Raw genomic sequence first — 57671 nt, forward strand, 5'->3', positions numbered from 1 at the left:
TAAATTACCACTTAAATAAGCGGCTTCGTGGGCTGCTGTGTAAAGTTCTAGGGTAAGTTGATATTGGGTTTGCCAGCCATCTCCAGGTAGTAAATTAATCCCTGTGGTGAAATATTCTAAGGCGGTGCTATGGGCTGTGGCGCTTTTGGCTTGATATCCGGCTTGAAGATTGAGTTGCGCTAGTTGATGTTTTTGGGTAGGTTCGCAAATTAAATTTTTACCGATATTTAATTGATTGACAATCGGGAAGAGTTTTTCCCTAGCTTCGGTTATGTGAGTGCGATCTAGCAGTAGTTGTCCAATTTTCAGGTGAGTAGCCGGTCTTTCTGTCTCCGGAATTAAAGCATATGCCGCCTGTTGGACGCGATCGTGTAAAAATTTGTACTGAGGTAAGGGGTGAGGTGTCAGGGGTAATTGACAAATAGTATTTTCACAGTCGGGATCGACAAAAAATTTGCAAACTTCGTTAACGGCGAGAATTAATCCGGCTTGTATGGCTTTCCATAAGTCAGAAACTGTCTCTAGCTGAGATTTTTCGTAAACAATCGCCAAGGTAGCAATGTCAAAAACGTTACCCATGCTAGCTGCGAGTTGTAAAACTCTTTGGGTAGGGATGGGTAATTTCTGAATTTGCTGCACCATAAAGTCCACCACATTATCTGTGAGGGCGAGGGCGCGAATTTGTGGTAAATTACCTTGCCAGTAACCAGTATTTTTATTAAAAATAATACATTCTTCTGCATATAATAACTGAAGAAATTGCTGCGTAAAAAACGGATTGCCGTTGGTTTTTTGATAAACTAATTCGGCTAAGGGTGCGGCTTTTTCTGGGGGACAGGTGAGGGTGTCTGCAATTAGCTGATTAATATCGCTGAGTTTCAGGGGATTGAGGCTGATAGTCTGGACGATCGCTGTGGTTTTACTAATTTTATCCAGCATTAACATCAGCGCATGAATGGAAGAGACTTCGTTATCGCGGTAAGCCCCGATGAGTAAAAGATAACCTGTATCTGCGGCGCTGATTAATAGTTGCATTAATCGCAGTGAAGCTGAGTCCGCCCATTGCAAATCATCTAAGAAAATGACTAAAGGATGTTGGGGATGAGTAAAAACTTGAATAAATTTTTGTAATATCAGATGAAAGCGATTTTGCGCTGCGGTTCCCGATAGTTCTGGTACTGGGGGTTGTTGACCAATAATCAATTCTAGTTCGGGAATTACCTCGATGATTACTTGGCCGCGATCGCCCACAGCCTCAAGAATTTTCCGCTTCCACTGTTCTAGACGCAGATCTGATTCTGCTAGCAGTTGTCGCATCAAGTCGCGTAATGCTTGGACAAATGCCGAGAAGGGAATGTTACGATGAAATTGCTCAAATTTACCTTGGATAAAGTAACCCCTTTGTCTGACAATGGGCTTGTGGATTTCGTGGACAACGGCTGTTTTACCGATTCCCGACATCCCCGCAATCAAAATTAATTCGCTGTGTGGGTGGTTACTATGAACTACGCGATCGAATGCATCTAGTAAAGTTTGGACTTCAGCGTGACGACCATAGAGTTTTTCTGGTATCGAGAAGCGATCGCTCACATCAAGTTTACCAATAGCAAATGGGGCAATGTTTCCTGTCTGTTGCCATTGGGTTAAACAAATTTGCAGGTCTTGTTTTAATCCTAATGCAGTTTGATAGCGGTCTTCCGCATTTTTCGCCAGCAATTTCCAGATAATCTCTGCTATTGGTTGGGGAATGGCTTCAATTTTATACTGGGAATTGGTGGCACAGTTAGGCCAATCTTGTGGTGGAGTTATGGCTGAATTTACTTTTTGCCAGCGAATTTTAAATTGTTCTAAAGGCGCGGGTTGTTTGGCTAAATGACAGTGAATCAACTCCATTGGATCGGCAGTCATAAAAGGAGGTTGACCTGTCAGCAATTCAAAAAAAGTAATTCCCAAGGAATAAAAATCACTGCGATAGTCAATTCCCCGGTTCATCCTTCCTGTTTGTTCAGGCGAAATGTAAGTCAGGGTTCCTTCCAGCAGGTTCGGGTTTTTAATCTTTTGAGTTTCTCTGGGTAGTACAGAAGCGATACTAAAATCTATGAGTTTAACTTCTTTAGTTTGGGGATTGATGAGAATATTATCTGGTTTAATATCTTTGTGAATGATCCGCCGTTGGTGAATTTGTTGGAGAATCTCAGTGATTTGCACAGCGATCGCTAAAAATTCACTGAGTTCTAAAGGCTGGATTTTCGTATATTCCCGGAGAGAAATACCACCAAAGTCTTCCATTACTAATGCATAACTATGGTCGTATGCTTCTAAACTGTAATGGCGAACTACTCCCGGAAAATCAAGGGTTTTAGCAATTTTGTACTGGTTGCAAAACTGCAACATTTCCCCAAAAGTTGGATAATCAGATTTGAGACATTTGATAATTACAGGTTGTTGGTCTGTCTCTCGAATACCACGATAGACAATCGTTGTCGAACTAACGTGCAGTTGTTCGACAACTTGATATCCTAAAATCTTGCATCCGAAATTCAGCCCCAATCTCATATTGTACTTACCTCATCTGCAAAATTACTTTTGCTTAATGGTTTTAATAATATTAGTATGCCCATGAGTTAGCTTTTTCTAACTTGAGAACGCAGTAATATAAGAATCCTATCTGAGTTGTGAAAATATTTTTTTAATGAACCGCCAACGCGCAGCGTCTCGCAGAGAAGACGCCAAGTACGCCAAGGATAAGAGAAAAAACTGAGAATTGGTAAATTTCACAAATGATTTAGGATTGCTATACATCAGTTGAGCGGTATAACTCAACTGTCAAAAATTGCAATTTTTCAATTCCCGGCTCGTCCTCACTAATAAGTAAATTTGATTATTTGCTCTCCTTTGGAGTTTGTTGTTGACTGCAATTAACTGTATTAATAGGCTGTTTTCTTAATTAGACTTCTTGCATAAATATCTTTTTGTCTCACGCAAAGACGCATTCGACGGAATTGTTCCCCCAGGGTAGACGCAAACAAGAAGCTAAGAATAAAGACTTTTGCAAGCAGTCTGTTGATTACGAAAATTTTTTGCTAATTATAACAGTTGAATTTATTTAGAGGTGAAGATAACAGATTTATTTCCAATTCTCTTAATTATGATGGCATCATAATCGAGCATATCTGAATTAATTTCTTTCTCGCTTATTAGAGGTATATCTATATAGCGATAAATGAGTCAAAAATTCCAAATTCACAACTTGTAATGAGAGCTTCATGAATTATTCAAAATGAAAGACATTTTCCTAAGGGGATTTAAACCCCGTCTGAAAATGATACTACCTATAGACTTAGGGGTATTAAACCCTTTTATTTACGAGAAAAAATATTTAATTATGTATTTATAATGCTTGATATTTACCAATAAAAAATCAAATTTATCCTTTTTATAGTAACTGTAATAAAATTTACAAAGTTTAGCCAAACTTGCAGATAAATATTGTATCTAAAGAATACAATCTGCTGCAACGAACTCAGCCGTAAATTGGTATGGCAAAAAAATCATAAAAAATCATAAAAAATCAGGTTTAATCAAAAAATCGATTTAATTAACTAAAAAGGATTTAAAATCAGCTTTACTATGCTAATTTACTGGTTAATTCCGAGATGATATTCTTTATTTCCTGGAGCTTGTAGGAGCTACACAATTGACGTTTGAGCAAGCAATGCTGGTATTAGATCTAGTATTACAGCAGAAGCATTTAAGTGATATTCAAGAACTAGTACTTCGTCAATCTTGGGAAGGATATACTTATGCACAGATTGCCGAAAGATCTGGTTATGATGATGATTATATCCGCGATGTAGGATATAGATTATGGCAGATGCTCTCAAGGGCATTAGGGGAAAATGTCAATAAAAGTAATATTAAATCTGTCTTAAGAAGACGATATGTAAATCTGCAACCAGCAGAAGTATCAGTTCCGACTCTCATAGAGAATCCCGTGGGAGAAAAACAGCCAAAAACCTCACTGCACCAAGATTGGGGCGAAGCGATAGATGTGTCTGTGTTTTATGGACGCAGGATAGAACAAAGCAAACTGCAACAATGGATTCTCAAAGATCGATGTCGCTTGCTGGCTTTATTGGGAATGGGTGGAATTGGCAAAACAGCTTTGTCTGTCAAGTTAGCAGAACAGCTGCAAGATAATTTTGATTACGTGATTTGGCGTAGTTTGCGGAATGCGCCACCAATTGTGGAATTGCTCAAAGATATCATTGCTTTTGTTTCTGAGGGAGAAGCTGTCAATATCCCAGAAACTGTAGAAGCGCAAATTGCCGGCTTAATGAATTATCTGGCGGCTCAACGCTGTTTAATTGTGCTGGATAATGTGGAGTCGGTGTTAGCGACTGGAACTAGATCCGGACGCTATCGTTTGGGATATGAAGGATACGGACAACTTTTGCGCCGAGTAGGAGATGAACGCCATGAAAGTTGCTTGCTGATTACCAGTCGGGAAAAACCCATTGGCTTTACCGCCAGAGAAGGAGATAATTTACCAGTGCGATCGCTGCAATTAACCGGTTTACCCGAAGTCGCAGCTAGACAAATCCTCCTCACCAAAGGGCTGGTAAATTCCCCAGATGAATTTGATAATTTAATTCAGCGCTATACAGGTAATCCTCTCGCCTTAAAAATCGTCGCAACTACAATCCAGCGACTATTTGATGGCAATATTCAAGCATTTTTAACCCAAGGAGCCATTGTTTTTGGTGATATCTGGCAAATTTTAGATCAACAATTTAGTCGCTTGTCGGTGAACGAACAGCAACTAATGTACTGGTTAGCAATTAAACGAGAATGGGTAACCATCCCCGAATTAGAAGCAGACATTATCCCCCAAATATCCAAGCGAGAATTATTAGAAGCACTCTTATCTTTGCAGGGGCGATCGCTGATTGAACAGCAATCGGGTAGTTATACGCAACAACCTGTAGTCATGGAATACATGACTGACAAATTAATTAAACAAGTTTGTCAAGAAATTCTCAGTGGTGAAATTAACCTCTATAATACTTACGCCTTAATGGAAGCAACGGCGAAGGATTATGTGAGTGAGAGTCAAAAACGGGTGATTTTAGCTCCGATATTGAACAGTCTCAATATTATCTGGAACAATCCCGCGACTATTACCAGAAGATTGCAAGAAATTATTTCTCTACTGCGCAGCCAATTTGCCACCATACCAGGATATGCTGCGGGAAATACCATTAACCTCCTGCGTCAGCTCAATGTTGATTTCACTGGCTGGGATTTTTCCGGTTTAACCATTTGGCAAGCTTGTTTGCAAAACATCAACTTGTATCAGGTAAACTTTCGCAATAGCGATCTGAGAAAATCTAATTTTCATCAGGCTTTGGTGAATATTCTCACCCTCCAATTCAGTCCTGATGGTCAAGTTTTGGTAACAGGCGATGCTAATGGCGGCGTTAGGTTGTGGAATATTGCAGATGGACAACAACTACAACATCTAGAAGGACATACAGGCTGGGTTTGGCAAGCTAACTTTAGCCAAAATGGGCAAACTCTCGCCAGTTGTTGTGAAAATGGCATCATTAAACTCTGGGATGTGAATACAGGGCAATGTTTGCACAGCTATCATCAACAAAGCATTCGCAGTTGGTTATCTAGCTTTAGCCCAGATAATCAAATTTTAGCCAGTACTAGCCGAGAACAGACTATTAAACTCTGGGATATTCACAGGGGAGAATGTATTAAAATTTTCTCAGAAGATACTCATAAAATTGGCCCGGTGGCTTTTAGTCCAGATGGACAAATTCTCGCCAGTGGTAACGAAAATCAAACAATCAAACTTTGGGATGTGAATACAGGGGAATGTTTGTCTACATTAGACGGACACCATCAAGCGATTTGGTCAGTTAACTTTAGTCCAGATGGGCAAATTCTCGCCAGTGGTAGCGAAGATAAAACAGTTAAACTCTGGGATGTGAGTACCGGTAGATGTTGGCAAACCTTACAAGGATCGCAGATAGATTTAGTTTGGGCGATCGCTTTTAGTCCCGATGGCGAAACTTTAGCGATCGCCGGCGAAGCAGCAACAATTAGTATTTGGGATCTGAATACAGGTAAATGTATCAAAACCCTATCCGGTCACACCACCCGTGTTTGGTCAATTGCTTTTAGTCCCGATGGACACATTCTCGCTAGTGGTGCAGAAGACCAAAGTATTAGATTATGGGAAGTGAATACAGGCAGATGTATTAAAACTTTCCAAGGTTACCCGATTTTTACTGGTGCAGTTGCTTTTAGCCCTGATGGTGAATCGCTGGCGAGTAGCACGGGGCACACAGTTAGATTGTGGGATTTAGCAACGGGTAATTTAGTTAAAAACTTACCAGGACATAGCCGTGATGTCATGGCTTTAGTCTACAATACTGATGGAAATACTTTGGCTAGTGGTAGTTTAGATGGCTCAATTCGCTTGTGGAATCTCAGTAGCGGACAATGTGACAAAACTTTACAAGAACATAGTAGCTTTATCTTTGCACTTAACTATAGTCCTAACGGTCACAGGCTAGCTAGCGGGAGTGCAGATAAGACAATCAAAATTTGGGATGTCGCCACAGGACAATGTTTGCGCACGTTAACCGGTCATACAGGTTGGGTATTTTCTGTAGTCTGGAGTTTAGACGGGAGATTTTTAGCGAGTATGGGGGAAAATAGCATTCATTTATGGGATGCTACCACTGGAGAAAATTTACAAGTATTACCAGGACAATATTGTTTAATTGGTGCAGTAGCCTTTCATCCCAACGGTCAACTTTTAGCAACTGGGGATAATCAAGAATATAAAATTCAGTTTTGGGATATTCACACAGGTAACAGTTGGCAAACAGTAGAGTCACATCAAACCACCGTCACTGATGTCAAGTTTAGCCCCAATGGCGATCGCGTTGCTAGTGGTAGTCACGACCAAACCATCAAAATTTGGCACAGTCAAACCGGGGAATACCTGCAAACCCTACAAGGACATAGTAATTGGATTTGGGCGATCGCATTTCATCCCCAAGGACAAATCCTGGCTAGTGGTTCCCAAGATGAGACAGTTAGACTCTGGGATATTGCTACAGGTGAATGTTTACAAATTTTGCGATCGCCTCGTCCTTATGAAGGGATGAACATTCAAGGCGTTACAGGTTTAACACCAGCCCAGAAAGCCACTTTAAAAATTCTCGGCGCTAGGGATTGATTGCGCTGCGCTTGTCAAAAGTCCACAGTCCAGAATCAAAGGAAAAGGGGGAATAATCAATGCCCAATGCCCAATGCCCACTCGCCTTGAGCGAAGTCGAAAGGATGCCCCATGCCCCATAATTAACTTGCCCAAGCTTTAACTCTTTGTAACCGTCGCAGAATCCGGTTAGCAAGTTCGACTCCCTTGACTGGCTTACACAAATAGTCATCAGCACCCACAGTAAAAGCTTGATTTTGGCTGGCGGCATCTGTGAGTACACTTAGAAATAATACAGGTAAGCGCTGCCAATGGGGGTCACTGCGGAGAATTTGGCACAGTTCAAAGCCGTTGATTTGTGGCATATTCACATCTAATACTAAAGCATCGGGAGTGACTGCTTGCAGTACTGTCCAAAACTGTTGTGGATCGGCTAGGGTTGTGACTTTAAATCCCCAAGGTTTGAGCAGAGTAGGGAGAGTGCGTAACCATTCTTGATCGTCGTCGAGAATCATGACTTTCTGGGCTGCTTCCGTACCGCGTAACAAATTGACTGTGGTGTCAATTACTTGTTCAGCAGAAATTGGCGCGGCTAAAAACAATTTTCCACCCCGGCGCATGACTTCTAAGCGATCGCTTAATTCATTGCGATCGCTCATCACCACAATCGGTAATTCCGGGTAACGTTGTGCTAATATCTGCAATATTTCCCAAATATTATTGTCTGAATCTGATATACTAATTGGTAAGCGCAACAGCACAACATCAGGATTTTTACCGACAGCATCAAAAATTGATTCAGTGGTTATTAAGGTTTTAGCCATCTCTAGCAATGGTGCAATCTCAATCCGAATTCCCTTAGTTGCTGCTACATCTGCTAAAGATTGGTTAAATTCGCTGTCCGAACTGAAAATTAGTAATAACGGCGATTGTCCATTGGGAATTTGCGACATCTGAATCAGTGTAGTCTGTTCAATGTCTTGTTGTAGAGCCATCACCAAAGTTTTCATCAATGGTGCGTGTTTTGGTTGTAGCGGTTCTCTACCACCTAACCAATACTCTAACTGTCTGGCGATGTGAATTGTTTTTGTTAACCCAAAAATTCCCAGAGTACCCGCTAGTTTATGGGCGACTTGTTGCGCCTGTGCTTGTTGTTGAGTTTTAAGTTGATTTGCTTGTAAGTCCCTGACAGTTTGTAATAATACTGCAATCTGGTCTAAGGTTTTGGCTTTGGTAGACTTCCACGTGTCATTGAGAAAGGCGAGATATTGTTGCTGGTAATCACTCGCAGGGCGATAATTTTCCCCATCGCTCAACTTTTCTCCAGCTACCGCTATTGATTCTTCAGCCGTATAATTACTATTAGTATTTGTAGCTAATTGTGTAGAAAATTCTTCTGTATTGATGGCTTTTAGGTAATAGCCTCTTCCATGCATGGTAGCAATAAAATCATGGGGCGCGCCTGCTGCGACTAACTTGTGTCTCACCCGACGGATATGGGAACGGACTGTAGCTTCCGAAGGAAATTCTTCCGAAGACCATAACCGATCGAGAAGTTCTTCCGTGCTGAACACATGCTGACAGTCCCGCAGCAACAGTTCTAGTAAATCATATTCCATTGTGGTCAGATTTAGGGGGCGACCGTTATAAGTCACCTCACAAGTACTGGGGTTAAGCAGCAAATCGCCCCAAGTCAGTAAAGGAAAAGGATTATTACTACCACGCCTCAGCAAAGCGCGAATCCTGGCGATTAATTCTACAGGGTCGAAAGGCTTAACCATGTAATCATCTGCACCAGCATCCAAGCCCTGAACTTTGGCGGTAATATTATCTTGAGCCGTGAGTAGTAAAATTGGGAAACTATATCCATTTGTGCGGAAGCGCTTGCATAAGCTGATACCATCCAACTTCGGCAGCATGATATCTAGTACAATCAGGTCATACTCAAAGGTAGAGCCATAAGTCCAACCCATTTCCCCATCTTTAACCACATCTACAACATAGTTATGGGTTGTCAGATTTCTGCTGAGAACTTTAATTAATAAATCATCATCTTCTACAAGCAAGATTTTCATGGATGCAGCTACCAATGGAGAATTCTCATAATTTGCTCAATCGGTTGTTCACAAATGGTGAGTGCTAAACCAGTGTTACCTTGTTTGAGGTCATCTGAGGAATCTACTGGTGGAAATCGGTTGTTGCGCCGGATTGCGAACATTGCTGACAAGAACGTTTTGACGACTAAATCCATATTTCAGGCAGAATTTTCCATTCTTTACTTAAGTTAGCGAAAGTTTAAATCTTATGAAGTTAATGTTGGAAAAATTAACATTTTTGCTATGGAAACTCAGGTAAAAACGAGCAAGCGATCGCGCCAATTTCTCAATTACCTCAATCGTGAAGCAATTTCCGTGAATAATTAAGCGATCGCTCTTGGATATCTCTGCGATCGCTCAGGTGAGCTTTTGAATAGCGAACTCATCCCCCCGTTACCGTCGCCATGATCATATCGGCGTTGCTTAACCCGGATTTCTAAAGATTATAAATTGCCCCATTCTCAGCTAACCACTGCTTTCTTTCAAGATAATCTGGCATAATACGCTCCAGCCTATGCCAAAATTCAGCGCTGTGATTTGGTTCAATTAGATGCACTAATTCATGAACTGCTAAATACTCAATCATTGTTCGCGGTAACATTGCAACTCGCCAGTGAAAATATAAATCCCCCTTATGTCCGCAAGCAGCCCAATGATTACCTAACTCGCGTACTTGGATAGAACGAGGTGAAGTAGTAACTCGTTTAATTAGTGCGGTGATTTGTTGTTCTAAAATTACCTGAAGATGTTGGCGATACCACTGAATAAAGTGTTCTCGACCTTGGGCTTGTGCTTGCTGTTGTAACTCAAAGCGGCTTTGAAATAGTCTTAATAGTGCTTGTGTTTGCGCCTCTTCAACTATTTTGAGACGATAACTAAGTCCTAAATAATAAAAAGCTTCCCCTGAGACGAATTGTTTAACGTTAACTGGAGGATTTAATGATTCTTGCTTTAAAAGTTTGCTGTAAATCCAGAAACGTTTATCACTGACAATTTTTTCTAATGTTTCTATTGGTACTTCTGGGGGAGAAGCCAAGATTAATTTACCGTCACGTTCGACGGTAATACCTACGGTGCGGCGTTTGGAACTGTGGCGAATTTCAAAACTGAGGTCGCCAAAGGTGATAGTTTTCATGCCATTAAATTATCACGATTTCTCCTAGCTAACTGAACTAATTTATCAGCGACTTCTGCCAATTGGTCATAACTTACTAAATCACGATCATCTAAGTAGCCTGCTATCCACTTTCTTAAATCTTCTTGGATTATTTGGCTACCCCAATTTATCCGTTTTACTTCTTGGCGAATATGTGCAACAATTTCCACGGTTGCTTGAGCAAGTTCTGGGAGTTGTTTTTGTGAATGTTCTCCTAAAATGTTGAGAAATGGTATTTGAGTTTTGGGATCTAATCCCGTCTCATCTGTAGTACGACCAGCTTGGATTTGTTCTATATACTTCCGCAAAGCTTCAACTTTTTCTGACCAGTTATCAGCTAAAGATTCCAGAATTTCTGTCAGTTTTTCACTTAAATTTTTGTAGTAAACTGGGTCTTCTTCATAATTTATGCTGATATGGTGACGGGCAGCAAATTCCATTTCTGCGGCTTGTGCTTTAATTGAGCGATGACGCTGGACATGGGTTTTAAAATCCAAAGACATAATATCAATCGGTGGTACTTTCAGGTCAATACCTTGGGATTCAATATATTGGTCGATTAATGCTCTAACTTTCTCTTTAGCACTGACAATATTTAGTTTTTCATCTCGATATAAGTCAGCGACAGCTTTTTTGATAAAGCCCAGTTTTTTAGCATCGCGTACAAAATTATATGGTTGACGTGCTTCTGGTCGTGGTAGAATTGTATCAAGTGTGTTGAGAAAATCTTTAAAACAATCATTAAATTCGACTCTGAGCCGTTCATCTTTGAGCAAATCTACACAAGCATCTACATCATCAATTGTGTATCCCTTTTGAGTGAATAGAGCAATAACTCGCTGATGTCTGTCGCGCAATTTGGGTAATTCTGCACGAATATCAAACAAAGCTAATTCTGTATCAACATTCTCGTAAACTGAAAGAGCAGCAGCGATATCAACACCATAATAATCTACTACTAAACCTTCGGTTTTTTTATCATTATATACTCGGTTAACACGCGCGATCGCTTGCAGTAATTCGTATTCTTTGAGTGACCTATCTAAATATAAAACCTGTTCTAACGGTGCATCAAAACCCGTTAATAGCATATTTTTGACAATTAAAATTGCTAAACTATCTTGGTCTAAAGGCTTTTTAAATTTCTCAATATTAATTTCTTGTTGACTTTTATCCGTCCACTTTTTCCAGCTATTCTCATCTCCCTTATCGCCAGAGATGACAGTCGCAAATTGTAGCTTGCGGATGGTTTCTAGATGTGGGAGTGCTTGAGCAAAAAAACGAGTTTCGCCATCACGCGATTCTAAAGTCTCCGCGTCAAGACTTTGCAGAATTGGGGCGCGGTGTTCTATTTGCTGTACTATTTCTCGTTGTGCTTCTACAAATGCTTCTTGATAACGGACTGCGGCGAGGCGGGTAGAGGCGACTACTTGGGCTTTAAAACCTCCTGCTAAAATGCGCTCAATATAATGACGCAACATACTTTTAGCTTTGGCTTGAATTAATTCCCACGCTTCGCCAACTTGGGTTTTAGTAGCGTATCTAGCTTTAATTTGCGCCCGTTCTTCTGGGGTTTTATCAGCAAAAATAATTTCAAAAAGTTGGTCTAAGTCATCACCTTGGGTTACAGTACCTCTAGCTTCTAATCCTTCGTAGATAATAGGTAATGTAACTTTATCTTCTTGGGATTTGCGGATATTATATTCATCAATAAATGAACCGAAAATTTGCAGCGTGGTTTTTTTCGCAGCTTTGACAATGGGTGTACCAGTAAACCCAATACGCACACAGTTAGGTAAGGCTTCTAATAAATTGGTGTGGAGAGTTTTGGCGTGAGAACGGTGTGCTTCGTCAATTAGCACTAAGATATTTTCGGAAGGATTGAGGTTTTTGGGAATTGGTGCTATTTCTGCTTCTTCTTCGGAATCTTCGCCACCTTTAAATTTTTGAATCATTCCAAAGACTAAGCCAGCACCTGGTTGTTGCAAATATTTTTCTAGCTTTCTCACTGTTTTCGCTTTTTGTAATGGTTCTCCAGTGAGTACGGCGGTATCTGCAAGTTGTTTTTCTAAGTCTCTGCGGTCGGTGACGACTACAATTTTAAAACGGCGTAATTCTAGGATGGTGCGAATTTTCCGAATTAGGTAAACCATTGTTAGGCTTTTACCTGAGCCTTGGGTATGCCAAATAATACCACCGCGTTGGTCATCTGTGCCATGTTGGGCGCGAGTTTGGTTGTGTTGCAGTTGGTGTAAAGCTTTATAAACTGCCCGATATTGTTGATAACGGGGGACAATTTTAATAGTGCGTCCACCACTGGTTTTAAATAGGGTGAAATTATGCAGAATGTCGATAATATTAGCGGGGTTCAACATTCCGGCGATGAGAGTTTGGCGAGAATTTAATTCAGCAACGCCTAATTGTGCAGCTATTTCCGTTTGGGGGCTGGGAATGGTATCTTTCCACTCAACATAATGTTCATAATTTGCGCCAATAGTTCCGGCTGTCGCCCGTCCTCTTGATGCTGCTATCATCAGCAAATTGTAGTGGAATAATTTTTCTGCGCCTTCTGGTTGGCTGCTACCCCGTTGATTGGAATATTTTAATAAGTCTTGAATTGCTGCGGTTATCGGGTTATCTAAATTCGGGCTTTTGCATTCAATTACTATTAAAGGAATGCCGTTAACAAGTAGTACGATATCTGGGACGATAAACCCCAGATTACCTGTTAACCAAGGTGGATCTACTCTGTATTGATTAATTACTAAAAAATCGTTGCGGTGAAGATATTTGGAGTCAAATTCAATAAAATGTACCGTGTTTTGTTTGCCATCTTGTCCTAAAATTGTGGTGCCTTTAAGTAACAATTCTGTAGCGGCTTGGTTGGCTTCCATTAATCTATTTGCACCCAAGCGTTCTAACTGACTGACTGCGGTTTGAATTTGGATATCATCTAGCCAGGGATTACCGTTATCGTCTAAGTTGATGCGTTTGATAGCGGCTTTGAGGCGTTGTGTTAGTAGAATTTGCTTAAAGTTGTCGCGTTCGGTAACTGCGGGATTTTCCCAACTACCTTCTATATATTGCCATCCCATGCCCGTGAGTTGTTCAATGGTGGGTTTTTCTACATGGGTATATTCTGGGGTTTGTTGGGGCATGGTGATAGTTTTTACATCAGGGACATATTTAATATATTTTGCCCCAAGCTTAACTAGTTGAAGGGTAACGGTTGACAAATAATCACCTGTACATCTGGTAGTTGAGCGAAGGCTGATTCTATCATTGGCTTACAGCAATTTTCAGGTAAATAGACCACACTGTAGGGGCACGGCACCAGTAACATTATTGTATATACGAGAAGATTGTGGACGCCGTGCCCCTACTACGATTGTGGTTCAAATGCATGAAAACTGCTGTAATGTCCTGGCTGTACTTTATACCAATTTCAATAATCTTTGCGACACATCAAAATATTCTAGAGGGCATGGCATTGCCAGTGCCCCTACAATCTGTCGCATTCTTTTTTCCAATTGGTATTACCAGCGCGACAGGCTTGTTCATATAGACGAAAATTTTCAGGATAAGCTTGCTTGAATTGCAAGGCAATCCCTTTACCCATGACACCGACACAATTAACTGTGTTAACTAGTGCTGCATGGCGTAAATAACCATACCATTTTATAAATTCATTTTGATAATCTAGAGTAGTGCGAGCATCTTGCTCGCTGACAAACGCGAGCAAGACTTCGGCGTGAGCGCTCAGTCGAACGCTGCTCGCACTACAATGGTATGCTCATTTCCGCCGACCTGTACTAGGGCTTCGGTTTTCTCTTCTAATAGATTGCCTTGCTTAAATTCACACATAATTATGTTCACCTACTAGGTCAACCTAGTTATCAATATAATTTTTCAATAGAGAGCTGACTTTCACCAGTAAGGCTTTCAAGTTTTTATAATCAACTAATTTGTCATGGTGCAAACGTCCCAGAATAATACCTGGATGTCTATGATGAGTGTCAGCAAATTCTTCAATTGCTTGACGAGAGAAGTATTTTTTCACCCCGGAAACAAAAACCGTAAAGGCTTGAGGTTCTATCAACCAGTTGGCAGCTTTTTGATTGGCTTCTTTCTCTTTATTATTGTCTTCTAAAGCATCTAAGTTATCTAAATAAATCCCTTCATGCCCTAAAACAATATGTGCTAACTCGTGCATCAGAGTAAACCAAAATGAGTCAATACGGTCATATCTCAAGGTCAAAGCAATAATTGGTTTATCGTTCAAGTAATGGGCTGCGCCATCGAGATAGGTTTTTTTGAGATGAGGCACGATTACAAAATGTACACCTAAATCTGCTAGTAATTCAGGAATTCGCACAATAGTTTTTACTTGTTCAGCACAAGCAAGAATTTCAGGTATAGCAGTTTCTAGTTGCTCGCGGTCAAAATTAGCAACTGTTTGTTGCTTGGCTAGATACTCAACTCGTTTTACCCAAGCTATCCGAGATGTTTCTTCTGGTTCTCTATGCTCAGAGCAACGAAAGTTAACTGCTAACTGTGGTGTTTCATTTAAGCAGGAAATGCCAAGATAATTACAGATTTGTTGTTCTAATTCATCAATGGAATCTGTTGGTTGAATCCATCTATTTTTGATTAGTTCGGAGATAGGAGCTATTGTATACAATCGACTTTTACGACTTATATCTTGCTCCTTTTTTTCTTTTCCCGCTAAGTGAAGACGATATTTTGCTTCTAGGTTTGTCCAGAACTCAGGGGAAGTTCCCAAGGCTTGAGAGAGTTCGATAGCTGTTTCTGGGGTAATTTGCTTAGTTCCCCGGATAATTTCGTTAATGGTTTGAACTGGACGAGCCATAATTTCGGCTAAATCTTTCTGTGTCCAGCCACGCGCTTCTAATTCTCTACTTAAAATTTTTCCTGGTGTTGGTACTCTTGCTGGTGTTAGTTTCTGGCTCATATTGCTGTCTCCCCTGCTGCTCCGGTTAGTGGTAATCTTCAATATCGATTATTGTGAGGTAATGTCCCTGTTCATCCTCATCCACTGTCACGATTAAACGCCACTGGTCATTTAAACGTAAGGAACGTTGTCCTTGTTTTCCTCGTTTCCCTTTGAGTTTCTCAAATCTCAAGCCTTTTAGAGCATATAATTCTCGCTCGTCTACAGCAGCGTCAATAATCGCCATGACTTCAAAAAAGTCATCAACCACACCTGGGTATTTATGAGCATCTTTTTCTTCTGTGTAAAGTGCTTCGAGTTTCTTTTTCTTAAATTCAAAACGCAAAGCTCCCCCCAAGTTGAATGTAGCGGATTCTGCATTATACTACGGCTAAATTCAGCCTTGGGGTGAATCACTGATATTTTAATTTTAAATCTTAATGTGATAAGAGTTTTAATCTATTTGTAAAGATTATCAAATTATCTTAAAAGTTAGTGCCAACCTGATAAAGTAAAGGATTTCGGCGTTTTCCTCGAACTGCATACCTTGCTTGAACCTCATCATTTCGCCCAATATAGTACAATTATACTATAAAATATAATTAAGGGCAAGTTACCCATATCAATGTTGTAGGCATTTGTTTATATTCCAATACAGTTCAGTTAAGAAAAATTGTAGGTTGGGATTACCGTCGTGAAACCCAAAAAAACCCCGGAAATGTTGGGTTACCCTGCGGGAAGCCGCTCCGCGTCTACGTTCCTCAACCCAACCTACATAGCTAATCGAGGAGTAAGCAGTAACTTTGGCATATATTGGCAATTTTTGCCATAATATAAATATCGAAAAATAAAAGGTAAAGCATCAATGACGACGCTTAACATATCTTTACCCGATGCAATGCGGGCTTTTATTGATGAGCAGGTTGCAAAAGGTGGTTACAGTACAGCTAGTGAGTATATTCGTGATTTAGTTCGCCAAGCCCAAAAGCAAGCAAATCAAGAGAAGTTAGAGGCGATGTTGTTGGAGGGTTTAGAAAGTGGTGAACCAATTGAAGTGACAGATGAGTGGTGGGAACAAAAACGCGCTCAAATGATGCAACGGTTTCGCCAGCAAAAGAAATGACGCGACGCATTATTATTACACCAAGAGCAAACCAAGATATTGATGAGTTATTTGCTTTTATCGCTCAAGATAATACTGTGGAAGTGAGCAAGAGGGTTTTAATGCTTTCTATCGGTTGTTAGATGAGTTTCAAAATCGAGATAAAAGTTTAGAACCTCAGCAGCAGGCTACTGTTAGTTATGAGGTGGTTAATAAAGGTTGATGTCTAGAGATTTTTTACGCGCACTTTGCCAGTTAATAAGTCTTGCATTAGTCCCTGTTTTTGAAGTTTGAGCTTGTTAAGGTAAGCTTCTTCTGTGCGGATGCGATTGTCGTGTGTGTCGATAATGGCAGCAATACGACTTTGTTCTGGTATCGGTGGAACAGCTAATAGAAAAGCCCGAAAATGTTCGAGGTGAATATGTTTTAACCCAGTACCAGCAGAACGATATCCCAATTGTTGTTCATATTCACCAGTATCAAAGAAAGTGCATATAAATGAGGGCAGAACGAAGGTTTCATCTGGGCGTAACTGGGCTACAGATACGAAGATGCTAAACTCTGGCAAGTCATCAGGCACAATGCGTGCAATGCCTAATGTTCCGTCTTTAGTCACAAGAACATCACCAGATTTGGGATCAGCCCTTTTAGTGAACTCAGCATGATCTAAGGGAGTTACATAACGCACATTTTTGAGGCTGATTCCTGTACCAGCAGTAAGGTTCTCAACAGTTAAGAAAGGTATACCGGATTCGACATATACAGGTGTTTTGTGTACTCCATCTACAATTTTTGTCGTGATTTCTTCCATTTTTCTGACTTCCCACTGCTTCGGAATTCGTCCCAGCGCGGAGTCTTTGAACTGTTCAGGATGCGCCTGTGGATCTCTCAATTTGCCATCTTCATCTAAGCCGCGTGTGAGTAAGTCTTGCAGTAGCCCGGCTTTGGTTTGTTTAAGTTTTATAATAAGGGAAGATGTGCGTGCGATCGCTTCATCCACCGTATCCAAAATTTCAGCAATACGTCGCTGTTCAGGTAAAGAAGGAAATCGGAAGAAAATCTTGCGGAATACCGATTGTTTAATTCCTAATACTGTTGAACCTGTTGATTTTTGTTCTAATCTTCGGCGAGACTCAGACCAATTCAGTAACCAAAATAAATAACCAGCATCAAGTTCTTCAGGGCTAGCGCGAAGTGTAAGAAGACGTTGAGCTAAAGCAATTTTATAACTGGGAACTCTTGCAACATTTCCTAAAGGAGCTTCAGTTGTAAACAGAACATCTTCAGATTTTGGAAATCCGCGTCTCATCCAGATGTCATAATTTTTTTCGTCGATATATTCACGCGGTTCTGGATCTAAATATCCGTCCCGAACATTTTTTGCAGTAATTAGAGGAATACCAGAATTAGTTTTCTCTGGAGTTTTACCCCGGTAATCAATAATTTGTTGAAGTTTATTCTCTATGGTACATATTTCCCAATCCGTCGGAATCTTCCCCAAAGCCGAATCCTTAAACGCCTCATTCCTAACCAAAACCTCACGCATAACCCAACCCCTGCAAAAACTCATTCAACTTCTTCGCCGCCGCATCCCGTTCCGCCTCAATATCCTGCAACGTCACCCGATACTTATCCCACCAATTTTCTACCGCCGCAATCACCTGCTGACGGTGCGCCGTAACATATCGCTCCAATTCAGCAATTAACCCATCTTTGAAAATTGCTAACACTAACTCCTGACAATCTTCATCACTCAAAGCAGCCCGCGCAGCATCCAAACGCTTCACCAATTCATCCTTTAACTTCTTTAATTCTGCCTTACCATCCCGCAACTGCTTCACAATTTCCTTATAAGGTTCTAATTGAGCTTCTATCTCAGCAATTTCCGCTTCATTTTCTTGAATAAAAACCTCAAGTTCAGCAATTTTATCCTTATGTAATAAAGGTGACTTCTTGAAAATCTTCAATTCTTTCTTCGGCTCTTTAATCAAATTTTTCAAATACTTAAGTTTTATCTCTAAATCCTTGACAATATTAACAGCTTCTGATTCTTCCCCTTCCTCAGCATCCGCCTCAGCTTCCTCACCCTGCTCAAAAGCTTGTTTTTGCTGTTCTAATTCCGCAATTTTCGCCTCAGCCTCAGCAATATCTTGTAAATAATCAGGCATCAATCGCCCCACCAATTTATGATTTAAAGGGTCAAATTTTGCTTGCTTTTTCTTCTCATCCTCATCTTGGTCTAAAGCATCTTTAATTGTATCAATCCAACTATCAACTAAACCGCCAAAATCTGACTCTGATAAAGTTCTCAGTTCATACCTCTGTTCATTCCACCAACTAGCAACCACACCCGCCACTTTAAAACGGTCAAGTAATCCCACAGGTTGCAAACTATCGACAAAAGAAATCAAAAACTCAGCCCGGAGTTCCATCACCTTTTGAGTTTTCGGCAACTCACTCAAACTAGGGGCGTGTACTTGCCACCAAGCAGCAAACACACTATAAAGTTTGCCTTCTTGTTGCTGCACACCAGCATCAGATTCGATAAAACTTTTGATTTGAGAACGCTCAATAATAGTCGGAATAAAATCAAGATAATCAGTCATTTATGCAAAAATCTGCTGTAAATTTAAAATAAAACCAGGGAGAACATCTTCACCCGATAAACTTGTGGGAGATTGTAAAAATTCCGGTGCTTGATTGGGGCGATAAATTATTACTTGTTTATCTTGAGGATTAATTAACCAACCGAGTTGTAAGCCATTAGCTAAATATTCCTGCATCTTCGCTTTAGTATCTTCCACATCATCAGATTCCGAAACTAATTCCACTGCAAAATCAGGACACAAAGGGAGAAATTTCTTTCTTTGTTCTGGTGTCAGAGCTTCCCATTTTTCTATCCTAATCCAAGCAGCATCAGGCGAACGAGTTGCCCCATTTGGTAGTTTAAACCCAGTAGAAGAATCGAAAGCTTTTCCCAGCTTATTTTGTCTGTTCCAAACTCCTAAATCAAGATACAATTCAAAATTCCGGTTTCCCGTTTCTCCCCCAGTAGGTGCCATGATAATTAATTCCCCTTCAGCAGTTAACTCTAGCCGTAATTCTTTATTTACAGAGACAATTTGGGCAAATTCCTCATCAGTAAATTGCAGATTAGGAGGTAATTGTAAAATTAAAGCAGTCATAATTAAACACCATCAAAACTAAATATTTACCTCTCTCCAAACCTCTCTCCTACAAGGAGGAGCCACTGCGTTGGGCGGCTTTGCCGACTTAAAGCAAGTGGCGTTAGAGGCTTTGAATTCCCCCTTCCTTTAAAGGGAAGGGGGTAGGGGGTTAGGTCTCTCTTCCCACAAAAATTTTAGTTGCATCAAACCCATGGGCGGCTAATAAAGAAGATTTAGCCTCTACTTCTACTTTAGGAATTCCCCCCAACAAATGCGCCCGTACATCTTGAGGTTCTGGGGGTGGTGCATTATCAGCATAGCGGCGGATATTACAGTTGTAATCGTTGTCTTTTAATTCTTCGTCAGTTACCACAGCCGAATATCCAGGTAAAGCCACAAAATTTTCAAACACCCAGCAAATCTTTTCGATATGTTCAGGACGCAAATAATTTTGCGCGCGGCCTGCATAATATTCTGCATCAGCATTAATAAATAAAACTTTTCCCTGATGTTCTCTAGGCTTCGCCCCTGGGGGACACATTACCAAAATACAGGCGGGGATACCGGTACCATAAAATAGATTGGGTGGTAAACCTATCACCGCCTCTAATTGATCATTGTTAATAAAACTCTCGCGAATTTTCTTTTCTTCACCGCCGCGAAATAGCACCCCATGAGGCATTACTGTCGCCATCATCCCATCAGTTTTGAGAACAGCTAACATGTGTTGAGCAAACATCAAATCTGCTTTTTTCCCCGTCTCAGGACAATAACCATGCGTAAAACGTCCAGGAAATTGCATCCCCTCACGGCTATAGTTTTGCGAAAAAGGGGGATTACTAATTACTCGGTCAAATCTTATCAGTTCACCGTCAGCAATATGCAAGGGATTAAATAAAGTATCATCATTGTGGATATCTGCATCTCGAATCCCATGCAGCAGCATATTAATTTTGCAAATTGCCCATACACCGCCGTTATTATCCTGACCGGATAATGCTAAATTTCTAGCATCACCACCGCATTCTTCCACATATTGCTTCGCCTGAATTAACATCCCCCCAGAACCACAACAAGGATCATAAACTGACATTCCCGCTTGGGGTTTTAATAGGCGTACCATTAACTGCACGACTTCACGGGGGGTATAAAACTCACCGCCTTTTTTACCAGCAGAATCTGCAAATTCCTTAATTAGGTATTCGTAAGCAGCACCCAACAAATCAGGAAATACAAAATCCTCATTTCGCAAACGATATTTATTGAAGTGTTTAATCAGTTCCCGCAACTTAACATCAGGAATCCGACTTCTACCAACTTGACGGTTAAAGTCAATATGTCCCAGCACACCCGCCAATGCTTGGTTACTTTCCTCCAGTGCAGCCAAAGCCTTATTTAAGCCATCAGCTACGTTTTTATGTAACTCATCGCGAATATATACCCACCGCGCTTTTTCTGGCACAAAAAAAGTTTCTTTGTAACTGATGGGGCTTTCTGCCCTCATTTTTGCTTCTTCTGCTGTGCGTCCCCTGTGCAAATTCTGCTGCAAAACCTGCTCATATTGCTGCTCAAACACATCCGAAGCGCGTTTTAAAAACAGCATCCCGAAGATGTATTCTTTAAACTCCGAAGCGTCCATCTTTCCCCGCAGAATATCCGCAGCAGAAAAAAGATGACGTTCTAGTTGTGGCAGCGTGAGTTTGCCCATAGTAGATGCAGAGATTGCGAGACTAATGCTTTGTCAGTATATATCTTGTTAAGTAGCTCAACCTAATTCAACGTGAAATGTCATTACGAGCGTAACGTAGTAATCGCCAAGACTCTATTTTACGTTTTTCAATGTTGAGCGCGGATAACAATTTGGCAATGTGGACATTAATTTGTCAACACGGACAAATAATTTGGCAATCGACAAAAGCCAGCAGTCGGATTTGAACCGACGACCTTCCGATTACAAGTCGGATGCACTACCACTGTGCTATGCTGGCGTTTTTGGAGCAGCGCTTAATGCACTCACCGATTTTGAATTATAGCATAAACAAGTTTATTGTCTAGCAACTGGCGAGAAAAATTTTTTGTTGACTGTTGACGGTTGACCAAAGACCATCTCCCCCCGACACCAGAATATCTGGTAAAGTTTTAAGGCGATAATTTTTCATAGAGCTGGCTCAAGGCATAGAAAAAGATCACTGGTTCTTTACAGATTCATAAAGCATGGTAGCGTTGAACGGACGAGATTTATTAAGTCTGGCGGATCTGAGTTCTACAGAACTTCAGGAACTTCTGCAATTAGCATCTCAACTCAAATCTCAAAAGCTCAAGTTGCATTGTCATAAGGTTTTGGGATTGTTGTTTTCTAAAGCTTCAACTCGCACGCGAGTGAGTTTTACAGTGGCGATGTATCAATTAGGTGGACAGGTAATCGATCTCAACCCTAATGTTACCCAAGTGAGCCGTGGAGAACCAGTACAAGATACAGCTAGGGTGTTGGATAGATATCTAGATGTATTGGCAATTCGCACTTTTGCGCAACATGAGTTAGAAACTTTTGCTGACTATGCCAAGATTCCGGTAATTAATGCGCTGACTGATGCGGAACATCCTTGTCAGATATTGGCAGATTTAATGACGATTCAAGAGTGTTTTGGTAGCGTCAAAGGGTTAACTTTAACTTATGTGGGCGATGGTAATAATGTCGCCAATTCTTTAATGTTGGGTTGTGCTTTGGCGGGAATGAATGTGAGAGTCGCTACACCTGTTGGCTATGAACCCGATAGCGCCATTGTAGAACAAGCCAGAGCGATCGCTAATAATAAAACTGAAGTCCTGCTCACCCACGACCCAGAAATCGCCGCTAAAGGTGCAGCTGTACTTTACACTGATGTTTGGGCAAGTATGGGACAAGAAGCAGAAGCAGACGATCGCTTCCCGATTTTCCAACCATACCAAATTTCTGAGCAATTATTAAGTCTTGCTGACCCCGAAGCTATTGTTTTACACTGCCTACCAGCCCATCGCGGTGAAGAAATTACCGAAGCAGTTATCGAAGGTTCCCAATCACGGGTTTGGGATCAGGCGGAAAATCGAATGCACGCCCAAAAGGCTTTGTTAGCTAGTATTTTAGGGGCAGAATGAAGAATGTTGACTGTTGACTGTTGACTGTTGACGGTTGACTATTGACTATTGACTGTTGACTGTTGACTGTTGACGACTATAAAAGGCAAAGGACATGGTACAAATATCATGCTTTTGCCTTTTATTTTTTTAATATACCTTTCATTCCCAACAAAACTGCTACAGTAGTCTTAAATAACTTCTTATAAACGGACTCATCTATTATCTGGTTTCTTTTCTCTTGCCTAGCTTCATCAATCAACTCTCAAATTAAATCAGATTGTCAGATATATTTTCACTTTCATCTTGCTTATATGGGATTTTATGTAGTACTAATGTTCTAGGGACATTTGTAATTACTTCCCAACAAAATTATGGAACGTTTAACAGAAGCTCAACAAGAATTGTATGAATGGCTGGGAGAATACATCCGCACTCATCAGCATTCGCCTTCAATTCGGCAAATGATGCAAGCGATGAATTTAAAGTCACCAGCACCAATTCAAAGCCGTTTAGAACATTTACGGACTAAAGGCTATATTGAATGGACTGAAGGTAAGGCGCGAACTATTAGAATTTTGCGTCCTGTTGCTACTGGCGTACCTATTTTAGGTACTATTGCTGCTGGAGGTTTAATTGAACCTTTTACCGATGCTGTGGAACATTTAGACATTAATAATTTTGCCTTACCTCCCCAAAGTTATGCTTTGCGGGTAGCTGGAGACAGCATGATTGAAGATTTAATTGCTGATGGCGATTTAGTATTTTTGCGTCCAGTACCAGAACCAAATCAACTCAAAAATGGCACGATTGTCGCTGCAAGAGTTGACGGACATGGTACTACATTAAAGCGCTTTTATCGCAGTGGCGATCGCGTTACCCTCAAACCAGCGAATGCAAAATACCAGCCGATTGAAGTTCCAGCTGTTCACGTACAGGTACAAGGTTCTTTAGTCGCCGTTTGGCGTGATTACAACTAGAGGTTAGGGGTTAGGGGCTAGGGGCTAGGGAGGGATGAGGTAGACAACTTACCATTGACTTTTGACTTTTGACTTTTGACTTGTTATGTACCTGACGCCAAATCGAGTGCAGCCACTACCCGGTTTTCGCTTACGATTGCCATTGTTAAGGGAAAATCAGGGTAGTTATCAAACGCAAAAACCATTACCAGGATGCCCAAAAATGCCCCAATCTCTGCAATTGCGGGGATATCAGCACCAAGCGATAACAAGCTGGTTTGCTAATAATGGCAGAGGGACGCTAAAAATGGCTACTGGTAGTGGTAAAACGATCGCAGCTTTAGCGATCGCTTGTGAATTATACCAGCAGATTAACTTACAAGTCTTGATGGTGGTATGTCCCTATCGTCATCTTGTCACTCAATGGGCGCGAGAATGCGAAAAATTTAACTTGCAGCCGATTTTAGCATTCCTTGATGTCCGCAATTGGCAAAGTCAACTCTCTACCCAAATCTATAATCTGCGTTCTGGTTCGCAAAAATTTGTCACGGTGATTACCACTAATTCGACATTAATTGGTGAGGGGTTTCAGTCGCAGGTGAAATATTTTCCCGACAGAACTTTAATTATTGGCGATGAAGCCCATAATTTAGGCGCACCCAAGTTAGAGGAAAGTTTACCCCGTCGCATTGGTTTACGACTGGCGTTATCGGCGACGCCAGAAAGGTATTTTGATGATGATGGTACTCAATGTTTGCTTGATTATTTCGGACCTGTGCTACAGCCTGAATTTACCTTGAGAGATGCGATCGCTCAAGGAGCTTTGGTACATTATCTGTATTATCCGATTTTGGTGGAATTAACAGAAGCCGAAAGTATTGCCTATTTAAAGTTAACTAGGAGAATTGGGCGATCGCTATTATATAGAGAAAGGGAAAATGGTGAAGCGGGAGATTTTGAAAATAACGAAGATTTAAAGCCATTATTAATGCAACGCGCCCGGTTAATTGGTGCAGCATCAAACAAGTTAACTGCTTTGCGGGAATTAATGGCGACTCGCAAAGATACCACTCACACTTTATTTTATTGCAGTGATGGTTCCCAAGAAGCGGGAGAGCGTTCTTCCTTGCGTCAACTCAAAGCCGTAGCCAAAATTCTCGGCGTGGAATTGGGGTATAAAGTTAGTACCTATACAGCCCATACTTCCTTACAAGAAAGGGAGGTTTTACGCCGTCAATTTGAAAGCGGAGAATTGCAAGGTTTAGTAGCCATTCGCTGTTTAGATGAAGGTGTAGATATTCCCGCAATTCAAACTGCGGTGATTTTATCAAGTTCTGGTAATCCCCGTCAGTTTATCCAACGTCGCGGGCGCGTTTTACGTCCCCATCCGGGGAAAGAACGCGCCATTATTTACGACATGATTGTCTTACCGCCAGATTTAGAAAGGGAAACTATGGAAGTAGAACGCAATTTATTAAAGAAAGAATTGCGGCGCTTTGTCGAGTTTGCCGATTTAGCTGATAATGCCGGTGAAGCGAGAATGAAGCTACTTGCTTTACAAAAGCGGTATGGTTTATTAGATATTTGAAACGCTGATTTTTTATGGATTTTTGTAAAATTTTTCGTAATAGTGAATTAAGGGTGCCAATTTATGACACAATAATCTTACTGACCCTAATATAATGGGATGTTTGCAAAATTTTTAAAAGCGCAAACATCCCATTATAGTATAGATTGATTATAACAGTGCATCACCTAAAAATAAAGCCCTTATTCTTAAAAAAATCAAACAACTGACAACTGACAACTGACAACTAACAAGCAGTACAATAAATAAACAAGTATCTACCATTCCCCATGTCACCAGAGCAAAATATTGATGATGTGCAGGAGCCAATTACCAGCGCCCCGCCGGAAGTGAGACAGATTATTGAGCGGGTATGGAAGCTGGAAAAAGGCAGATTAGATAAGAGAATTAATAGCCACATTAACGAAGAGATTTTGCTGATTATAAAAGAAGAGGTGCGATGAAGCTAACTTCTATCAAGCTGTGCAACTTTCGCTCCTTTTATGGCATAACACCAGAGATAATTCTGTCTGGGGGAGAGGTACTTAACACCACGATAATTCATGGCAATAATGGTTCTGGAAAAACAAGTTTACTTAATGCCTTTACCTGGGTATTATATGAGAAGTTTAGTGCAGCCTTTGCCTCGGTAGAACAGCTAGTTAATAAAAGAGCGATCGCAGAAGCAAAAAACAAGCAAGCAGTGGAATGTTGGGTAGAGATTGGCTGGGAACATGAAGGTAAACGCTATCGCGTGAAACGTTCCAGTCGAGTTTACAAAAATGAAAGTGATTTTGAAGCTGGTAAAACCCAATTAACTATGTGGGTGGGTGGTGATGATGGTAAATGGTATTTCCCACCCCAGCAACCAGAAGAAATTATCAATCAAATTTTACCTGCGAGTTTGCATCAATATTTTTTCTTTGACGGCGAACGCATTGAAGAAATTGTGCGTTCTGATAAAAAAGCTGAAATTGCGGAAGCTACTAAGATATTCTTAGGTGTGGAGGTAATTAACCGTTCGATTAAGCATTTGGGAGACGCGAAAAAAAGTTTAGAGAATGACTTAAAAGCTATCGGCGATTCGGAAATTAAACAGCTTTTACGCCAGCAACAGAAGATAGAAAGAGAAATTGAAACTATTGCACAACGCCAAACAGAAATTAAACAAGAATTAGAATATCAGCAAACATTTAAAAAAGAGACAAGTAACCGCCTACGCGAACTAAGTGCGGCGAAAGAATTACAAGAACGCTGTCAAAATTTGGAAACCCAGAACCAAGGATATAAAGAAGAATATAAAAAAACTCGCGAAGCTCTGAAAAAAATTATTTCTGCGCGGGGTTATACAGTACTCTTAGCAGAAACCACATCCCAGTTTCGGGACATTATGCATGATTTGAAGCAGCGCGGTGAATTAACGGCGGGAATTTCGCGGGAATTTATCAACGAGTTACTTAATTCTCAACGTTGTATTTGCGGTACAAATTTAAATGTCGGTAGTCATCCCCATACAAATGTGACTCTCTGGTTAAATCAAGCAGGTTCTTCAGCAGTAGAAGAAATGGCTTTTCGGATGAGTGCGCAAGTTGATGAAATTGATAAACAAGCAACGGCTTTTTGGCAAGAAGTAGATAGAGAACAAGCCAGGATTCAGCAATTAAAACAAAATATCTCGCAAATTGAGAGCGAATTAGATAACATTCAAGACAGATTGAGGAAAGATGCGAATGAAGAAATTAGCAGCTTACAGAAACGCTTAGACGAAATTGAAAATAAAATTGATGAATTACATCGCGAACAAGGTGCAAACCAACAGCAAATCGCCTATTTTAATACAGAACTTGACACATTAGGTAAACAAATCGCCAAGCAAAAACTCAATGAAGAACGTCAAGCATTAGCACAGCGTAGAATTAACGCTACCCAAGATGCAATTGAACGCTTAACAGAAGTTAGAAACCGTCAAGAAAAGCAATTTCGTCTGCAATTAGAACAGCGCGTACAAGAAATATTTGCGGAAATATCCTTTACTCCCTATATTCCCAAAATCAGCGAAAAATATGAATTAACACTCGTAGAAAATACTGCTGGAGTAGAAGCACCTGTAGCCGCTTCTACTGGTGAAAATCAGATACTTAGTTTATCTTTTATCGCCAGTATTATTGACAGAGTGCGGGAATGGAGCGAAAAAAGAAAAATGCTGATGCTACCTGAAAGCAGCACCTTTCCCATTGTCATGGATTCGCCTTTTGGAAGTTTAGATGAAATTTCCCGCCGACACGTTGCGCAGACAATTCCCAAGTTAGCTAATCAGTTAATTGTGTTGGTGACGAAAACTCAATGGCGGGGTGAAGTGGAAGAGGAAATGGCAGATAGAATTGGGAGGGAATATGTGCTGACTTATTTTTCTTCTAAGCCAGATTGTGAACAAGATTATATTGAATTAGGTGGGGAAAGATATTCTTTAGTGAAGCAAAGTCCCAATGAGTTTGAGTATACAGAGGTTGTTGAGGTGAAGCGAGATTGGTAAAAGAGAGGGTATGAAAATTTTTGTCTTTGTATGCTTTAATATCGTAATTACTGCTTTGGATAAGTTTATAAGTTTTTAAACGCAAAGGAGCGCGGAGGTTAGCGCAAAGTTTCGCGGAGTATTTTTCAACCCAATTTGCTATGAATTAATGAAATTGTATACTAAGTTTCTACTAACTACTATTCATGCTTATACCATTGATCTTCGCCTCGCTTTTCACGTTAAAAAATCCTATCATTCTTGCTTTTTCTGATACGCAAAAACATTGGGCTAATAATTGTATTCAAGAATTAGGAGAAAGAAAATTAATTACAGGTTATCCGGATGGTAGTTTTCGCCCAGAAGCAACGGTAACAAGGGCGGAAGCTGCAGTTTTAATGTTGAATGCTTTCCCCGATGCAGCAATCAAACGCAGTGCGACTACATTTAAAGATGTACCTGGGAATTATTGGGCAAATAAAGCAATTACTACTGCTTATCAAAAAGGTTTTTTCTCTGGTTATCCGGGGGGAATTTTTCAACCGAATCAACCAATTCCTCGCGCCCAAATTATTGGTGTTGTGGCTGGGGGGAAAAATTATAGTGCTGTATCTAACCCAGCGCAGACATTAAAACAGTATTTTGACGATGCAGCGCAAATTCCTAACTATGCGCAAAGTGCGATCGCATCCGCTACAATCAACAGTATTGTCGTCAACTATCCCCAAGTTAAACAGCTAAAACCCCAGCAAAGCGCCACCAGAGGCGAAGTTGCAGCTTTGATGTGTCGGGCGTTAAATATCTACACTATACCCCCACAATATATAGCTGGTGTGGAGATCCAACCGCAAGAAGTCCGCCCTTTACCGGGAAAACTCGATAATATCCCTACTTTTAATAGTAATAGTCCGGAGTTGGTGACTAATGAAGGAATTTTACTTTCTACCTTCCCCCCAGATGGTAAAGAATCTCCAGAAGCACACCTCAATTATCCCTTTTCTGGGAGATTTGATGTATTTGCCCATCATATCGTCAGGGCGGAAACCCCATCCCAAAACCGCACAGTTTACCAAGGAATCATTGTCTACAATCCAGGTAATGAACCTGTCACACTGCAAGTATTACATGCCGCCAGTTACCTATCTACACAAGCACCGTTTATTGCTTTACCGGATATGGTAGACAATTCCCAGAGTACAGTTTACGCTGGCCCTGGTAGCAGAACAATGAACGATGTACTACGGGGAATTAGACAGAGTAATTTTCCCGAAAAGTTGGTAATTGAACCAGGAAAAACCCAAATATTAGCCAATTTACCCATACCTGTACAAGCTCCCTCTTCTAATGGTCGCACAACGATGATGCGATTAGCGAGCGATCGCCCAATTTATCTGGCAAACTTAGCTAAAAATAGCTCTACACCTCCCACTGTGGCTGAATGGCAAAGGCTTTTAGATACAGGTAGTTTAGCAGGAAAACGCGACCCCATCCCCACCCCTCTCGACCCACCTAGAGAACCGACAGTATTTAGCCGCGTCGCTGGTGTCTCTCAAGGGGCGCAATGGCAAGCTAATCTAACAGATAATGTTAATGTGTCCGAGTTAACCATACCCCAACCCGGAAAAGCCTTTGCTTATCCTTTAGGTACTGTGCATTTAATCACTCTTAGTACCGGACAAATACAGAGTGCGCCAATGTTGAAACGCTATCCTGATACCGCGTATTTTGCTCACAGTAACTATGGTGTAGAGTACAATCTGACTTTACCGTTACGTAATACTAGTAATCAAAGTCAGATAGTTAGCGTATCAATGCATACACCATTGAAGGATGAAGGGGGAACCGATAGACTACTATTTTTAAAGCCAAGGGTGGAACAGATATTTTTTCGCGGTACTGTGAGGGTGCGTTACACCGATGATAATGGTGGGGAAAAAACGCGCTATGTACATTTAGTACAACGTCGGGGACAAATGGGTGAACCTTTGGTGAGATTGAAAATGTTAGCGGGGGAGAAGCGACAAGTACAGGTAGATTTTTTGTATCCTCCTGATTCTACGCCGCCGCAGGTGGTGACGGTGAGGACGGAGAGATAAATGTCTCACGCAGAGACGCAGAGGCGCAGAGTTTTTTTAGTTAGAGTTAAAAAAGGTGGCTTTTGAGAGGGAGTAAGTTGCAAGTATATGTCTCCTCAAGAATATCTGGAATGGGAAGTACGTCAAGAAATTAAATACGAATATATTGATGGTGAAGTTTTCGCCATGACTGGGGGTACTCTTCCTCATAATGATATTGCTTTAAACTTGGCTTCAGCGTTAAAAAGCCATCTGCGGGGAAGTGGGTGTCGTGTAAATATAGCGGATGGGAAAGTAGCAATATCAGAAAAGGGGCCTTTTCATTATCCTGATGTTGTAGTGAGTTGCGATGAACGAGATAAACAAGCGATTCAATTTATCCAGTATCCTTGTTTAATTGTGGAAGTTCTTTCCCCAAGTACGGAAGCTTACGACAGAGGTGCTAAATTTACGCGGTATCGCCGAATTGAAACTTTGCAAGAATATGTGCTGATTGATGCTGAAAAAATTGGTGTAGACTGTTTTCGCTTAAATGATAGAGGACTTTGGGAGTTACATCCTTATGAAGCAGGGGATGAAGTTCAGTTAACCAGCGTTGATTTTCGCTTTCCCATAGCTTTGCTATATGAAAATGTGCAATTTCCTATGTAGGGTTTTTTGAAATTGTAGCAGATGCGGTGGGAAGAAAGAGCGATCGCTTGGATGTGGCAATAAAGTAGTGCCATCGCTCTTTGGTTTCGGTTAAAATTGCCACAATGTAGATATGCAAATCAATGGCTGAAACTGGCAGAATCAGGGTTGCAAAAGATAAAGCTGAGTTAGTCAAAGCTTTAACATCCTCCGACGGGGAAACAGGGCCTTTTCAAACTTTTGCTGATGTAATTGTGTTTGCAGCCGCTTTGGGTGTCAAGCATAAAAAGCGTGTTCCTTTGGGGGAGATTTCTAAAAGAGAACCTTCACCAATTCGGCTAGAATCTTTTGCTTCAGTGGGAAATGATGTGGTGATTAAATTACTGGGAATTACCGAAACTCAAGATATTAATATTTTATCTGCTTATGAAGAAGAATCTGAAACTCAACGCAATCATATTTTTGAGGAGTATGCTAATGGTGGATTGGAAATATTACAAAATGAATTGCGGGGAGCAGTTGACTATTCAGAGCGACTTCTATTAATTGTTAGTTCTGAACGATTCAAGAATGAGGGTGAGGAAGAGGAATTTAATCTCAGCAAATTCCTCACTTGATTTTTAAGTAGTGCTTAAAGGCAAAAACGTTATATCCACCCCAGTGTAATTTTTACGGTTTTGACTGCATCTGTCACTGCACTAACAGTAGCAGATATTTTATATGGTTTGTCTGGATTTTTAGCTTGGGCATCTATTCTAACTACGTTATCTTTCCAAAGTTGGTTTTCTCTTGACCAATCTAGCTGTGCTAGTTGTGAAATTTTTTCTTCATTAAAAGAATTGTTTTCTGGATCATATATATAGTTCAATAAACGCCCTAAAACTTCCAGCCCTACGCTTATACCTAAAATACAGTCTTCTTTAAAATCAGTTACTTCGTCTATTGTTATTTCTTCAACAGTTGTATCAGCAATATACTCAGTGTTACTACATTCTGAGAAAAACTTATTAAGACAAATAACCAAAGCATCTGATGCTTGATAAACATCATAATCTCTAAGCTGATTACTTGGATCGTTAGTAAAAACGCAACTTACAAACCTAGCTATAAAATTAGTGGTGTAAATCAGCTTTTGTTTAGTCGCAGGACTTGATTTAATCTTCTCTGTCTTACCCTGAAACATTGGGACTCTTTTTATTAATTCTTTAGTGATGCCAACTCGACCAGAGAACTCACCAAATGATAATAACAATGATTTATCTAATTGTTTTGTTTGAGCCATGTCTCTAAAATCTGCCTGACACTGTTGGAAATCACCCTCTAAAACTAGAGTAATTGCAAAATCATCATCACTAATTAAGTTGCTTTCCGAACTTTCTATTAATTCGTGAATCGCACGTTTACGGTGTTGTCCATCCGTAATATCTAACTTTACTCCACGAGGAATGACAACTAGGCAAATTCCTCTACCCAATTCCAGAATTGTTAGATCTTTTGGAGCTACATTAGCAGTCAAAGTTCCTACAATCCAAGGTTTTTCTTTTCGCGAACGTTCAACAATATATTGTTTAATTTCATCAGCATGACCTTTAACTTCTGGGCGATTTTTACCAGAATCAGGATCATTACCAGTAGATGGTTTGGCTTGGAGAAGCCCAGAAAAGTCACTTGCTGGGACATTAATTTGCAACATAGTACGCTTTCCCTGCTTAAAAATAAGTCCTGGATAGCAGCGATCGCGGTGATATTGTGAGAAAAATGGCTCGATAAAGCTGCTAAACTTAGCTCTTATCTCTGGCGAAACACTATTGTTAATATCTCCATTTGTTTGAGTCATATACATACCTATAAGAGTTAGATGACCTGCTTATGTTATACATTGTAACTAGTATAATCCGCATAATACAAAACTTTCTAACTGTGCTAGCTATAAAATATTTGGAAGTCCTACTGCTTGAGGTTCAACGAACTTACCATCAAAGCTGATAGTTTGGTTTTCGATAGTTCTAGCATCAGCTAGCGCCTTACGAAGTTCAGCAGATTCCATGCGATCCTTAATTCCACCTAAGATATAAATTAGTAACTTCGCCGCTAAATCTCGCCCTGCAACTTGTACGCGCTTTTTATTGGGATCGTATAAAACGCCATACCAAAGAGATTGTGGATACTCCATACCACTAAAGCCGCCTTGCTGATCGAATTTGCGTAATTTCTTAAAAATATCTGTCAGGGAAAAACCTTTTTTAAAAACTAAGATTCCCAGAGCTTGAGCTAATGCCACTTGAGCAATAGGGCGGAAAAGCATATTTCCTTCTCCGCCATCTTTTTCAAAACTGAAGCGTCGTAATTGCGGCGTATCTTCATGTTCCAGAATTTTATAACTGGGAAGGCTCGCTAAAGAATCAAATAGTTTTCTAAATTCATCAATTCCCTCTTCAATTTCATTATCCTCTGGGCGCATAGGAATTAAACCTTTTTCTAAAGGTTTCCAATGAGGAAATTTTTGCCCTAAATATCTTTCAGACATATCTTGAATAGCTTGCAAAGTTGTTAACACTGTAGAATTTGCTGCAACTGTTGCACTATTCCAATTAACACGAGGTTTACGCTCTGGCTGTTGTGCTAAAAGCGGATGATTTGTGGCAATTTTTCGGGCGACAATTGCAAAACCATCATCTTCATTTAACTGTACTAATTGACCTTTAGTTAAAGGTGCAGCCATGAGGTTAACATGGACAAAAATCGATCTGACTCTGCGTCTTGCTTGAGTGCGAGTTTCTCCAGAGGCAACCGCACAAATAAATTCAATCCCAATTTTCTCTTTAGGTAAGCTTTGTAAATAAGCCGAATCTACTTGATATTGCTCAATCAAATCATCTATTTTAATGAAGCTATCATCAGCAGTTTTATCTTTTTTGTAACGCTGAAGTTTTCCTGTTTTAATCAACTCCATTAAACCTTGTACACCCATCAATCGATGTTGACCATCTAATGCATAAATGGTGACATTATCTTCGGAAATATTCAGTAAACCTACTTTACCGTCTTTATCCAAAGGTGTAAAATCGGTAGTCGATTTAGTTGCGATTCCCTCATTGTTCCACTCACTAGCTTTGGGATCGTCCACCCAAGATTGATTAATTACTACCAACACCGGGGGAAACTTATGATTTTTTCTTGCTGATAAATACTGTACCAAAGGTGCTTGACGAGACCAATCAAGGGGGCGTTGTTGAATTTCATCAATGCTATCTGCGTCAATTTCGATGTTATCTGTGTCGGAATTGTATTTATTTTGAAATAAAGGTAAACCAGAAGCGAAGTGAACCCTACCCGCGAACCATTCCAGGGTGACAGAACCAACATAAGCTTCCGTTCCCCCCATTTCAGTTTTTTGGACGAGAATCCGATCCTTTTTCTCCAAAAACTTCTCTAAAAGTAAAGCAAGTACCTGTTTATCCTTGGTTTCCCGTTCTTGGTATTCTCTAGCGATGTCAGCAGTTGGATCGGATTTACTGTCTTTCATGTTAATTTTAAAAAATTGCAGAATTTGCTACCAACTAATTTTCTATGAAATTCAGTTAATATATAAAAGTTTTTAAAAACTTTACGCTTTACAATACAAGGGTTGCTCTTGCAGTACAGATAACAGGGGTGACTAAAACCCATGTCTAGATAGGAAAGGAGCTATGGCTACAGCACAACAGCCAGAAAATAAAAGCCAGCGATCGCGTACTGTTGCAGATTTAGTAGAAGACATAGAGAATCTTACCAAAGAAATCCAAGATTTATATTGCTCAGATCAAATCCCTTGGGTGCTAGGAGTCTCTTGGGGAAAAGATTCTAGTACAACGCTACAGTTAGTCTGGAATGCGATCGCTCTTCTTCCCCAAGACAAACGAACTAAAAAAATCCATGTAATTACTACAGACACTCAGGTAGAGAATCCTATCGTCTCTGCTTGGGTACGCAAATGCTTACAACAGCTAAAGTCTGCGGCACAAGCACAAGGAATGCCCGTAGAACCGCATTTGCTGCAACCAGTCGTTCAAGACACATTTTGGGTAAACCTGATTGGTAAAGGTTACCCAGCACCCCGTAATCAATTTCGTTGGTGTACCCAAAGATTGAAAATTAATCCAGCTAACCACTTCATCCGTGAGATGGTGCGTGCCAATGGTGAAACTATTCTGGTTTTGGGTACTCGCAAAGCCGAAAGCGCAAAACGTGCGGCGACAATGGAAAAGCATCAAATGGGGAGAGTACGCGATCGCCTCAGCCCCAATGCCAGTTTACCTAACTCTCTAATTTATACGCCCATTGAAGACTGGAGTAATAATGATGTCTGGATTTATCTCAATCAATATGACAATCCTTGGGGAAACAGCAATAAAGATTTATTCACCATGTATCGAGGAGCAACAGCAGATAATGAATGCCCCCTTGTAGTTGATACTTCTACTCCTAGTTGTGGTGATTCCCGCTTTGGATGCTGGGTTTGTACATTAGTTAATAAAGATAAATCAATGGAGGCGATGATTCAAAATGATGAAGAAAAAGAATGGATGCAGCCTTTATTAGATATTCGCAATGAATTAGATATTAAAGACGATCGCGAGAAAAGAGACTTTCGCCGCATCTGGGGTGAAGTGCAATTATTTGAGCGCAATAAAGATGGGGAAATTTCTGTAGAACCAATACCAGGCCCATATACTAAATATTGGCGTGAATATTGGCTAAGAAAATTATTAGCTGCACAAACTCAAATCCGCAGCACAGCACCAGAAAATATGCGCGATATAACTTTAATTACCATCGAAGAAATGAGCGAAATCCGCCGCATTTGGTTAGAAGAAAAACACGAATTTGATGATAGCTTACCCCGAATTTATCAAGAAGAAACAGGTGAAGTATTCCGCGATCCTCGTCCTGGTGCTGATAATAGTTTACTCGGTAGCGATGAATGGGCGGTACTAGAAGAAATTTGTGCAGATGACGGTATGCACTTAGAATTAATGGCAAAACTGCTAGATACAGAACGCCAATTCCGTAAAATGGCGCGGCGTGTAGGGATATATGAATCCTTAGAAAAATGTTTTGTAACTAGTTCTAGAAATCAAAAACAAGCAGTTGATTATGCTCATTTAACACGTAATTTGAAACAAGCAGTTGCTCAAGGCAATATTGAAAAAATTAAGCAGCTAACTTTAGGTGATTTGGCCGTTACGACAACAACAAATACAGATGTAACAAAAACTAATTCAGAAAGAACTTCAAAAACTCAGGATCTAGTAGCCACGAATTCAACAGTAAATACAGAAATTGTGGATGAAACTAATGATCTACCAAATAGTAAATCAAAAGCTTGGGGAAAAAAGAAATTTAAAAATAAAGAAACAACGCCGGAAGGTGATTCTCAATAAAGAGTCAAGTATGGATGGAAGGGGACAAGGAGGAAAAGGATTATTATCCCATGCCCAATGACGGCAGTTGCTACCCTTCGGGAACGCTTTCAGCGAACAAGCCGGGAAACCCGTCCAACGCACTGCCTCCCCAATGCCCCATTATCACCCAAGTGTTTTAACATTTGAATAATACAGCCGACACGGGGAATCTATGCTTGCATCTGGTGATACAGTGATTTGGCTACAAGAACGCACGCCTTTAGGAATTCTCTCACCTAGAGTTTTAGAGGCGATCGCACAGGCGATGGAGTTACAAGTTATACCTGAAGGTAAAACCTTAGTCACCGCAGATACTCCGCCAGAAGCACTTTACATCGTTCAAGACGGACATTTAGAGTGTGAAACTAGTAATCAAAATCACTCAGCTTTAGCCCGTGGTTTTCTTCCTGGTGAAGTGATTAACCTACAGGAATTACTCTTAGACGAATTCGCCCCATTCACAATTATCACCCTGAATGAATGTCATTTGTGGACAATCCCGGCTGATAAATTTCGCAGTTTAGCTAGTCAATATCCAGAGATAAATCAAGCTTTTTCGCGCTTATTAGTGCAAGAATTAGCTGAAGTCACATCTGCTTTAAGCTACGAACAAGAACGGGCGATCGCATTACGTCCATATTTAGTCACCAAAGCGCAACGGGGAATTGTTGGTACAAGTCGTTACGCTGTACGCTTGCGGGAACAAATTCGCGCTGCTGCGGGCGATCGCTTATCTGTAGATATCTTTGGCGAACCGGGTTTAGAAAAAGATAATATCGCCACTCTAATTCATTTTAGTTCGCCCCGTCGCCGCGAACCGATAATTAAAGTTAATTGCAGCATTCTCCAAACTAGTGGTGTAGATTTATTTGGTCGTGCTGGCGGTAAACCTGGACTTTTAGAATTGTTGGGTGAAGGTAGTTTAATTCTCAATAATATTCAAGAATTACCCCCAGAATTATTACCAGCTGTCGCCCAATTACTGCAAACAAATACATATACTCCTGTGAGTCGTCCGGGAGAACCAAAAGCTGAACCCCGTACCAGTAAAGTTAAGATTTTAATTGTCTCGGAAAAAGCCCAATCTATCATTGAAAGACAGGTAGGCCATGTCATTAAAGTCCCACCATTGCGGGTACGGAAAGCTGATATTAAAGCGCAAGTAGAATATTACACCAGCCTTTACAGTCGGGCGCGAGGTCTAACTAAACCCCATGTCACCCCAGAAGCTTTACGCCGCTTGCAAGCTTACGATTTTCCCGGTAATCTCAAAGAATTAAAAAATTTAGTCGAAAGAGCGATCGTTCAAGTTGGCGAAGGGAAAGAATTAACAGAAGAAATATTTTGGTCAGCAGAACCGAAGAAAAAGCAATTTCGCGTCAACTTGTTAAATATGTATCCAGGGTTGCGCAAGTTTTTACGCAGTGATTGGTGGCCCGATCGCATTAACTATGGTTTTACTGTTGCGGCTTTTGCTTTTTTGATTGGTGTATTATTTATCGGGCCGCAAACACGCGATCGCAATTTCGGTTTAATCTTATTTTGGGCTTGGTGGTGGCCTGTCTTTCTCTTCCTCTTTCCCTTTTTAGGCAGGATTTGGTGTGCAGTATGTCCCTTCATGATCTACGGTGAAATTACGCAGCAATTATCACTCTGGTTGTTTCCCAGACAACTCAAACGCTGGCCTAGAGAAAAAGCGGAAAAATGGGGAGGATGGTTTTTATTTGGGCTATTTACCTTAATTTTTCTCTGGGAAGAACTCTGGGATTTAGAAAACACCGCTTATCTCTCTGCATGTTTGCTACTCTTAATCACCGCCGGCGCAATGATTTGTTCTGCAATCTTTGAACGGCGGTTTTGGTGTCGCTATCTTTGTCCTATTGGCGGAATGAACGGTTTATTCGCTAAACTTTCCATGACAGAATTAAGGGCGCAACAAGGTATCTGTTCTGCAACTTGTACCACCTATCAATGCTACAAAGGCGGGCCGCAAAAAGGCGAGGGAATGGAAACCGATGGTTGTCCTTTATACTCTCACCCCGCCCAGTTGGAAGATAACAGAGATTGCGTATTATGCATGACTTGCTTAAAAGCCTGTCCCCATCGTTCCGTAGAATTTAACTTGCGTCCCCCAGGAATTGAACTTTGGACAACTCATGTAGCCCGTAGCTATGAAGTCGCGCTGTTATTTTTATTATTAGGTGGTATATATCTGCATCGCTTACCAGAAATACAAGCTTGGTTAGGGCTAAACTTTGATTTAACTGTTTTTTGGCAGCATACAAAATTATCCTTAATAACTTTACTCCTTCCAGTGACAATTCCCTTAGCCGCTTATGGCTTAACCAAACTATTTAATTTTGGTCGCAAACCTAAGACATTTATTGAGTTAGCCTATGGCTATTTACCATTAGTATTAGGAGGTAACCTAGCCCATTATCTCCGCTTAGGTTTGGCAGAAGGCGGACGGATTTTACCCATTACTTTTGCCACTTTTGGGTTAAATAGCGAGCAATTACCGATATTATTAGTACATCCAGCAGTAATTGACTTTTTACAAGGCACAACCCTAATTTTTGCTGTTTTATTGTCGATACTGCTAACACAAAAAATAGCAAAACAACCAATAATCACCTTGATTTGGCAACACTTAGCAACTATTGCCTTAGCAGCTAGTATGTGGGTAATTATTGTTGCATAGTTTGTTGCTAAATTGCTCAAGCAATAAACTGAATGTAGAATTTACATCTAAAGACTGATAAAAGAAAGCGTGTTTTACATCTAAAGATTGATAAATTATCACCACATAACAGCTAATGTAAAACTACATGATGAAAATAAAAGCTTCATCACAAGATAGTTGTTTGCTTGTTGCCCATGGTCTAATTAAGCGCGTGTGCCATGTGTGGGGAGACAGAATATCAGCTAAGTGCATTTACCAGCTATAAGTAAGCTTGGCTAATATTTAATAATAAATAGCCTAAACTTACAAATGTTAAGTAAAGGACAAAGCAAAATTAACCCTTGGGTTGAATTTAAATTCAATCCAAGGGTTAATTTTATAAATTATGGGCATAGGGCATAGGGCATGGGGCATGGGGCATAGGGCATCGGTAAATAAATTATCAACCAATGACAAATGACCAATGACGCTTGTACAGACGCGATTCATCGCGTCTCTCAAAAATGACCAATGACTATTAACAACCCTAACCCATAGATGGATGAGTAAATCATAAATAATTGATATTGTATTAATGAAAAATAGGTAATAAATAGCAAAGAGATTTATGGCATCCACAACACCATTGCAAGGCACAGAATTAGTAGATTGTGCGAGAGCAAACGCCAAGCAAGGAATTGAAACTGCTGCTTATCAATGCGGTTATGGTAACGACCTCAATAAATTTGCCAGCGAATTAAGGCAAGCTTGTGAAGAAATGAATTTACAAGTAAAAGAACTCAATGAACTGATTACTGACCAAGATTTGCTTTTGGAAATAGGTACAGGTGAAGTTATTGCACCTACGACAGCAAGCGAACTTTAAAGTAATTCTTGCTTCAAAAATCAAATTACACCAATTTAAATAATGTTCGCGACACATCAATATATTCTATAGGGCATGGCATTGCTCATTGGTGTCAACTTAACGTAAAATCCGCTTTGTGCAAAGGTTTTGCCCTCACCCCCAGCCCCTCTCCCTGAGGGAGAGGGGAGCAATAGATTCAATTCCCCTTCTCCCTCAGGGAGAAGGGGTTAGGGGATGAGGGCGAGGGTTTTTGTACAACACGCGCTGTATATAGCTTTTAGCTTAAGTTGACACCAATGGGCATTGCTGTGCCCCTACACAGATGTGGTTCAAATAGGTGAAAAATGCTGTAATGCAGGGTGTAATTCTCACATTAGAGCTTTGAAAAGTATTATTTAACGGTACTTTTAAAGGTCGTATGTTATTGCTTCTATTGCTTCTGGATATTCATCACAATAATCTTCAAAAGCTGTTTTTACAAACTTTTCAGAGCGTTGATGTGCTATCTCTGCTTGGATTTCCTCGACAACATCCCATGCAGCCGCACATTCTTGGGAACGAACGCCTGTTTGTGCGCAGACTAGGCGAGCTTTCTGAATTTCGTCTTGTAATTCTTGTTCTAATAACAATGTTCGTGGTTGTTCTAAAAACTCACTATGAGCCAGAATATCGGTGAGTGAGACTATTCCTAATAGCTCGCCTTGGATAACTGGCGCTCTGTGAAGATGATGTTGGGCAAATAATCTGGCTACATATTCCAAACCAAGGTTGGGATTAATAGCAATACAAGGCTTAGTCATGATTTCATATACACGCATGGTTTGCGGATCTTTACCATGAGCTATTACCTTATAAGCAATATCGCTTTCGCTAATAATTCCATAAGCATCTTGTTCGTTACGACGATCCACAATTAACGCCCGCCAATCTCTTGATCTTAATAATTTTACAGCTTCAGCAACAGTCGCAGAACTCCGAATTGTAGCAACATCTCTCGTCATAATATCTGCTGCTTTCAACATAATGAATAGTCTCCAAAAAGTCTTTTAATAATGTGGTAGATGGGAGCAATAGGAAGTAGAGCGGCAGGGAGCAGGGAGCAGGGGAGAAGAAATAACTTTGGATTATTGGCTATTGACTATTGACTATTGACTATTGACTATTGACTATTGACTATTGCCCAATGCCCTTAATCCTTTAATACCGTTTGCCATTCTTTCACTACAGATTGAGGAACAGAGATATTAATAAATTTCTCGCCAGGTAAAGGAATACTTAGTAGTAGAGATTCTACTGGTAATTTTGGTAATATATCTTGAAAATTATACTGACCAATTGTTGGTGCTGGTGCTGAATCTAAGAAAACATCAGGAGCAATTAAGACTTCTCCTGTAGCTTTGGTAATTCGCAATGGTTGGGGATGAATTAATTCAGCATAACCAGGAAAGCCTACTAAACGCAGATTTACAGTTGATGGATGCCCTGGATAAATTTGCTTCCACAAAATTACTTGCCAAATATGTCCTGATTTATCTTCTAATTTGAGTTGTGAGCGATAAATTATTTCTCCTGGTACTGATTCTAAACGAGTAATAGCAGCGATCGCTCTTTTAGAGGTACTGATATCTAAACCCAGGATGATAAATATCGTCACCGTTCCTAGCAATAGTAGCCTGAGAAATATTTGTAGGAAGCTACGCAACATCAGATACACCTCCTATTGCCTAATTTCCAACCCCTACTTTAACGCTAGGTTCTGCCACAAGTTCTTGGGCTTGGGCAATATTAGCGGTAACATGAAGCACATGCACTGAGCATGGAGCATGGTGAAGAACATAGTTACTTACACTACCAAGAAATAGTTCCTTTAATCCTGAACGTCCACGACGCCCCATGATAATTAAATCAGCATTAGATTGAACGGCTAATTGACAGATTAGCTTTCCAGGGCTACCAAGTTGTTGGATAAATTCTGCATTCACTCCTGCTGTGTTGGCTTCCGCGCAGAACTCTTGCAACATTTGCACGCCTTGATTTTTAAATTTATCCCATTGCTGTTGGTAGTACTCGAAGCTTTGACTACCTAAACCTGGGTAATAATCAAAATTAGATAATACAGGTGCGTAAGGACTACCTTCTTCTTCCGCAGATAGAACATGCAGTAGTGTTAAATTAGCTCCTGTTGCCTTTGCTAAAGCTAAGGAATGCTCAAAAACCTGTTTCCCCGTTGGCGAACGATCTAAGGCAACTAAAATCTTGGTAAACATATATACCTCTGCTTCTAGTGATAAATGGCAATAGAGGTTTCTGGCTTTGAGTTCTCAATTATGTTTGCTCACTAATAAATACATATGTTTTAAGAGTTAGCCTGAGTGTTTTGGTCAGCCCTCTGCTGTATACGCTTATTTTATAGCTCTTAAATTTGAGGAACTTGTGAGGATAGGCAGGTGGTTTGTAAAAATAGTTGTAATGGTTGACTGTTGACAGTTGACTATTGACTATTGACTATTGACTATTGACTATTGACTATTGACTATTGACTATTAATTAGTAAGACCAACTATCACCATTTACATGGGGTTTGCCGATTATTTTAAGATTGAGAGATTCAAGATAAGCTATACCATGATTGATTTGAGCCACACTTCCGCGAATTTCTAAGTCAAAACGTCCAGCGCTATCTGTGTTTGCTTCTAGCATTGCGCCAGTAATGTTAACAATTAAGCCGTAATCAGAAATTAACCGGGAAATTACTGGCTCATTTAGGTATGATTTCGGAATATATACACATACACGAATTTGAGTAATCTGGTTTTTGTCATGAATTGATGCGATCGCAGAACCAAAAACAGAAAATTTACTCTTGGTTTTAAATTGAACTTGATTAAATGCGGTCATTTTACTATAAATCAGTATTTCAAAAATTTTTATTAAGCAATCAATTAAACTCTTTCTAGCCCTTAGCCCTTAGCCCCTAGCCCAATCAAGCCAAATTGGTAATCCTAATTTTGTGAGATAAATTAGACTAGAGCGGATTTGCTTGGTTTTACCCCATAAATCTAGCTCAAACCAGCCATCATCTTGCATATTGGGGTGAAGACGCGCACCTATGATGTTGACTGTTAATCCATAACGAGAGACTAGTTGAGAAATTACAGGTTTCTGGTGATAACTTTGCAAAATACAAAGTTGTAGGCGTAAGCGATTAGTTTGACCATGAGATAACCATTTTTGATATTCTTCTGACAGCCCTGTGATTTTTCGCGATCGCGATCGCAAAAACGTGGTTTCATGATTAGGAACTAGATTTTTCTCTCCCTCGCCCAATTCCCACTTCATCGGATTTCCGGCTAAATCCCGGCGATTAATTTGAATTTGGTTGGCAATCGCTATTTGCACTAAATTTACACCTAATTCTTGCAGGTAAGATAAGCTATTGGTTAAATGCTGGGGATTTCCTGATAGTTCTAAGTCAAACCAGCCATCGCTGTCATTATCTGATACTAATGATGCGGCTGTAATGTTGACTGTTAAACCATAGCGCGACACTAACCGCGAAATTACAGGTTGTCTGTGATACTTCTGCGGAACTGAAATCCGGCTATGAACTGGGGGAGAATTTTTCGCTTGACGAGGAGACATTGGCTTAACCTCCCATCATCACTGAATGGTTGAAAAAGCCAAAAAAACAAGATTTTTCAGCACAAAAATTTATTTTCGCCAAATTTGCCCGACTGGATATGAGTCTCATTTAGATTCTCCTCTTCTAGGCTGCTTTGTAAACTACGATAAATCTATCGTATTATAGTATTTTAGTGAATGTAAAAAATATTGCCACAAAAATCACAAAAAAACAATCAGTGTTAAGAACTATGTTGTTGAGAAGTGCGCCCAAGTGCGATCGCGACTCAATTAGTCCATGATGAAGATGTGCGATCGCTAGCATCTAGACAGAATATTAATTCTTGACACTCTCCCTTGCTACGCCACGGAGATTCTTAAAACATCGCTGTCTTAATATCCTGATTGCTCAGGTTCCCAGGCTCAACACGTTTGCACTCTTTGTGCGTGTTGATGTCTTTTAGGGAATGAATCAGCCCTGAGGTTAGGGGGATCGGGGTTTGAGACTTCAGTGCGTAAGTCCTAAAGGCGACGGTATAATTTTGTGTAGTATCCCAGTGAGAATTGGTTAAATTCTGTCATAATCACCTAAATAAGCCGTCGTATTGGGCAGATATTGGGTGATTTGTCATGAAACTGGATTTACAGAAGTTTTATAAAGCCTCGAACCCCATTAAGACTTTAGTTGTCAGCAACCCAGAGGATCGGCAATATTATATTGATTTTTCTGCGGTGCGGGGTGCGAAAATTATTGAAGAATTGGGACGCACGATCGCGCGATTGTCACCAGAAACACCTACTTGTCAGTTATTTACCGGACATATCGGTTGCGGAAAGTCTACGGAATTGCTGCGGCTGAAGGCAGAGCTAGAAAAGCAGAATTTTCATGTGGTATATTTTGAGTCCAGCCAAAGCCTAGATATGGCTGATGTGGATGTGACAGATATATTATTAGCTGTAGCGCGGGAAGTCAGCAAAAGTCTAGAAGATATCAAAATAAATCTCAAACCGGGATATTTTCAAAATTTATTTCAAGAAATTACTGATTTATTAATGACGCAGATGGAACTTTCCGAAGTAGAACTATCGGCGGGAATTGCTAAAATTACTGCGAGAACTAAAGATAGTCCCAAGCTGCGCAGTCAATTGCGCCAATATTTAGAACCTCGCACTAATGGAATTTTAGAAGCAATTAATAATGACTTACTCAAACCAGCTAAAGAGAAGCTGAAGGAAAAAGGTAAAGCGGGATTGGTGGTAATTGTCGATAACCTGGATAGAGTTGATAATTCTTTAAAACCATCGGGTTATTACCAGCCAGAATATTTATTTGTGGAACGTGGCGAACAGTTAAATCAATTAAATTGTCACGTTATTTATACAATTCCCCTAGTGTTAGTATTTTCCAAGGCTTTGGGCAGATTAACTAATCGTTTTGGCGTCGATCCTAAAGTTTTACCGATGGTACCTGTGCAGGTAAGAAATGGTGCTGACTTTGAGCAGGGAATTACATTATTGAAAAAGATGATTATGGTAAGGGCTTTTCCTGGTGTGAGTTGGGAACAAAGCCAAAATCCTAATTTCAACTTAATTACTCAGGTGTTTGATAGTCCCGATACATTAGAAAGAATTTGCCGAGTTAGTGGCGGACATCTGCGGAATTTGTTAATGTTATTATTTCGCTGTTTACAAAAAGAAGATCCGCCAATTTCTCGTAATTGTGTTGAGAGTGTGATTAAACAACGCTGCAATGAATTGACTTTAGCTATTACGTCTGATGAATGGCAATTATTGCGGGAAGTTGCGCAACATAAAAGCTTTAGAGGAGATGAAAAATACGAGCTTTTGCTGCGGAGTATGTTTGTATTTGAATATCGTGATGAGGATGGTTCGTGGTTTGATATTAATCCTATTTTGATGGAGGCGAAGGAGTTTCGGGGATGAAGAATTTAAATAATTTATGCGCCTACCCGATAAATCGCCCGCAGGCTGGAAGCCTGGGGCTATTGGTACAAAGCCTGCCTTTGCAGGCTTCTATCTCGTTTCCAGCCTCCGGCTGGAAATGCGTATTGCGAGGCTCTGCCTCGAAAGCTGATAAATTGAGGCAGAGCCTCAGGATCATTGCTCCCACGCAGAGCATGGGAGCCAGTTAACGAGATAGAGAGAGGTTTTGCGTTAAGTTGACACAGGTGGGTATTGCCTTGCCCCTACCATCTGTCGCATTATTTTTTAAATTGATATAACTAAACCTCGTCCATTTTGAAACCAGGAATAGTGCGGGCAGCGTTCGACTGAGCGCTCACGCCGAAGTCTTGCCCGCTACTACCACCAGGGAGCAAGATGCTCCCACTACTTTTAAAACTATGGTTTTCAAAATAGATGTGGTTTATATCCGGGTTGCGGTGGGCATTGCCCACCCTACAATGATTTTATGACTCATGAAGAAATCCACAATTTAGACGCTGGTAACGAAGAATCATTACAAACTTTGGTGAGAGCAATTAGGCTTTCTCAAGGTGAATTTTCGCTGATATTATTACGCTGTAATTATGCAGCTTTACGTCAACGCATTGTTCAACGGTTGCACCAATTATCTCCGGTGGAAATTCGGGAAATAACTTTACCTGCATCGGTGAAAACTCTTTACACGGCTATTAAATCGCAATTGGGAGATGAACAGCCCAAAGCTTTGATGGTTTTTGGTTTGGAGTCGGTGAAGGATATTGATACGGTGCTGACTGCGGCGAATCAGGTTAGGGAAGAGTTTAGAAAGAATTTCTCCTTTCCGATTTTATTGTGGATTAATGACCAAGTGCTGCAAAAAATGATTCGCTTGGCAGCAGATTTAAATAATTGGGCGACGACAATTAATTTTAATAATAGTATGCAGAATTTAATTGAGTTGCTGCGGCAAAAAACTGATGATATATTTGCAGGGAATGTTATCCCAAATCGGCAAATTTGTTGGGAACTCTCGACAGCGCAACAAGATTTACAAAGCCGCGAGGAAGTTTTAGATCCAGCTATTCAAGCGAGTTTAGAATTTGCCCTTGGTTTGCACGATTATTTATATGACAGAATTGATGCAGCTTTAACACAATATCAGCAAAGTTTAGGGTTTTGGCAACAAAGTAATAATTTAGAACGGCAAGGTATATTATTAGCCCATATCGCTTTAGCATATCAACGACGGGCTACGATTAATGAGGAAGAAAATCAAGGCGATTGGCAAACAGCTAGAAATTATTTTCAGCAAGCCATTGAGATTTTAGAAGAAGCACAAAAGCCGGATTTAATTGCTCAATATATTAGTAAGTTGGGTGAAGTGCTGCGGAGTTTACAAGCATGGAGCGATTTACAAAGTTTGGCGAAACAATCGCTGAGACTCCATAAAGATGATGGCACGCCGCGACAGATAGCTCAAGATTATGGTTTTTTGGCTGAGGTGGCGTTACAAAATTCGCACTGGAAAAAAGCACAGCAATTTGCACAACAAGCACTAGAAGTTTTAAATATAGCGATTTCTGTGGGGATGCAACACCCTTGTACCCCACCCCTTAATCCCCTCCCCGCAGGCGGGGAGGGGAGAGTAAGCATGGCTTTGGCGGGGTGGGGTTCTTTGGGTTTAGTAAGTAATCAAGCAGGTATGATATTACAACCCCATGAGTTGAGTTTTTACCGGGTATTGTTAGCGCGTGCGCAACGGGGTTTAGGCAAAGTCAGCGCAGAAATTGGGACTTTAGAACAAGCAAAATTAGAAAGTAATGTGCAATACAACCCGCAATTATATATCGCGATTTTATCAAGATTGCGGGAACTTTACTTTAAGCAAGGTAGATATTTAGATGCTTTTCATCTCAAGTTAGAGCGATTACAAATTGAACAGCAATATGGTTTTCGGGCTTTTGTTGGTGCATCTTATCTTAACCCCCAGCGACAAGCAATTAACCCGGCACAATTACAACTAGAAAATACAGAAACAATTGCGCAAGAAATTACAGTTTCTAGTCGAGTTCAAGATGTGCGGCGCTTACGAGAAAGAGTTAGCGGAACTGAACATAAATTAACTGTAATTCATGGACAGTCGGGAGTCGGGAAAAGTTCAATTTTACAAGGGGGATTAATCCCTGCTTTGCAACAACAACCAATTGGTGAGCGAGATGCATTACCAATTTTGTTGCGCAGTTATACAGATTGGCTAGGGATGTTAGGCAGGAAGTTAGTAGAAAGTGTTGAGAGTTTGCAGGAAATATCTTTAAATTCACCTGATGATATTATAAAGCAGTTGCGGAACAATGAAAGACTAAATTTATTAACTGTTTTAATATTTGACCAATTTGAAGAGTTTTTCTTTGTTTATCAAGACCAAAAGCAAAGGCGACCGTTTTATGAATTTCTGCGTGTATGTTTAGATATACCTTTTGTCAAGGTGATTTTGTCTTTGCGGGAAGATTATTTACATTATTTATTAGAGTTAGAGCGGCTATTTGATTTAAAAGTTATTAATAATAATATTCTTGATAAAAATATTCGTTATTATTTGGGTAATTTTTCACCCGATGATGCTAAGACTGTAATTCAAAGTTTGACGGAGAGGACACATTTTTATTTGCAGCCTAACCTGATTGATGAATTGGTGAAAGATTTGGCGGGGGAGATTGGGGAAGTACGCCCGATTGAGTTGCAAATTGTGGGGGCGCAATTGCAAACTAAGAAAATTACAAGTTTAGAAAAGTATCGTCAGGCGGGGACGAAAGAGAAATTAGTTGAGCGATTTTTAAAAGAAGTTATTAAAGATTGTGGTGCAGATAATGAACGGGCTGCGAGATTAGTTTTATATTTATTAACTGATGAAAACGATAAACGCCCCTTAAAAACCAAGGCTGAATTAACCGCAGCTTCAGAAGCAGAAGCTAAAGAATTAGATTTGGTATTGGAGGTTTTTGTTAAATCTGGTTTGGTATTGCTATTACAAGAATCTCCGGCTGATCGTTATCAACTGGTGCATGATTATTTAGTATCTCTAATTCGCCAGCAACATGAAAGTGAGTTGTTAGCAGAACAGAAAAAGAAAGATGAGAAGTTAGCAAAACAACTCCAAGGGAAACTGTTACAAAAATTCAAAGGGCATAAGTCCAGTGTCAATAGTGTGAGTTTCAGCCCGTACGGCAAAACCATCGCCACCGCATCAGATGACAAAACAGCGCGGTTGTGGAACCTGCAAGGGCAACTGTTGCAAGAATTCACAGGGCATAAGTCCAGTGTCAATAGTGTGAGTTTCAGCCCGGACGGCAAAACCATCGCCACCGCATCAGATGACAAAACAGCGCGGTTGTGGAACCTGCAAGGGCAACTGTTGCAAGAATTCACAGGGCATAAGTCCAGTGTCAATAGTGTGAGTTTCAGCCCGGACGGCACAACCATCGCCACCGCATCAGATGACGATACAGCGCGGTTGTGGAACCTGGAAGGGAAAGTGTTACAAAAATTCAAAGGGCATTATGACTGTGTCAATAGTGTGAGTTTCAGCCCGGACGGCAAAACCATCGCCACCGCATTAGAGGAGACAGTGTGCTTGTGGAACCTGGAAGGGAAACTGTTACAAGAATTCACAGGGCATGATGGCTATGTCAATAGTGTGAGTTTCAGCCCGGACGGCACAACCATCGCCACCGCATCAGATGACGATACAGCGCGGTTGTGGAACCTGGAAGGGCAATTTTTACAAGAATTCAAAGGGCATAAGTCCAGTGTCAATAGTGTGAGTTTCAGCCCGGACGGCAAAACCATCGCCACCGCATCATCTGACAATACAGCGCGGTTGTGGCCTGTGGAGAATTTAGATGACTTATTGGCGCGGGGTTGCGGGTGGTTGCAATATTATTTAAATAATCCTAACGTGAATTTGAGTGAGAGCGATAGGAATCTGTGTGATAATTCGTAATTCGTAATTAAGAGAGTAGAGCAAATAGAAAAATTAGTTGGGATAAAGGCGATCGCTGGTGATATTTTTTCATTAAATGCGATCGCTTGCTTTTGTGACATGAGGGAGCAAGATGCTCCCACTACAAATTTATTCCCGGTAAAATTGGGGTGTTTCCGGTTTGCGATCGCCTGTAATATTTTTCATTAAATGCGATCGCCTGTGATATTTTTCATTAAATGCGATCGCTTGCTTTTGTGACATTAGGGAGCAAGATGCTCCCACTACAAATTTATTCCCGGTAAAATTGGGGTGTTTCCGGTTTGCGATCGCCTGTGATATTTTTCAGGAAGTGCGATCGCTTGTGATATTTTTCAGGAAGTGCGATCGCTTGCTTTTGTGACATTAGGGAGCAAGATGCTCCCACTACAAATTTATTCCCGGTAAAATTGGGGTGTTTCCGGTTTGCGATCGCTTGTGATATTTTTCAGGAAGTGCGATCGCTTGTGATATTTTTCAGGAAGTGCGATCGCTTGCTTTTGTGACATTAGGGAGCAAGATGCTCCCACTACAAATTTATTCCCGGTAAAATTGGGGTGTTTCCGGTTTGCGATCGCTTGTGATATTTTTCATGAAATGCGATCGCTGGTGATATTTTTTCATTAAATGCGATCGCTTGCTTTTGTGACATTAGGGAGCAAGATGCTCCCACTACAAATTTATTCCCGGTAAAATTGGGGTGTTTCCGGTTTGTGATCGCTTGTGATATTTTTCAGTAAATGCGATCGCTTGTGATATTTTTCAGAAAATGCGATCGCCTGATTTTAGATAAATGATGTCGCCGGGTGGGGGCAAGCGGTGCTTATGCCCCTACGATGATTTATACTTGACAAACTGGCAATCTGCTGTATTTCCCGTGAGTGCGATCGCCTTTACCATAGGTCGGTTTAAGCTGAAAAAGCCGATTATTACAGTACTTCAACACAGCATTGACGACAATCAACACAACGTTGACGACAATCAACACAGCGTTGACGACAATCAACACAGCGTTGACGACAATCAACACAACGTTGACGACAATCAACACAACGTTGACGACAATCAACGCAACGTTGACGACAATCAACACAACGTTGACGACAATCAACACAACATTGACGACAATCAACACAACGTTGACGACAATCAACACAACATTGACGACAATCAAAACGATATCAATTTGACTAATGAAAATCTGGAATTGAGTGTTGGGGGTTTGTAGTAGCTAAGAGCAAGAAGTCAAAACTTGTTCATTTAACACTCCTAACTTAGTAACCAGGCGCGAGCGATCGCGTCTGTTTATTTCTTGGCAAACCATAGCTTAGTAGTGGAATGTCTAGACTAAAATAGTGCATTCGTCAAACTCTTGTGGGATGGGCGTCTCGCCCGTCCTGGGCGGACAAGATGTCCACCCCACAAGAAAATGTATTTTTACCGCATATCTACTAACTCATGAGTACACGTTGCTAGGTATGATATTTAATCTGCAAGCATTTACTCAGTAAAAACTAGCTATGACTCAAAACTACCGCATTACTTTACTCCCCGGCGATGGCATTGGCCCCGAAATTATGGCCGTAGCGGTAGATGTGCTGAAAGTCGTGGGGAAAAAATTTGATATAAGTTTTGATTTTCAAGAAGCTTTAATCGGTGGTGCAGCTATTGACGCTACTGGCGAACCCCTACCGGCTGCAACCTTAGATACTTGTCGTAACAGCGATGCAGTATTACTCGCTGCTATCGGTGGTTACAAGTGGGATACTTTACCATCTCATCTCCGCCCAGAAGCGGGATTGTTAGGATTACGTGCGGGGTTGGGATTATTTGCCAATTTGCGCCCAGCGAAAATTTTACCCCAGTTAATTGATGCCTCAACTTTAAAGCGGGAAGTTGTCGAAGGCGTGGATATTATGGTGGTGCGCGAACTCACTGGAGGAATTTACTTCGGTAAACCCAAGGGGATTTTTGAAACTGAGACGGGAGAGAAGCGGGGTGTAAATACAATGGTTTACACCGAATCAGAAATCGATCGCATTGGCAGAGTCGCCTTTGAAACCGCCAGAAAACGCGGTAAGAAACTTTGTTCAGTGGATAAAGCCAATGTTTTAGAAGTATCTCAACTATGGCGCGATCGCATCACCAAACTTTCCCAAGAATATCCCGATGTGGAACTCTCGCACCTCTACGTCGATAATGCGGCAATGCAATTAGTCCGCGCCCCCAAACAATTTGATACCATCGTCACAGGTAATTTATTTGGCGATATTCTCTCCGATGCTGCTGCTATGCTCACAGGTAGTATTGGAATGCTCCCCTCAGCTAGTTTAGGTGCTTCCGCCCCCGGCGTATTTGAACCGGTTCACGGTTCCGCCCCAGATATCGCCGGACAAGATAAAGCCAACCCCCTAGCACAAGTATTAAGTGCAGCCATGATGCTACGGTACGCCCTAGATCAACCAGCCGCCGCCGACGCCATCGAAAACGCCGTTTTCCAAGTTCTCGAACAAGGCGATCGCACTGGCGATATTCTCTCCCCTGGTACCAATCTTTTAGGCTGTCGCGCTATGGGTGAAGCTTTAATTAAAGCGATTGGTTAGAGACGGGATTAATCAAAGACGCGATGAATCAAAGACGCGATGAATCGCGTCTCTACAAGATTTATTCTGCCTTGTCCCCATGCCCAATGCCCAATGCCCAATGCCCAATGCCCAATGCCCAATGCCCAACAACTGGATCATTTTGGCAACCGTTACGGAAACTTTCATATAAACTAGAGACAAATCTAGAAAGCAATAACATCCATAGTGTACGCTTTACGACAAGGAAACGAAAATTATACTGCTCCCCGCAGTCAGTATTCTCAGCCACCTTTGGCTGATCCTGCTGTCATCCGGGCTGCTGGTCAGATTTACTACACTCTCTGCGAAGCACATCCAGAAGTTACTGGACAGCCTACAGGTGTAGCTATTAATCGCGTTAATCATCGCGGTAAGGTAATTTTTACTAATCAGCCAGTTCTGTTACCGCAAGAATGTTTTGTGCCGTTAAGTCAAATTGAATCCCAGATGTATTAGTCAAAAGTCATTAGTCAACAGTCAACCGTCAACAGTCAACCGTCAGTAGGGGCGGGTTGATTGAGAATTATCGTTGATCGGTGAGGATATTTGTGAACCCGCCCGTAAAGTTGTCAACCGTCAACCGTCAACAGTCAACCGTCAACAGTCACTAGTCATTAATCATTGGTTGCTAGACAAATGAGGAATGACAAGGGACAGATGACACCTAAAAACTGACAACTGACGACTGACAAAGTACAAATAACAAAGGACTAATGACTAATGACTAATTATGGATATTTTAATAATCCTGCCGGCGAGTGCTGTTGTCTTCGCCTTAGGTGCATCTATCGGTAGTTTTATCAATGTTGTGGTTTATCGGTTACCAGCCGGATTATCGGTACTTTGGCCGCCGTCTCGCTGTCCCCATTGCCTCAACCAACTAAAAGCTTATGATAATGTGCCTGTTTTTGGCTGGCTATGGTTAAAAGGTCGGTGTCGTTATTGTAAAAGCAAGATTTCTGCCCGCTATCCGGTGGTAGAAGCGTTAACGGGCGTAATATTTTTACTAGTTTTTCTCTTATTTAAAGTTTCTATTTTAACAATTGGTTATTGGGCGTTTTGTAGCTGGTTATTGGCCTTATCCCTCATCGATTTAGATACTATGACATTACCAAACCAACTGACGCAGTCTGGTTTGGTATTGGGAATAATATTTCAAATAGTTATTGGATTGTTTCCCGAAGGTAGTTCTGTGGGAGCTATTAGACATTTAATGATGGGAATAGTTGGCGCAGTGGTGGGATTGTGGTTATTTGATGCGATCGCTCTTTTTGGCTCCATTGCTCTGGGTAAAACCGCAATGGGCGCAGGGGATGCCAAATTAGCCGCCATGATGGGGGCTTGGCTGGGGTGGAAATATTTGCTGCTAGCGGCTTTTATCGCTTGTGGAGTGGGAACCTTAGTGGGGATTGCCTCAATTACATTCTCAAAGGGCAGATTTGGTCAAAAAATACCCTTTGGGCCATTTCTGGCGATTGGGGCGGCGATCGCCTTATTTGGCGGTGAAGCGATTTTATCGGCGTACTTGCGGCTATTTTTTCCAGTAATTTAAATAAAGGAGGCAAAAACAAAGTCCCACATGGACAATTTAAAATCCCATTTTAAACCCCATTAATCAATCATAAGAAATTTCTACCCCCATGACTGTAACTGTCATTACGCCATTAATTCTTCAGATTTTGGTAATATCATCCTGTGACCAGTATTACCCTCTTAACGAGCTAACTGCTCATAACCTAGCAATACGAAGTCTTGATTTGGGAGCAAGTGTCCCCTTCTGGGGTTGGGGAAGAGCGTCCTGTTGGGGGGGATTAATATGTAAGACCTTTGCCAATACTTCCACAAAGATAAAACTGATAACACAGTTGTGTTGGCATCAGCATTTTCGTTAAGCTGGCAACCAAAGATGCAAAATAAGGTCTGAATAGCTAAGAAGCGTAATTTGACGATTAGTCAATAGTCAAGAGCCAAACGGGATGAACAAACGTGTCTTTCCCCTAGCGGAGCCACCACACAAACCATATCCAGTCCACAGTCCCAAATCACGACTGGGGAATGAGGACTTTTTACCCTGTAATCCCTCTAGCTTCTTGACTCAGTTTTCGACCTCATTACCCAATTAATAAGATAAAAATGGCAAACAACGAAGAATCACGCGGTTTAAAGTCACTATTGGATTGGTTTGCAAATCGCCGGAAATCAGGCACTATTAATCAGGAACGTCAAGAAAGAGAAATTGCTGATGGGTTATGGCACAAGTGCGCTAAGTGTGGTGTACTCACCTATACAAAAGACCTAAAAGCAAATCAGATGGTTTGTGTGGAATGCGGTCATCATAATCGAGTAGATAGCGACGAACGCATTCGCCAATTAATTGATGCTAACACTTGGCAACCAATAGACGAGAATTTGCGTCCTACCGATCCCCTGCAATTTCGCGATCGCAAACCTTACAGCGATCGCTTGCGGGAAATGCAAGAAAAAATTGGTTTAATTGATGCTGTAAAAACTGGTTTTGGTCAAATTAATGGTTTACCCGTAGCTTTAGGAGTAATGGATTTTCGCTTCATGGGTGGAAGCATGGGTTCCGTCGTCGGGGAAAAACTCACCCGCATGATTGAGCAAGCCACCCAACGCCGTTACCCGGTAATCATCGTCTGCACTTCTGGGGGGGCGAGAATGCAAGAAGGTATGCTTTCCCTGATGCAAATGGCGAAAATTTCCGCCGCTTTACAACGCCATCGCGACGCCAAACTTTTATATATTCCTGTTTTGACTCATCCTACCACCGGGGGTGTAACAGCCAGTTTTGCCATGTTAGGCGACATCATCCTCGCAGAACCCAAAGCTACCATTGGCTTTGCCGGTAGACGAGTCATTGAGCAAACCATCCGCGAAAAACTACCCGAAGATTTCCAAACTGCCGAAGATTTGCTCAAGCATGGTTTCGTTGACGAAATCGTTTCCCGTACCCAGTTAAAGAACACTCTCGCCCAGCTGATTGGTTTACACCAACCCATACCCACCGCGCCCCACATGGTGTTATGGGAAAGCATGAGCTTGAGTTCTAGCGCTGCTGAGTAAGTGAGGGGCTAGAGGGGGCAGGGGGCAGGGAGCAGGGGGCAGGGGATACAAGGAGGACAAGGAAGACATTGTAGAGACGCGATTCATCGCGTCTATGAAAAATGCCCAATGCCCCATGCCCAATGCCCAATGCCCAATGCCCAATGCCCAATGCCCTATTCTTTAACAAATATCAGGGGTAAAATTGCTGCTAGGCGACAAAGGCTAGATAGGGCAAATAAGCCGAGTAAAGCGCCTTGTCCGGCAAATTCGGCGATGAAGCCGCCAATAGTTGTGCCTAAAGCACCACTAAAACCAGCGACAGCAGAAGCGATCGCAAAATAGATAGACTGATTTTTCAGTGGTGCGATCGCTAATTGCAAATTGTTATTGCATAGATCAATTGCTGCTAAGGTTCCGCCTGTGACAATGTGTAATAGCGGTAACCACAACCAAATATTCCAGCTATTCGCACTCACACCTAGCCACAATAACGGTGTCAGTGCTACTAAAATTCCTACTAACATTAAAATCCGTCGGTTACCGATTTTATCGGCTAATTTACCCCACAGGACAATCAATAACATACTAGCTCCCGCCTGGAGGCTACCATAAAGCGTTACGCAACTGACATCTAGATGTAGCTTATCTAGCATGTAAAAGTTGAAAAAAGGCGCACTGATATTAAAAGCCAGCGTCCAAAAGCCGAAATAAAGTAGAAACCGGAAAAAGTTCCAGTTAATGCCGATAATTGCCAAATCATTGGGTGGGCTAGTTATTTCCGTGACAGTAACAGTTTCCGCAGATTTACTAGTTTGCTGGTACTTTACAAGACTACTGTTTTGTAATGCGGGATTCATGTCAGTTTGAAAGTACTGACAGCAGATGCTAATTATCCCGCAAGCGATCGCTGCAAATAAAATTATCCCGTAACCTTGTAAAGTGCCACCATACCAATGCGATACCGCTAGCCCTGCTAAAGGTACGCACAGCAAATTAGTTAAGCTAGATGCACTATTACGAATCCCAAAATACCTACCTCGTAACTTTCGCGGAACAATCGTTGCTAGCCAACTTAGCCAAGATGCACTTCCCAAACCCCCTAACAAGCCACTGAACAGTACAACTAACAGGGTTAATAATATTAACTGTTGAGAATTTATCCCAATCCAGGGTGAAGTAATAATACTAAAGCCGAGAATTAGCCACAGTAACCGCGCAATTCCATGAGTTTTCAGCGAATATTGGAAACGGCTGCTGCTGCGTTCCGATAATAAAGCACCTAATGGTTGAACCAAATTCACCACCATCGGAATAGACGACAGCATCCCAAACACCAAGGGACTAGCACCCAACTCTAATAGAAAATTGCTGAGTAAAATACCACCAGTAGCTACACCAAAAACGGCGGCGAAAACAGCATCTAGAGTTGAAGCTCGCAAGCTGGTACGAATAGCATCTTTATAATCTTGCGGATTGGGCTTTGTCGGAGAAATAAATGCTGATTGTGGCGCGGGAATCTGGGTAATTTCCAAACTCACAGGCGCAACAGTGTCAATCGGAACAAAAGTCATAAATTAAATTTATACGGATAATGAACCGTAGAATTGTCACCGAACAAGGCAAAAGTAAAAAGTTAAAAGGCAAAAGAAAGAAAAAGAAAAATGTTTGTGAGCCGCCTAAATTTATTTATGGGGATTATCTTTTTACTTTTTACTTCTTAAGTTGCCGATAATTTCTCGCCATTGTAGCTTGGGTAACAGGGGCTAGGGGCTAGGGCGTAGGGAATAGAGATTTGCAACAAAAATTCAGATGGGGAAATATCGGGTTTTAGCGACAGACGATATAAGTAAAGAAAGAGTGACTGTGATGATAACGTGATTAGCAGCAAATTGTACAAGCTTTTGGGATTGGCAATAGCGATCGCGATCGCCATGATTATTTGGCACAGTCTATCACTATCCGAGATATCTACAGGGGTGACTGTGAAACTTAGCGGTTGGGGAGGTAATCAAGTTGAGCAAAAACTCCTCAAGCAGGTAATCCAAGATTTTGAAACCCAGCACCCCCAAATTAAAGTTAAGTATGAGGTAATTTCCGATCAATACATGGACGTGATTAAAACTCGCTTAATCGGAGAAGCTGCACCAGATGTATTTTATCTAGATGCGCTGGAGGCTCCTTTTTTGATGAGTCAAAACGTCCTCGAACCGCTAGATGGTTATATTACCCCCGAATTTGACTTAGCCGATTTTGAACCTAATCTACTCAATAGCTTCAAATACCAAAATCAAATTTACGGCTTTCCCAAAGATTACTCAACCCTGTCGCTGTTTTATAACAAAAAAGCCTTCGCTCACCAGGGTTTAAATAGTCCACCCAAGACTTGGGAAGAATTACGCAGCTACTCGCGGCAATTAACAGGTAAGTTGAATAAATATGGCTTTGGGGAAGTTCCTGAATTAGCCCGTCAAGTTTATAAAATTAAAGCCTTTGGCGGACAAATTATAGGTAAAAATGATAACGCTACCTTTGCCAGAAAACCAGGGTTACAAGGTTTGCAATTAGTTATCGATCAGTATCAAAAAGACCGTACCTCTGCCCAAAAATCCGATGTAGGGACAAACTCAGGTAGCGAAATGTTTGGACAGGGTAAAGTTGCAATGGTAATTGAGGGGAATTGGGCGCTGACTTATCTTCAGGAAACTTTCCCTGATTTGGAGTTTGCTACCGCAGAAGTACCAACTATTAATGATAAAAAAAATACAATGGTTTTTACCGTCGCCTATGTGATGAATAAACAAGCCAAACACAAAGCTGAGGCTTGGGAATTAATTTCTTATCTCACAGGTAAAGCC

The 57671-nt window shown here is 41.0% G+C and carries 43 protein-coding genes and 1 tRNA gene (2 of these 44 cut by a window edge); 21 read left to right on the top strand and 23 right to left on the bottom strand.

What is annotated here, in order from left to right:
- Positions 1 to 2556: the start of a trifunctional serine/threonine-protein kinase/ATP-binding protein/sensor histidine kinase gene (locus tag AACW45_RS14815; protein ID WP_190633327.1), read on the bottom strand. 3441 nt of this gene lie to the left of the window's left edge; 2556 of the gene's 5997 nt are visible here — the first part of the coding sequence; the start codon lies at positions 2554 to 2556; the stop codon falls past the left edge of the window.
- A gap of 1141 nt (positions 2557 to 3697) precedes the next feature.
- Between AACW45_RS14815 and AACW45_RS14820 the strand changes: the two genes are divergently transcribed.
- Positions 3698 to 7261, top strand: coding sequence for an NB-ARC domain-containing protein (locus AACW45_RS14820; protein ID WP_190633328.1), 3564 nt, complete (start codon positions 3698 to 3700; stop codon positions 7259 to 7261).
- A 122-nt stretch (positions 7262 to 7383) separates the two neighbouring features.
- Here the strand turns inward: AACW45_RS14820 and AACW45_RS14825 are convergent, their stop codons facing one another.
- The 7 genes from AACW45_RS14825 to AACW45_RS14855 form a co-directional block, all read right to left on the bottom strand.
- Positions 7384 to 9315, bottom strand: a complete 1932-nt coding sequence (locus tag AACW45_RS14825; RefSeq protein ID WP_190633329.1) for a response regulator — start codon at positions 9313 to 9315, stop codon at positions 7384 to 7386.
- 8 nt (positions 9316 to 9323) lie between these two features.
- The gene (locus AACW45_RS14830; RefSeq protein WP_277880396.1) at positions 9324 to 9458 is read right to left on the bottom strand and encodes a hypothetical protein; all 135 of its coding nucleotides are present in this window, start codon (positions 9456 to 9458) and stop codon (positions 9324 to 9326) included.
- A gap of 314 nt (positions 9459 to 9772) precedes the next feature.
- The gene (locus AACW45_RS14835) at positions 9773 to 10471 is read right to left on the bottom strand and encodes a M48 family metallopeptidase (RefSeq protein ID WP_190633330.1); all 699 of its coding nucleotides are present in this window, start codon (positions 10469 to 10471) and stop codon (positions 9773 to 9775) included.
- On the bottom strand, positions 10468 to 13650 hold the full coding sequence (locus AACW45_RS14840) for a type I restriction endonuclease subunit R (protein ID WP_190633331.1): 3183 nt from the start codon (positions 13648 to 13650) through the stop codon (positions 10468 to 10470). The genes AACW45_RS14835 and AACW45_RS14840 overlap by 4 nt, the downstream gene beginning before the upstream one ends.
- 344 nt (positions 13651 to 13994) lie before the next feature.
- Positions 13995 to 14234 (bottom strand): macro domain-containing protein, encoded by a 240-nt coding sequence (locus AACW45_RS14845; protein WP_242045667.1) that lies wholly within the window; start codon positions 14232 to 14234, stop codon positions 13995 to 13997.
- 147 nt (positions 14235 to 14381) lie between these two features.
- Complete coding sequence (locus tag AACW45_RS14850; protein ID WP_190633332.1) at positions 14382 to 15464, bottom strand: HigA family addiction module antitoxin; 1083 nt, start codon at positions 15462 to 15464, stop codon at positions 14382 to 14384.
- A gap of 25 nt (positions 15465 to 15489) precedes the next feature.
- Entirely contained in the window at positions 15490 to 15789 is a 300-nt protein-coding gene (locus AACW45_RS14855; protein ID WP_190633333.1) for a type II toxin-antitoxin system RelE/ParE family toxin, read from the bottom strand.
- A gap of 519 nt (positions 15790 to 16308) precedes the next feature.
- Between AACW45_RS14855 and AACW45_RS14860 the strand changes: the two genes are divergently transcribed.
- Positions 16309 to 16566: a type II toxin-antitoxin system ParD family antitoxin gene (locus AACW45_RS14860; protein ID WP_190633334.1), complete on the top strand. Its 258-nt coding sequence runs from the start codon at positions 16309 to 16311 to the stop codon at positions 16564 to 16566.
- Positions 16563 to 16688 (top strand): hypothetical protein, encoded by a 126-nt coding sequence (locus tag AACW45_RS14865; RefSeq protein WP_277880397.1) that lies wholly within the window; start codon positions 16563 to 16565, stop codon positions 16686 to 16688. Before AACW45_RS14860 ends, AACW45_RS14865 begins: the two co-directional genes overlap by 4 nt.
- Before the next feature lie 83 nt (positions 16689 to 16771).
- On the opposite strand, the gene AACW45_RS14870 is transcribed toward AACW45_RS14865, so the two are convergent.
- The 5 genes from AACW45_RS14870 to AACW45_RS14890 all read right to left on the bottom strand — a co-directional run bounded on the left by AACW45_RS14870 (position 16772) and on the right by AACW45_RS14890 (position 21700).
- Positions 16772 to 18091, bottom strand: a complete 1320-nt coding sequence (locus tag AACW45_RS14870; RefSeq protein ID WP_190633335.1) for a restriction endonuclease subunit S — start codon at positions 18089 to 18091, stop codon at positions 16772 to 16774.
- Positions 18084 to 19151: a hypothetical protein gene (locus AACW45_RS14875; protein WP_190633336.1), complete on the bottom strand. Its 1068-nt coding sequence runs from the start codon at positions 19149 to 19151 to the stop codon at positions 18084 to 18086. Before AACW45_RS14875 ends, AACW45_RS14870 begins: the two co-directional genes overlap by 8 nt.
- A complete protein-coding gene (locus AACW45_RS14880; RefSeq protein WP_190633337.1) occupies positions 19152 to 19730 on the bottom strand; it encodes a Uma2 family endonuclease in 579 nt (192 codons plus the stop codon).
- 151 nt (positions 19731 to 19881) lie between these two features.
- The gene (locus AACW45_RS14885) at positions 19882 to 21420 is read right to left on the bottom strand and encodes a type I restriction-modification system subunit M (RefSeq protein WP_190633338.1); all 1539 of its coding nucleotides are present in this window, start codon (positions 21418 to 21420) and stop codon (positions 19882 to 19884) included.
- 208 nt (positions 21421 to 21628) lie between these two features.
- A tRNA-Thr gene (locus AACW45_RS14890) sits at positions 21629 to 21700 on the bottom strand.
- A gap of 226 nt (positions 21701 to 21926) precedes the next feature.
- Here AACW45_RS14890 and argF point away from each other — a divergent pair.
- From argF to AACW45_RS14930, 8 genes are all read left to right on the top strand, one after another.
- Complete coding sequence (argF, locus tag AACW45_RS14895) at positions 21927 to 22847, top strand: ornithine carbamoyltransferase (RefSeq protein WP_190633339.1); 921 nt, start codon at positions 21927 to 21929, stop codon at positions 22845 to 22847.
- Positions 22848 to 23200: 353 nt separating this feature from the next.
- Complete coding sequence (gene lexA, locus AACW45_RS14900; RefSeq protein WP_190633340.1) at positions 23201 to 23806, top strand: transcriptional repressor LexA; 606 nt, start codon at positions 23201 to 23203, stop codon at positions 23804 to 23806.
- Between the two features lie 85 nt (positions 23807 to 23891).
- On the top strand, positions 23892 to 25373 hold the full coding sequence (locus tag AACW45_RS14905; protein ID WP_190633341.1) for a DNA phosphorothioation system restriction enzyme: 1482 nt from the start codon (positions 23892 to 23894) through the stop codon (positions 25371 to 25373).
- Between the two features lie 269 nt (positions 25374 to 25642).
- Positions 25643 to 25816, top strand: a complete 174-nt coding sequence (locus tag AACW45_RS14910; protein WP_190543188.1) for a hypothetical protein — start codon at positions 25643 to 25645, stop codon at positions 25814 to 25816.
- A complete protein-coding gene (locus AACW45_RS14915) occupies positions 25813 to 27885 on the top strand; it encodes an AAA family ATPase (protein WP_190633342.1) in 2073 nt (690 codons plus the stop codon). The genes AACW45_RS14910 and AACW45_RS14915 overlap by 4 nt, the downstream gene beginning before the upstream one ends.
- Before the next feature lie 185 nt (positions 27886 to 28070).
- Positions 28071 to 29960, top strand: a complete 1890-nt coding sequence (locus AACW45_RS14920) for a DUF3370 family protein (protein ID WP_190633343.1) — start codon at positions 28071 to 28073, stop codon at positions 29958 to 29960.
- 87 nt (positions 29961 to 30047) lie between these two features.
- Positions 30048 to 30590 (top strand): Uma2 family endonuclease, encoded by a 543-nt coding sequence (locus AACW45_RS14925; protein ID WP_190633344.1) that lies wholly within the window; start codon positions 30048 to 30050, stop codon positions 30588 to 30590.
- 122 nt (positions 30591 to 30712) lie between these two features.
- A complete protein-coding gene (locus AACW45_RS14930) occupies positions 30713 to 31186 on the top strand; it encodes a DNA phosphorothioation-associated protein 4 (RefSeq protein WP_190633345.1) in 474 nt (157 codons plus the stop codon).
- Positions 31187 to 31215: 29 nt separating this feature from the next.
- On the opposite strand, the gene AACW45_RS14935 is transcribed toward AACW45_RS14930, so the two are convergent.
- Positions 31216 to 32406: a DNA sulfur modification protein DndB gene (locus AACW45_RS14935; RefSeq protein WP_190633346.1), complete on the bottom strand. Its 1191-nt coding sequence runs from the start codon at positions 32404 to 32406 to the stop codon at positions 31216 to 31218.
- 90 nt (positions 32407 to 32496) lie between these two features.
- Positions 32497 to 34095, bottom strand: a complete 1599-nt coding sequence (locus tag AACW45_RS14940) for a DGQHR domain-containing protein (RefSeq protein ID WP_190633347.1) — start codon at positions 34093 to 34095, stop codon at positions 32497 to 32499.
- Positions 34096 to 34258: 163 nt separating this feature from the next.
- On the opposite strand from AACW45_RS14940, the gene dndC reads away from it, so the two are divergent.
- The 3 genes from dndC (at position 34259) to AACW45_RS14955 (ending at position 39561) form a co-directional block, all read left to right on the top strand.
- A complete protein-coding gene (gene dndC / locus AACW45_RS14945) occupies positions 34259 to 35992 on the top strand; it encodes a DNA phosphorothioation system sulfurtransferase DndC (RefSeq protein ID WP_190633348.1) in 1734 nt (577 codons plus the stop codon).
- A gap of 193 nt (positions 35993 to 36185) precedes the next feature.
- On the top strand, positions 36186 to 38714 hold the full coding sequence (locus tag AACW45_RS14950; RefSeq protein WP_190633349.1) for a cyclic nucleotide-binding domain-containing protein: 2529 nt from the start codon (positions 36186 to 36188) through the stop codon (positions 38712 to 38714).
- Positions 38715 to 39303: 589 nt separating this feature from the next.
- Positions 39304 to 39561 carry a hypothetical protein gene (locus AACW45_RS14955; RefSeq protein ID WP_096645135.1) on the top strand — a complete coding sequence of 86 codons (258 nt, stop codon included), beginning with the start codon at positions 39304 to 39306 and terminating at the stop codon, positions 39559 to 39561.
- A gap of 389 nt (positions 39562 to 39950) precedes the next feature.
- Here AACW45_RS14955 and AACW45_RS14960 read toward each other — a convergent pair whose 3' ends face one another.
- The 5 genes from AACW45_RS14960 to AACW45_RS14980 form a co-directional block, all read right to left on the bottom strand.
- The gene (locus AACW45_RS14960) at positions 39951 to 40565 is read right to left on the bottom strand and encodes a CP12 domain-containing protein (protein ID WP_190633350.1); all 615 of its coding nucleotides are present in this window, start codon (positions 40563 to 40565) and stop codon (positions 39951 to 39953) included.
- A 167-nt stretch (positions 40566 to 40732) separates the two neighbouring features.
- Positions 40733 to 41248 (bottom strand): DUF3122 domain-containing protein, encoded by a 516-nt coding sequence (locus AACW45_RS14965; protein ID WP_190633351.1) that lies wholly within the window; start codon positions 41246 to 41248, stop codon positions 40733 to 40735.
- Between the two features lie 19 nt (positions 41249 to 41267).
- Complete coding sequence (locus AACW45_RS14970; RefSeq protein ID WP_190633352.1) at positions 41268 to 41810, bottom strand: universal stress protein; 543 nt, start codon at positions 41808 to 41810, stop codon at positions 41268 to 41270.
- A gap of 280 nt (positions 41811 to 42090) precedes the next feature.
- Positions 42091 to 42441, bottom strand: a complete 351-nt coding sequence (locus AACW45_RS14975) for an NIL domain-containing protein (RefSeq protein WP_190633353.1) — start codon at positions 42439 to 42441, stop codon at positions 42091 to 42093.
- A gap of 69 nt (positions 42442 to 42510) precedes the next feature.
- Positions 42511 to 43185 (bottom strand): NIL domain-containing protein, encoded by a 675-nt coding sequence (locus tag AACW45_RS14980; protein WP_190633354.1) that lies wholly within the window; start codon positions 43183 to 43185, stop codon positions 42511 to 42513.
- Positions 43186 to 43794: 609 nt separating this feature from the next.
- On the opposite strand from AACW45_RS14980, the gene AACW45_RS14985 reads away from it, so the two are divergent.
- Both AACW45_RS14985 and AACW45_RS14990 read left to right on the top strand, forming a co-directional pair.
- Positions 43795 to 45108, top strand: a complete 1314-nt coding sequence (locus AACW45_RS14985; protein WP_190633355.1) for an ATP-binding protein — start codon at positions 43795 to 43797, stop codon at positions 45106 to 45108.
- 487 nt (positions 45109 to 45595) lie between these two features.
- Positions 45596 to 49108, top strand: coding sequence for an nSTAND1 domain-containing NTPase (locus tag AACW45_RS14990; protein WP_190633356.1), 3513 nt, complete (start codon positions 45596 to 45598; stop codon positions 49106 to 49108).
- Between the two features lie 547 nt (positions 49109 to 49655).
- On the opposite strand, the gene AACW45_RS14995 is transcribed toward AACW45_RS14990, so the two are convergent.
- Both AACW45_RS14995 and AACW45_RS15000 read right to left on the bottom strand, forming a co-directional pair.
- Positions 49656 to 49778, bottom strand: coding sequence for a hypothetical protein (locus tag AACW45_RS14995; protein WP_277880398.1), 123 nt, complete (start codon positions 49776 to 49778; stop codon positions 49656 to 49658).
- A 189-nt stretch (positions 49779 to 49967) separates the two neighbouring features.
- Positions 49968 to 50300, bottom strand: a complete 333-nt coding sequence (locus tag AACW45_RS15000) for a hypothetical protein (RefSeq protein ID WP_190633357.1) — start codon at positions 50298 to 50300, stop codon at positions 49968 to 49970.
- A gap of 346 nt (positions 50301 to 50646) precedes the next feature.
- Here AACW45_RS15000 and leuB point away from each other — a divergent pair, with 346 nt between their 5' ends.
- The 4 genes from leuB to accD all read left to right on the top strand — a co-directional run bounded on the left by leuB (position 50647) and on the right by accD (position 54834).
- Positions 50647 to 51729: a 3-isopropylmalate dehydrogenase gene (gene leuB, locus AACW45_RS15005; protein WP_190633358.1), complete on the top strand. Its 1083-nt coding sequence runs from the start codon at positions 50647 to 50649 to the stop codon at positions 51727 to 51729.
- Between the two features lie 207 nt (positions 51730 to 51936).
- Positions 51937 to 52206 carry a hypothetical protein gene (locus tag AACW45_RS15010; protein ID WP_190633359.1) on the top strand — a complete coding sequence of 90 codons (270 nt, stop codon included), beginning with the start codon at positions 51937 to 51939 and terminating at the stop codon, positions 52204 to 52206.
- Positions 52207 to 52480: 274 nt separating this feature from the next.
- Positions 52481 to 53302 carry a prepilin peptidase gene (locus AACW45_RS15015; RefSeq protein ID WP_190633360.1) on the top strand — a complete coding sequence of 274 codons (822 nt, stop codon included), beginning with the start codon at positions 52481 to 52483 and terminating at the stop codon, positions 53300 to 53302.
- A 581-nt stretch (positions 53303 to 53883) separates the two neighbouring features.
- Complete coding sequence (gene accD / locus AACW45_RS15020; RefSeq protein WP_190633361.1) at positions 53884 to 54834, top strand: acetyl-CoA carboxylase, carboxyltransferase subunit beta; 951 nt, start codon at positions 53884 to 53886, stop codon at positions 54832 to 54834.
- A gap of 155 nt (positions 54835 to 54989) precedes the next feature.
- Here accD and AACW45_RS15025 read toward each other — a convergent pair whose 3' ends face one another.
- Complete coding sequence (locus AACW45_RS15025) at positions 54990 to 56387, bottom strand: MFS transporter (RefSeq protein WP_190633362.1); 1398 nt, start codon at positions 56385 to 56387, stop codon at positions 54990 to 54992.
- Positions 56388 to 56747: 360 nt separating this feature from the next.
- On the opposite strand from AACW45_RS15025, the gene AACW45_RS15030 reads away from it, so the two are divergent.
- On the top strand, positions 56748 to 57671 hold the 5' portion of the coding sequence (locus AACW45_RS15030; RefSeq protein WP_190633377.1) for an ABC transporter substrate-binding protein. 270 nt of this gene lie beyond the right edge of the window; the window shows 924 of its 1194 coding nt (coding positions 1-924); it begins with the start codon at positions 56748 to 56750; its stop codon lies beyond the right edge, outside the window.

Source organism: Calothrix sp. FACHB-168, assembly GCF_963889195.1.
Taxonomy (GTDB): Bacteria; Cyanobacteriota; Cyanobacteriia; order Cyanobacteriales; family Nostocaceae; genus Aulosira; species Aulosira anomala_A.

What these genes read in the sequence shown, in the direction of transcription:
- AACW45_RS14825 (WP_190633329.1), bottom strand. Translation starts at nt 9,315, where the DNA reads ATGAAAATCTTGCTTGTAGAAGATGATGATTTATTAATTAAAGTTCTC.
- AACW45_RS14830 (WP_277880396.1), bottom strand. Translation starts at nt 9,458, where the DNA reads ATGTTCGCAATCCGGCGCAACAACCGATTTCCACCAGTAGATTCCTCA.
- AACW45_RS14835 (WP_190633330.1), bottom strand. Translation starts at nt 10,471, where the DNA reads ATGAAAACTATCACCTTTGGCGACCTCAGTTTTGAAATTCGCCACAGT.
- AACW45_RS14840 (WP_190633331.1), bottom strand. Translation starts at nt 13,650, where the DNA reads ATGCCCCAACAAACCCCAGAATATACCCATGTAGAAAAACCCACCATT.
- AACW45_RS14850 (WP_190633332.1), bottom strand. Translation starts at nt 15,464, where the DNA reads ATGAGCCAGAAACTAACACCAGCAAGAGTACCAACACCAGGAAAAATT.
- AACW45_RS14860 (WP_190633334.1), top strand. Translation starts at nt 16,309, where the DNA reads ATGACGACGCTTAACATATCTTTACCCGATGCAATGCGGGCTTTTATT.
- AACW45_RS14865 (WP_277880397.1), top strand. Translation starts at nt 16,563, where the DNA reads ATGACGCGACGCATTATTATTACACCAAGAGCAAACCAAGATATTGAT.
- AACW45_RS14870 (WP_190633335.1), bottom strand. Translation starts at nt 18,091, where the DNA reads ATGCGTGAGGTTTTGGTTAGGAATGAGGCGTTTAAGGATTCGGCTTTG.
- AACW45_RS14875 (WP_190633336.1), bottom strand. Translation starts at nt 19,151, where the DNA reads ATGACTGATTATCTTGATTTTATTCCGACTATTATTGAGCGTTCTCAA.
- AACW45_RS14880 (WP_190633337.1), bottom strand. Translation starts at nt 19,730, where the DNA reads ATGACTGCTTTAATTTTACAATTACCTCCTAATCTGCAATTTACTGAT.
- AACW45_RS14885 (WP_190633338.1), bottom strand. Translation starts at nt 21,420, where the DNA reads ATGGGCAAACTCACGCTGCCACAACTAGAACGTCATCTTTTTTCTGCT.
- argF (WP_190633339.1), top strand. Translation starts at nt 21,927, where the DNA reads ATGGTAGCGTTGAACGGACGAGATTTATTAAGTCTGGCGGATCTGAGT.
- lexA (WP_190633340.1), top strand. Translation starts at nt 23,201, where the DNA reads ATGGAACGTTTAACAGAAGCTCAACAAGAATTGTATGAATGGCTGGGA.
- AACW45_RS14905 (WP_190633341.1), top strand. Translation starts at nt 23,892, where the DNA reads ATGTACCTGACGCCAAATCGAGTGCAGCCACTACCCGGTTTTCGCTTA.
- AACW45_RS14910 (WP_190543188.1), top strand. Translation starts at nt 25,643, where the DNA reads ATGTCACCAGAGCAAAATATTGATGATGTGCAGGAGCCAATTACCAGC.
- AACW45_RS14915 (WP_190633342.1), top strand. Translation starts at nt 25,813, where the DNA reads ATGAAGCTAACTTCTATCAAGCTGTGCAACTTTCGCTCCTTTTATGGC.
- AACW45_RS14920 (WP_190633343.1), top strand. Translation starts at nt 28,071, where the DNA reads ATGCTTATACCATTGATCTTCGCCTCGCTTTTCACGTTAAAAAATCCT.
- AACW45_RS14925 (WP_190633344.1), top strand. Translation starts at nt 30,048, where the DNA reads ATGTCTCCTCAAGAATATCTGGAATGGGAAGTACGTCAAGAAATTAAA.
- AACW45_RS14930 (WP_190633345.1), top strand. Translation starts at nt 30,713, where the DNA reads ATGGCTGAAACTGGCAGAATCAGGGTTGCAAAAGATAAAGCTGAGTTA.
- AACW45_RS14935 (WP_190633346.1), bottom strand. Translation starts at nt 32,406, where the DNA reads ATGACTCAAACAAATGGAGATATTAACAATAGTGTTTCGCCAGAGATA.
- AACW45_RS14940 (WP_190633347.1), bottom strand. Translation starts at nt 34,095, where the DNA reads ATGAAAGACAGTAAATCCGATCCAACTGCTGACATCGCTAGAGAATAC.
- dndC (WP_190633348.1), top strand. Translation starts at nt 34,259, where the DNA reads ATGGCTACAGCACAACAGCCAGAAAATAAAAGCCAGCGATCGCGTACT.
- AACW45_RS14950 (WP_190633349.1), top strand. Translation starts at nt 36,186, where the DNA reads ATGCTTGCATCTGGTGATACAGTGATTTGGCTACAAGAACGCACGCCT.
- AACW45_RS14955 (WP_096645135.1), top strand. Translation starts at nt 39,304, where the DNA reads ATGGCATCCACAACACCATTGCAAGGCACAGAATTAGTAGATTGTGCG.
- AACW45_RS14960 (WP_190633350.1), bottom strand. Translation starts at nt 40,565, where the DNA reads ATGTTGAAAGCAGCAGATATTATGACGAGAGATGTTGCTACAATTCGG.
- AACW45_RS14965 (WP_190633351.1), bottom strand. Translation starts at nt 41,248, where the DNA reads ATGTTGCGTAGCTTCCTACAAATATTTCTCAGGCTACTATTGCTAGGA.
- AACW45_RS14970 (WP_190633352.1), bottom strand. Translation starts at nt 41,810, where the DNA reads ATGTTTACCAAGATTTTAGTTGCCTTAGATCGTTCGCCAACGGGGAAA.
- AACW45_RS14975 (WP_190633353.1), bottom strand. Translation starts at nt 42,441, where the DNA reads ATGACCGCATTTAATCAAGTTCAATTTAAAACCAAGAGTAAATTTTCT.
- AACW45_RS14980 (WP_190633354.1), bottom strand. Translation starts at nt 43,185, where the DNA reads ATGTCTCCTCGTCAAGCGAAAAATTCTCCCCCAGTTCATAGCCGGATT.
- AACW45_RS14985 (WP_190633355.1), top strand. Translation starts at nt 43,795, where the DNA reads ATGAAACTGGATTTACAGAAGTTTTATAAAGCCTCGAACCCCATTAAG.
- AACW45_RS14990 (WP_190633356.1), top strand. Translation starts at nt 45,596, where the DNA reads ATGACTCATGAAGAAATCCACAATTTAGACGCTGGTAACGAAGAATCA.
- AACW45_RS14995 (WP_277880398.1), bottom strand. Translation starts at nt 49,778, where the DNA reads ATGTCACAAAAGCAAGCGATCGCATTTAATGAAAAAATATCACCAGCG.
- leuB (WP_190633358.1), top strand. Translation starts at nt 50,647, where the DNA reads ATGACTCAAAACTACCGCATTACTTTACTCCCCGGCGATGGCATTGGC.
- AACW45_RS15015 (WP_190633360.1), top strand. Translation starts at nt 52,481, where the DNA reads ATGGATATTTTAATAATCCTGCCGGCGAGTGCTGTTGTCTTCGCCTTA.
- accD (WP_190633361.1), top strand. Translation starts at nt 53,884, where the DNA reads ATGGCAAACAACGAAGAATCACGCGGTTTAAAGTCACTATTGGATTGG.
- AACW45_RS15025 (WP_190633362.1), bottom strand. Translation starts at nt 56,387, where the DNA reads ATGACTTTTGTTCCGATTGACACTGTTGCGCCTGTGAGTTTGGAAATT.